This is a genomic window from Streptomyces populi, from assembly GCF_002911015.1.
Taxonomy (GTDB): domain Bacteria; phylum Actinomycetota; class Actinomycetes; order Streptomycetales; family Streptomycetaceae; genus Streptomyces; species Streptomyces populi.
On record NZ_KZ626844.1, the window covers coordinates 1 to 56,891 of the forward strand.

Below are 56,891 nucleotides of genomic sequence, written 5' to 3' on the forward strand. Positions count from 1 at the left end.
TCCCCTGCGCAGGAGGGGCCGGGCCGCCCACCCCGCACGCGCGGGAGCCGAGCTGTTCGCCGCGTACGAGCAGGGGCCGGGTCGCATGCTCCGCCCGTGGGGGATCGGTCTGCTCGCCCCCCGGTGGGAGACGGGCCGCCCACCCCGCACACGCGGGAGTTCCGGGCCGTCCACCTGGCACGCGGGGGCGGCCGCCCACCTGGAACACGCGGGGCCGGACCCCTCACCCGCACGCGCGGGAGGCGAGTCGTTCGCCCCGTGGACGTGAAAGCCGGGCCGTCCGCCCTGTGCGCACGGGAGCGCGGGCCGGGCCGATCCGCGTGAGCGGGAGCCGGGGCGGCTCGTCCGCCTCGGCGCGGGGTCCGTGCACCCCTCCCGTCGGCCGGTGTCGGCGCAGGGAAAAGGGGCGCCCCTCCGCACAAGGGGCGCCCCTTTCGTGCCTCGCGGGCACCGGGCCCGCCGGCCGGTGGTCCTACTTGGCGCGGTCGAAGTCGATCGCGCTGTAGGCACGCAGCTTGCTCAGCCGGTGCTCCGACCTGATCTGGCGGACCGTGCCCGACTTGGACCGCATCACGATCGACTCGGTCGTCGCGGTCTCGGACCGGTAGCGCACTCCGCGCAGCAGCTCGCCGTCGGTGATCCCGGTCGCGACGAAGAAGACGTTCTCGCCGGAGACCAGGTCGTTCGTGGTCAGGACGCGGTCGAGGTCGTGCCCGGCGTCGACCGCCCGCTGCCGCTCCTCCTCGTCCTTGGGCCACAGCTTGCCCTGGATGGTGCCGCCGAGGCACTTGACGGCGCAGGCCGAGATGATGCCCTCGGGCGTGCCGCCGATGCCGAGCAGCAGGTCGATGCCGGTGCCCTCGCGCAGCGCGAGGATGGAACCCGCGACGTCGCCGTCGGAGATCAGCTTGATGCGCGCGCCGGTCTCCCGGATCTCCTTGATGATCCCGTCGTGGCGCGGCCGGTCGAGGATGACGACGGTGACGTCCTCGGGCGTGACCCGCTTGGCCTTGGCGACCCGGCGGATGTTCACCTCGACGGACGCGTTGATGTCGACGAAGTCGGCGGCCTCGGGACCGGTGACCAACTTGTCCATGTAGAAGACCGCGGACGGGTCGAACATGGTGCCGCGGTCGGCGGCGGCGAGCACGGCGATCGCGTTCGTCATGCCCTTGGCGGTGAGCGTGGTCCCGTCGATCGGGTCGACGGCGATGTCGCACTCGGGGCCGGTCCCGTCGCCGACGCGCTCCCCGTTGAAGAGCATGGGGGCCTCGTCCTTCTCCCCCTCGCCGATGACGACGACGCCGTTCATCGAGACGGTGGAGACGAGGGTGCGCATGGCCCGGACGGCGGCGCCGTCGGCACCGTTCTTGTCGCCGCGGCCGACCCAGCGGCCCGCCGCCATCGCGGCGGCCTCGGTGACCCGGACGAGCTCGAGGGCGAGGTTGCGGTCGGGGGCCTCGGACGGGACCTCGAGTTCGGAGGGCAGATGATGTTCGGTCATCGACACGCACCTTTCTGATACGACGACGGCCGGATGAGGGTGATGTCCCGACTCTATCGCCAGGCTTACAAAATGAGCAGGGGGCCCCACGGATGAGCAGACCAGGGCACCTGCGACGATAGGTGCGTGGCAGGTATGAAAGGCAAGCAGTCGGTCCGGGACATGATTCTTTCCCTGGGCCTCATCGGGCTCATGGCGGGCGTCATCTACATCTTCATCCCGCACGACGACTCCGAGCCCGATCTCAAGCGTGTCGACTACCGGGTCGAGCTGCTGACGGCGCGCCGCGCGGCGAGTTACCCCGTGGTGGCGCCCGAGGGTCTGCCCTCGGCGTGGAAGGCGACCTCGGTGCGCTACGACGGCAGCGAGTTCGATGCCTGGCATCTGGGTTTCCGGGCTCCCGACGGTCAGTACGTGGCGGTCGAGCAGTCCACTCAGCGGCCGGCCGTGTTCATCGACTCGGCGAGTCAGGGCGCACGGCGGACGAAGGCCACCGAGCGCATCGGCGACCAGGTCTGGCAGCGCTACGAGGGCGACCACTACGACGCCCTCGTCCTGGAGGGCAAGGGCTCCACGACGGTGGTGACCGGCACCGGGTCGTTCGCCTCGCTGGCGAAGATGGCGGAGGCCCTGAAGACCTCGTAGGTCCCCGCGGTACGGAGAAGGGCCCCCGGCGGCAGCGCCGGGGGCCCTTCTCGTGTGCGTGCGGGGCGAACGGCCCCAGCGGTCGTCCGCCGTGCCGGCCGTCTCTCCGTGCCGTCGGTCAGACGGTCGTGATGACCTGGTCGGCCTCCAGGCGCGGGGAGCGCGGGAACCAGGCGTCCTCGCCCGGCTTGCCGATGTTGACGATCATCAGCGGGGTGTGGTCGTCGTCCAGGAACTCCTTCTGGATCCCGGCGAGGTCGGCACCGGTCATCGGGCCCGCGGCGAGGCCGGCGGCGCGGACGCCGATGATGAAGTACGCGGCCTGGAGCGCGGCGTTCATCGCGGCGGAACCCTCACGGACCGGGCGCTCGGAGAAGAACATGTCCTTGGCCGCGGGGAAGTGGGGGAGGAGGGCCGGCAGCTCCTCGTGGAACTCGTTGTCCGCGGAGAGGATCGCGACCAGCGGGGCGGCGGCGGTCTTCGCCTGGTTGCCCTCGGCGAGGTGCCGCACCAGGCGCTCGCGCGCCTCGGGGGAGCGGACCAGGGTGATGCGCAGCGGCGACTGGTTGAAGGCGGTCGGGCCGAACTTGACCAGGTCGTAGATCGCCTGCACCTGCTCGTCGGTCACCGGCTCGTCGGTGAAGGTGTTCGCGGTGCGGGCCTCGCGGAACAGCAGGTCCTGAGCGGTGGGGTCAAGGACGAGAGACATGAGAAACCTTCTCGGTACGTGCGGTGGATCCGGGGGGATCTGTTGGCGGGTACGACAGTACGCCGAAGAGGTTTAAGTTTCAATCAAAAAGGGAGCATGGTGATCCGCTTCACAGGGGCGGAGGTCGAGGAGAAGGGGTCCCGCGCACGCAATGACCCCCCGTACGGCTGTGGCCGGCCCCCGGTGAGGGGCCGGCCACAGCCGTACGGGGGGTCACCCGCGACCGCTCGTCACTCGGAACCGGAGCCGGTGTCCTCCTCCTGGGACTCCTCGGCCATGGCCGCGTCCAGCCGGGCCCGCGCGCCCTCCAGCCAGCGCCGGCACACCTTGGCCAGTTCCTCGCCGCGCTCCCAGAGCGCCAGGGACTCCTCCAGGGTCGTACCGCCCGCCTCCAGGCGGCGCACGACCTCGATCAGCTCGTCCCGTGCCTGCTCGTACCCGAGCGCCTCGTCCGTCTTGCCGGTCATGTGCCCACCCTATGCATCGACTCGAACCGTGAATTCACCCTCGGCGACCCGCGCCCGCAGCGTCTCGTCCGCCGCCACCTCGGCCGGGTCCCGGACCACATGGCCGTCGGCCCGCTGCAGCACCGCGTACCCCCGCTGGAGGGTCGCGGCGGGGGAGAGGGCCACCACGCGCGCGTGGGTGTGCGTCAGCTCCGAGTCCGCGCGGTCCAGCAGATGCCCGAGACTGCGCCGGCTCCGGTCGAGCAGGGCGGCGACCTGGTCCGCCCGCTCGTCGACCATCCGGTACGGGTCCTCCAGCGAGGGCCGGGCCAGCGCCTGCGCGAGGCCCCGCTCCTCGCGGTCGACGAGCGCCCCCACGCAGCGCCGCGCGCGGTCCCGCAGGAACCGCACCCGCTCGTACTCCTCGCCGACGTCCGGCACGACCTTCTTGGCGGCGTCCGTCGGTGTGGACGCCCTCAGGTCGGCCACCAGGTCGAGCAGCGGGCTGTCCGGCTCGTGCCCGATCGCCGACACGACCGGCGTGCCACAGGCCGCGACCGCGCGCACGAGCTGCTCGTCGGAGAACGGCAGCAGGTCCTCCACGCTGCCGCCGCCGCGCGCCACGACGATCACGTCGACCTCGTCGAGCGCGTCCAGTTCCCGCACCGCCTGCACGACCTGCGGCACGGCGTGGACGCCCTGCACGGCGACGTTGCGCACCTCGAAGCGGACGGCGGGCCAGCGCCGCCGCGCGTTCTCCAGCACGTCCCGCTCGGCCGCCGACGCGCGTCCGCACACCAGCCCGATGAGCTGCGGCAGGAACGGCAGCGGCTTCTTGCGCTCGGCCGCGAACAGCCCCTCGGCCGCCAGCGACTTCTTCAGCTGCTCGAGGCGGGCCAGGAGCTCCCCCACTCCCACCGGCTTGATCTCGGCGGCGCGCAGGGACAGCTGCCCGCGCGGCGCGTACCACTCCGGCTTGGCGTGGACGACCACCCGGGCGCCCTCGCTCACGACGTCGGCGACCGCGTCGAAGACCTGCCGGTAACAGGTCACGCTCACCGAGACGTCGTACGACGGGTCGCGCAGCGTCAGGAAGACGACGCCCGCGCCCGGGCGCCGCGACAACTGGGTGATCTGCCCCTCGACCCACACCGCGCCGAGCCGGTCGATCCATCCCCCGATGAGCCGTGACACCTCGCCGACGGGCAGCGGAGCGTCCGCGGACGTGTTGAGAGCCATGCGCCGAGCGTAGTGGCCGCCACCGACAACACCCGCGAGCCCGTACGCCCCGGTCAGCGGTCATGTCCCCCGGGAGGCGATCCCCGGCCCGCCGGGCGCGGCCTTACGATGGTGGGCATGACCGCTTCTCCTGGCCGCCGTGTCCTGCTCGCCGCCCCCCGTGGCTACTGCGCGGGCGTGGACCGCGCCGTGATCGCCGTCGAGAAGGCCCTCGAGCAGTACGGGGCTCCGATCTACGTCCGTCACGAGATCGTCCACAACAAGTACGTCGTGCAGACGCTGGAGAAGAAGGGCGCGATCTTCGTCGAGCAGACGGCGGAGGTCCCCGAGGGGTCCATCGTCATGTTCTCGGCGCACGGCGTCGCCCCCGTGGTCCACGAGGAGGCCGCCGCGGGCAAGCTCGCCACCATCGACGCGACCTGCCCGCTGGTCACCAAGGTCCACAAGGAAGCCGTCCGCTTCGCGAACGAGGACTTCGACATCCTCCTCATCGGCCACGAGGGCCACGAGGAGGTCATCGGCACCTCCGGGGAGGCGCCCGACCACATCACCCTGGTCGACGGCCCCGAGGACGTCGCCAAGGTCGAGGTCCGCGACCCCTCCAAGGTCGTCTGGCTCTCCCAGACCACCCTCTCCGTGGACGAGACCATGGAGACGGTCGACGCCCTCAAGGAGAAGTTCCCGCTGCTCATCTCCCCGCCGAGCGACGACATCTGCTACGCCACGCAGAACCGTCAGCTCGCCGTGAAGCAGATGGGCGCGGAGGCCGACCTGGTCATCGTGGTCGGATCGCGCAACTCCTCCAACTCGGTGCGGCTGGTCGAGGTGGCCAAGCTCGCCGGCGCCCGCGCCGCCCACCTGGTGGACTTCGCCGAGGAGATCGACGAGGCCTGGCTGGAGGGTGTGACCACGGTCGGCGTCACCTCCGGCGCCTCCGTCCCCGAGGTCCTCGTCGAGCAGGTCCTGGAATTCCTGTCCGGGCACGGCTTCGAGGACGTGGAGATCGTCAAGGCCGCCGAGGAGTCCATCACCTTCTCGCTCCCCAAGGAGCTGCGCCGCGACCTGCGTGCCGAGGCCGCCGCGCTGGTGGAGGCGCGCACCGGCGGTCCGTCCGGGAAGTGACGGTCAGCCGTACGACGTAACGTAGGGCCATGAAGATCTTCGGTGTGGACATCGGCGGATCCGGGATCAAGGGTGCCCCGGTGGACCTTGATCGCGGTGACTTGGCGGAGGAGCGCTGCAAGGTGCTCACCCCGCACCCCGCGACGCCCGACGCGGTGGCCGACGGGGTGAAGGACGTCATCGACCACTTCGGCTGGACCGGCCCGGTGGGCATCACGTTCCCGGGCGTGGTGACCGGTGGTTCCACCATCCGTACGGCGGCCAACGTCGACAAGTCCTGGATCGACGTGGACGCGGGCGCGCTGCTCGGCGAGCGGCTCGGCGGGCTGCCGGTGACCGTGCTGAACGACGCCGACGCGGCGGGTGTCGCGGAGATGGAGTTCGGCGCGGGCAGGGGCCGCCGGGGCACGGTCATCCTGCTCACCTTCGGCACCGGTATCGGCAGCGCCGTCTTCACCGAGGGCGAGCTGGTCCCGAACACCGAGCTGGGCCACCTGGAGCTGAACGGCCACGACGCCGAGAAGAAGGCCTCCACCAAGGCCAAGGACGACAACGGGCTGACCTGGGAGCACTGGTCGCGCCGCGTCACCAAGTACCTCACCCACGTCGAGATGCTCTTCTCCCCGGAGCTCTTCATCATCGGCGGCGGCGTCAGCCGCAAGGCCGAGAAGTTCCTGCCGCTGATCCAGGGCATCAAGGCGGAGATCGTCCCCGCGCAGCTCCAGAACAACGCAGGGATCGTGGGCGCGGCGATGCGGGCGGCGCAGATCCACCACCCCTAGGGCGCTCCTGGTCCCGTCACCCCCGGGGCGCTCCTGGACCCGTCCGCGACGGGTCAGCGGGGCTGTCGGCCGGGCGGCAGGACGCGTGCCCGGTCACGCCGCCGGTCCGCCCGGCGGCGGTTCACCAGGCGGATCCGGCGGAAGGCCACGACGAGGACCGCGGCCAGCGTTCCCCCGTACAGCCAGCCCGCCTGTAGGGCGAGGGCGGTGACCAGGCCCATGAGGAGGCCGCCGGCACCGCCTCCGCCGTCGTCGGTGATCGGCGGCAGCCCGACGGCGAAGGCGATCGGTACGACCACGGGGGCGGTCACCAGGTCGCCGGGCCGCACCCACAGCGCGGTCAGCACGCACACCGGCAGGAACAGCACCCCGTACACCGTCGCCGACCCGCCGAACAGCAGTTGGTCGACGCAGGCCAGCACGAACATCGACGCGCCGCAGAACAGGCCGCAGCCGAGCCCGGTCAGCCGGGGACGCGACGCCGGGCGCGCCTCCCGGACACCGGCGGGCGCGGGCCGTCGTACCACCGGGCCGTCCCGTCGGACACCGCCGCCCGCGGCCCGTCCGGCCTGCGCCGGAACGGGTGCGCCGCGTCGCGGTCCGTGCTGGGGGGGACGCGTCCTGTGTTGCTCCACTGGACCAACTTAGGTCGTTTTATGTGTGGAATGCTCCATGGGACACGCCGAAGATCAGCCGAAGTCGCGGCCGTGGAACGAGCTTGGCCATGCGTTCGATACCTCGCGGGCGGGGGCCGGGGCACGCCGTAGACTGGTGGATCGGCCCGCTCTTCTGGAGGGCCCTTCGCCCATCCTCTCGTACGGGAAGTCGCAACGTGTCGCTCACGATCGGAATCGTCGGTCTGCCCAACGTCGGCAAGTCGACCCTGTTCAACGCCCTGACCAAGAACGACGTGCTCGCGGCCAACTACCCGTTCGCCACGATCGAGCCGAACGTCGGCGTGGTCGGCGTCCCCGACCCCCGGCTGACCAAGCTGGCCGAGATCTTCTCCTCGCAGCGCGTCCTGCCGGCGACCGTCGACTTCGTCGACATCGCGGGCATCGTGCGCGGCGCCAGCGAGGGCGAGGGCCTGGGCAACAAGTTCCTCGCGAACATCCGCGAGTCGGACGCGATCTGCCAGGTCATCCGCGCGTTCAAGGACGAGAACGTCGTGCACGTCGACGGCAAGGTCTCGCCCAAGGACGACATCGAGACGATCAACACCGAGCTGATCCTCGCCGACCTCCAGACGATCGAGAAGGTCCTGCCGCGGCTCCAGAAGGAGTCGCGCATCAAGAAGGACGTCGCGCCCAAGGTCGCGGCGGTCGAGGCGGCCAAGGAGATCCTGGAGAAGGGCGACACCCTGTTCTCCGCGGGCATCGTCCAGGGCTCCGGCAACGAGGAACTGCTGCACGACCTGCACCTGCTCACCACCAAGCCGTTCCTGTACGTCTTCAACGTGGACGAGGACGAACTGGTCGACGAGGACTTCAAGGCCGAGCAGCGCGCCCTGGTCGCCCCCGCCGAGGCGATCTTCCTCAACGCCAAGCTGGAGCAGGACCTCGCCGAGCTCGACGAGGAGGACGCCCTGGAGCTGCTGGAGTCGGTGGGCGCCGAGGAGCCGGGCCTGGCCACCCTCGCCCGCGTCGGCTTCAACACCCTCGGTCTCCAGACCTACCTGACGGCCGGCCCCAAGGAGTCCCGCGCCTGGACGATCAAGAAGGGCGCGACGGCCCCCGAGGCGGCCGGTGTCATCCACACCGACTTCCAGAAGGGCTTCATCAAGGCCGAGGTCATCTCCTTCGCCGACCTGGTCGAGACCGGCTCGGTCGCCGAGGCCCGCGCCAAGGGCAAGGCCCGCATGGAGGGCAAGGAGTACGTCATGCAGGACGGCGACGTGGTGGAGTTCCGCTTCAACGTCTGATCGGACCATCGGGAGACGCCCCGGGCCCGCTTGTCGGCGGGGCGGGCGCGTTCGGGAGGCGCAGAAGGGCGGGGACGCGGTCAACCCGCCCTGCTGAGCGGGATACTGGTGCCTTTCGACGACGTGGCGATCAGAGGGGGGCGGATCGATGAGTTCTGCCGGGGAACCGGACGGTTGGGGCGTGGGCGGCGCCAGGGGCGTGCGCCATGCGGTCGTCGTGGGCGGGAGCCTCGCGGGGCTCCTCGCGGCGCACGTCCTCGCCGGACACGCCGACCGGGTGACCGTCGTGGAGCGCGATCGCTTCCCGGGTGGCACGAAGTCGCGGCCCGGCGTACCGCAGGGCCGGCATCCGCATGTCCTGTTGCAGGGTGGTCAGGTGGCCTTGGAGTCGCTGCTGCCGGGCTTTCTGGCGGAGCTGGCGGCGGCGGGGGCGCCGCGGGTGGGCATGCCGTCGGACATGGTGCTGTGGCAGACCGGCCGCTGGTTCCGCCGGGTGCCCGCGACGACACACATCTACACCGGTTCCCGCGCACAGCTCGAGGAGCTGGTGCGGCGGCGGGTGCTCGCCGACCCGGTGATCGACGTGGTGGAAGGGACCGATGTCGTCGGGCTCCTCGGTGACGCCTCACGCGTGCGTGGAGTGCTGCTGCGAGAGCGCTCGGGCGACGCCCGCGGGGAGCGGCGGGCCCTTGAGGCCGACCTGGTCGTCGATGCCTCCGGCCGCGGCACGAAGGCGTCACAGTGGCTCATGACGATCGGCGCCGAGGCCCCGCACGAGGAGACCATCGACACGGGGCTCGCGTACGCCTCGCGCGTCTACCGCGGCAGGAGCGGCGTCCTCGACGGCGACACCGTCGCCTACTACGCCTACCCCGACCCCGACCAGGTGCACGCCGGCGGCGCTCTGCCGCTGGAGGACGGCAGTCATCTGGTCATCGTCTCGGGGCTGCGCGGCGACGAACCGCCCACGGACGACGACGAGTTCGTGACGTACACCAAGAGGCTGCCGCATCCGCTCCTGCACCGGTGGCTGGACGAGGCCGAACCGCTCTCGCCGGCGTTCGGCTACCGGCAGACCGCGAACATCCGCCGCCGCTACGACCTGCCCGGTCGCCGCCCGGCCGGATTCCTCGCCACCGGCGACGCCCTGTGCACCTTCAACCCGATCTACGGGCAAGGCATGGCCGTCGCCGCGATGAGCGCGGTCGCCCTGCGAGACGCACTGGCCGACCGGCGCCGGCCGCCCACGACGCGGCGAGTGCAGCGGGCACTCCTCGCGGCGTCCCGGCAGGCGTGGGACATCTCCGCCGGTGCGGACCGCAAGATGCCGGGTGCGGTCGGCACCGCGATCGTCGGCGGACCCGCGGACCGTGTCGCCGGCTGGTACCTGCGCCGGGTCCAGGAGCGGGCTCCCGGCGACCCTGTCGTGGGGCGCGCCTTCCGCTCCGTGCTGACCCTCTCCGAGCCCGTCACCTCTCTGTTCGCCCCGCCCGTGGCGCGGGCCGTTCTCTTCCGCCCGCCGGCGCCGAGCCCCGCCGAGCCGCCGGCCGCCCCGGAGGCCCGAGATCCCTCACCTCGCGAGTGCCCCTCCGCGCGAGCGTCGTAGGGCGCGTCGGCCTCGCCGTCGAGCTGCTGGACAAGTCTCTTGACGCGGGAGGTCATGACGCCGAGTGGCCGCGGAGCCAGAAGGTGGGCAGTCACCGGCAGAGCACTGAACGGTCCTCCGGCCACGGGGCCGGCGCTTCTGCCTCCCGGTCCTCGAAGGGGTCGAGCGGCTCGTCGGCCGCCGGGGACCGGACGAACCGTCGGCCGTGCTGGTCGCAGGCGCCGAAGTCCTGGTAGTTGCGCCGGGCCGGACGGGGGGAGGTCAAGCGTTGTGCACGACGGAGCGATGTCCGACGTGGCGGCCGGGGATCAGGCCCGCGCCATGCCCGTCTTCGCTCCCGCCCCGCACAGCGGCACCACGGCCTCGCGCCGGCCGAGCGCGCCTTCCCGGACCGCGGCCCAGCAGGCCACCCCCGTGGACTCCACGTACAGCCCGCGACCCGCCAGATCCGCCTGGGCGTGACGGATCTGGTCCTCCGTCACGGTCAGGAAGGCACCCCCGGAGGCGCGCACCGCGCTCAGGATCTGGCGGGCCCGCGGCGGGTGCGGGATCGCGATGCCCTCGGCGAACGTGGGTGCCGCGGGGGTCACCCCGACGAGGTCGTCGGCCCCCTCGGACCAGGCGCGGGCCAGCGGGGCGACCGCGGCGGCCTGGACGGCGTACAGGGCGGGCCTCTTGTCGATCAGCCCCGCCGCGTGCAGTTCGGCCACGGCGAGGGCGGCGCCGAGGAGCAGCGTGCCGTTGCCGACCGGCAGCACGACGGCGTCCGGCAGACGGCCGCCGAGGTCCTCCCAGAGTTCGTGGACGTACGTCTTCGTGCCGTGCAGGAAGTAGGGGTTGAAGACGTGCGAGGCGTAGAACACGCCGTCCTCGCCCGCCGCCTCGCGCGCCGCGCGTGCCGTCGCCTCGCGGTCGCCCTCCACCACCCGCAGCCGGGCCCCGTGCGCCTCGATCTGCTCCAGCTTCTTCGCGGAGGTGCCCTCGGGGACGTACACGGTGCAGGGAAGTCCGGCCCGCGCGCAGTAGGCGGCGACCGCCGTGCCCGCGTTGCCGCTGCTGTCCGCGATCACCCGCCGGGGCCCGAGCCGCAGCGCCAGCTCGGCCAGCAGCACGGCCCCGCGGTCCTTGAAGGACAGCGTCGGCATCAGGAAGTCCAGCTTGGCGAGGACGCCCTCGCGCAGGGGGACCAGCGGAGTGCGGCCCTCGCCGAGGCTGACCGTGGGCGCGGCCAGCGGCAGGCACTCGGCGTACCGCCACATCGAGTTCACCCGGCCGGTGAGGGACGCGAGGGGGGCCGGCGTCGGCGCGAAGTCCAGATCGAGCGGGCCGCGGCAGACGGGGCAGCACCAGGCGAGCGAGCCGGCGGGGACGCGGGTGCCGTCCGTCGGGCAGAAGCAGTCCGGCAGTGCGGTCATGGGTGCAGGTTAGACGCGCCGCCGGGGGCGGGGCGTCGTGAGTGCTCCGGAACGGCCGGTATCCGGCGATCGCCCGGGACGGCCTCCGCCGCAGTCCCGCCCGTGCCGCGCTTACGATGCGCGCAGCCGTTCGGCAGTCGTACGCGCGTTTCATCAGGATGGACGAGGAGCAAGGTAGACCGTGGCCACACCCCCGCCGCCCGGCCCGCAGCGGCCCGAGGGGCAGTACCCGCCGCCGGGGCTGCCGCCGTATCCGCACACCCCGTCCCCCCAGGGGGCCGCTCCCTACGGCCCCTACCAGCAAGGGCCCTACCAGCACGGGCCGTACACGGGTCCGTACCAGCCCTGGGGGCAGGGCTACTCCCCGTACAACCGGCCCGCTCCCTTCAACGGGCTCGCGATCGCGGCGCTGGTCCTCGGCGTCCTCTGCTTCCTGCCCGCCGTCGGACTGGTGCTCGGGACCGTCGCGCTCGTCCAGATCAAGAAGCGTGGCGAGCGCGGCAAGGGGATGGCGGTGGCCGGCATGGTGCTGTCGTCGATCGGCGTCGTGCTGCTCGCGCTCGTGGTCGCCACCGGGGGAGCGCGCGACTTCTGGGACGGTTTCAGGGAGGGGGCGGGCGGCGGCAGCGCGTTCTCCCTGCACAAGGGCGAGTGCTTCGACGCGCCGGGCGGCGCACTGGAGGGCGTCGCCTACGACGTCGACGTGGTGCCGTGCGCGGGGAGGCACGACGCCGAGGTGTTCGCCGAGGCGAGGGCGTACGGCGGCTCCTACCCCGGCGACTCCGCCGTCTCCGACCAGGCCGGGGACATGTGCTACTCGCTCACGGACACGTACGCGATGGACGGCTGGGCCGTTCCGGACGACGTCGACGTCTACTACTTCACGCCGACCCGGCAGAGCTGGAGCGCGGGCGACCGTGAGATCACCTGCATGTTCGGGAGCGCCGACGAGCACGGGACGCTGACCGGCTCGCTGCGCGAGGACGCCACGACGCTCGACGCGGACCAGCTCGCCTATCTGGAGGCGGTACGGGTCCTCAACAGGGCGATGGACACGGCCCCCGACGAGGAGTACGTCGAGGACGACCTGCCGGGTCACAAGAAGTGGGCGACCAGGGTCGCGGGTGCCCTCACGAAGCAGGCGGGACTGCTCCGCGGCCACACGTTCGCCCCCGCCGCGAGCGAGCGGGTCGCGGTCCTGGTCGAGGATCTCGAACGGTCCCGGAAGGAATGGGCGAAGGCCGCGGCCGCGCCGGACGCCGACACCTTCTACGCCCACTACGAGAAGGCCCTGAAGCTCCTCGACCCCGAGAAGACGGTCACCACCCGCAAGGCTCTGGGCCTCGCCACCACCCCGCCGAAGGGCGACGAGGGCGGAGGTGCCGGTAGCGGCGGCGAAGACGGCACCGGAATCGAGGTGTGACGGCGGCCACAGTGGGGAGAAAGTGCCTGCGTAGAGCCCTCGGGGACGTGCGTCATCACATTGAGTGATTCTCTGGCCTTTGCTTGCACGACACAACCCACGGTTGCCACGCTGTTGCTGTCTGTACAACCTGATGGGAGCGGCTAAGTGACATTCGGTGAGCAGCCGGCGTACCTGCGCGTCGCGGGTGATCTCCGCAAGAAGATCGTCGACGGCTCGCTGCCACCGCACACCCGGCTCCCCTCGCAGGCCAGGATCCGCGAGGAGTACGGGGTCTCGGACACGGTCGCCCTGGAGGCGCGCAAGGTGCTCATGGCCGAGGGCCTGGTCGAGGGCCGCTCCGGTTCGGGCACCTACGTCCGCGAGCGGCCGGTGCCGCGCCGCGTCGCCCGCTCCGGATACCGGCCGGACAGCGGCGCCACCCCCTTCCGCCAGGAGCAGGCCGACTTCGCCGTGCGCGGCACCTGGGAGTCCCACAGCCGGCAGGTGGAGGCGGGCGGCGCGATCGCCGAACGGCTGGCCATCCAGCCGGGCGACCGCGTGATGTGCACGAACTACGTCTACCGGGACGGCGGCGAGGCGATGATGCTCTCCACGTCCTGGGAGCCGCTCGCCGTGACCGGGCGCACGCCGGTGATGCTCCCCGAGGAGGGCCCGCTCGGCGGCATGGGTGTCGTCGAGCGCATGGCGGCCATCGACGTGATCGTGGACAACGTCACCGAGGAGGTGGGCGCGCGTCCCGGCCTCGCCGAGGAACTCCTGGCGCTGGGCGGCGTGCCCGGGCACGTGGTCGTCGTCATCCAGCGCACCTTCTACGCCTCGGGCCGTCCGGTGGAGACGGCGGACGTGGTGGTCCCGGCGGACCGCTACCGGATCGCCTATCACCTGCCGGTGAAGTGACCACGCGTCACCTTCGCCCGGCATGCGGTCCGGCGTCCCGCCCGGCATGCGGTCCGGCGTCCCGCGCGGCGCTTCGTGAGGTCCGGCGGCCCCGTGCGTCGGCCGGGGCGCCCCGCCCCGGCGCGGGCGTCCGTGAGGCCGGTTGGAATCTGGCCTTTCTCGAATGGAGGACCGGGGGCGACTTCACCCTGTTCGGGGGTACGTGAGGGTCGTGAGCGGCGCGTTCGGCGGCGTGCGCCCCCTGGGCCGACGTTCCCTACTGGCCGGTTGCGTATCTCTTTGTGTAAACCCGTGTTCGCTGCGTGAAGGTGAGGCGTAGGCTCGGGCATATGCGGATTGCGGTTTCGTTGGAATGCGGGGTTCGGCGGGGGCCCGGGGCGGGAAGTGGAGGGGCTCGATGAACGACAGTACGATCACGCTTCCCTGGCTCGTCATACGACAGGACGACAACGGCAATCGCTACCGCGTGGGCAGGTACGCGACCCGCGCCGAGGCCGAGAAGATCGCGGACAGCCTCGACGACCGCGGGCACAAGCAGCTCTACTGGGTCGAGCGGATCGGGCCGAACGGAACCCCCTGAGCCGGCCGGCGCCGGACCTCCTCCCGCTCCCGTAGGCTCCGGCGCATGACGGAACGGATCGTGGTGGTCGCGGGCGCCCTGGTGCGCGACGGGCGCCTGCTGGCCGCACGCCGCAGCGCACCCCCCGACCTCGCCGGGCGCTGGGAACTGCCGGGCGGCAAGGTCGAACCCGGCGAGACCCCCGAGCGCGCCCTCGTGCGCGAGCTGCGCGAGGAACTGGGCGCCGACACGCAGGCGCTGGAGCGCGTCCCCGGCGAGTGGCCCCTGAAGCCGGGATACGTCCTGGTGGTGTGGGCCGCCCGGCTGCTGTCCGGCTCGGCCGAACCCGCGCCCCTCGAGGACCACGACGAACTGCGCTGGCTCACCCCCGAGGAGATCTGGGACGTGGACTGGCTGGACCAGGACGTGCCGGCGGTCAAGAGCGCACTGCCGTGGCTCGGTCCGGGTGCGTGATGACTCAGGTGCCCGCGCGTGCGCCGTTCGCGCCATGGCGTGCCCCCGCGTGCGGTAAAGCTCCACCGATACCGGGTATGTGCCCATTAACCCCCCGAAACCGGGCGTGGGTGGGTTCTGGTCTGGGAAGTGATCGGCTTGATCGACACTGACGGCTACCGTGCCGAGTGGACCTTTCCCGCGGAGCCCGGTGCCGTCCGCACCGCCCGCGCCGTCGTCCGGGGACAGCTGCGCGACTGGGACCTCGAATCCCTCGGTGACATCGCCGCGCTGCTGGTCAGCGAGCTGGTGACGAACTCGCTCCGGCATGCGACGGGTCCGATCGGCGTCCGTCTCGTACGCCCCGAGGACGTACCGGGCGCTCTGCGCGTCGAGGTCTCCGACCCGCTGCCCGACCCGCCCCGCGAACGGGCCGCCGACACCTCCGACGAGAGCGGACGCGGGCTCCAGCTCGTCGCCGGCTCGTGCAGACGCTGGGGCACCTGGCCCGCGGACACCGGCAAGACGGTCTGGTTCGAACTGACCGTGCCGGACTGAGACGGGGAGACCGGGACGCCCGCGGGACGTGCGGCCGGATCACGCTCCGACCGGTGTCGTGGTGTGTGGTTCGACGGGGCGCCACCTGGTTAGAAGACTGGGGAGTATGTCGCGGCCGGTCCAAAAACCATCGGGACCGTGCTGTGATCGTGAACACCGTGTCGTGCGGCGCCGTAGTGCTGGATACTGCGGGCAGCCGCCCCCGGTGACCGGTGCCGGACGCGGTGAGCTGGAGGGGACGGTTCGCGTGAGCGAGATACCAGCGAAGGCCACGGGGTCCGAGGACCCGTCGGACGGCGCGAGGGCCGATGCGGCGGGTGATTTCGCGCGCGCGGTTCCCGGCGGGGCCGCGGAGGCCGCCGCGGGCGGAACGGCGGACGGCACGACGGACGGTCCGGCCGACGACGAGGCCGACGAGGTGCTGGGCGACACGATGTGGCAGAGCAGTCCACCCGGTTCGATCTACGACTACATCAAGGCCGCCTCCTTCTCCATCGGCGCGGACGGGCTCGTCGACCAGTGGAGCCTGCGGGCCGAGCAGATCTTCGGCATCTCCGCGGAGCAGGCCGTCGGCATGGATCCCATCGAGGCGTTCGTCCCCGCCGACCGGCGCGAGTCCGGGCAGCGGAAGATGGCGGAGATCCTGGACGGCCGCGAGTGGACCGGGCTGGTGCCCTTCCGCACGCCCGCCTCCGGGGACGCCGGTGAGGGCGCCGGGGACTCCGGGAGCAGGGAGGGCCTCGCCGAGGTCTATGTGATGCCGACGACCACCGAGCACGGTGAGCGGGCCGCCGTGTGCATCGTGGTGGACGTCCGCACCCTGCGGACGATGGAGACGGACCTCGCCGCCTCGCAGGCGATTTTCGGTCAATCTCCTTTTGGATTCCTGCTGATCGACACCGACCTCCAGGTCCGGCGCGCCAACCAGCGGTTCGCCTCGATCTTCGGCGGCACCGTCGACGACCACCGAGGCAAGGGCGTCCACGACTACCTCCCGCACGCGGAGGCCGAGCGGGTGACGGCGGTCCTGCGCAGGGTCCTGGAGACCGGCGACTCCATCACGGACATGCACGTCACCGGGCAGGTCCCCGGCTCCGACGAGCGCAGGCACTGGTCCATCAACCTCTACCGGGTGCACAGCGGGAGCGGCCGCCCCATCGGCATCGCCTGGCTCGGAACCGACATCACCGCCCGTCGCGCCGCCGCCCGCGAGGCGGCCGCCGCCCGCCGCAACCTCGCCCTGCTGAACGAGGCGGGCGCCCGCATAGGCAACTCCCTCGACCTGGAGACCACCGCACGCGAACTCCTCGACGTCGTGGTCCCCGGCTTCTGCGACCTCGCGACGGTCGACCTGTACCAGGGGCTGCTGGTCGGCGACGAGACCCCGCCCGGCCTCGCGGACGGCAGCGCCGAACTCCGCCGGGTCGCCTTCGCCAGCGCCGTGGCCGACGCGCCCTTCGCCGGCGGTCCGGCGCCCGTCGCCGTCGGCGCGGTCCACCACTACCCGTTCAACTCGCCCTGCGCGGACGCCCTGCGCACCGCGCGGCCGCAGCACATGCCCGCCGAGGACGGCGGCCTCGTCCAGTCCACGCTCGCGGTCCCGATGGTCGCCCACGACACGGTCGTGGGGCTCGCCCAGTTCTCCCGGACGAAGGGCAGCGAGCCGTTCGGGGAACGCGACCGCGCCCTGGCCGTGGAGCTGGCCGCCCGGGCGGCCGTCTGCATCGACAACGCGCGCCTGTACCGCCGCGAGCACGAACGCGCCCTCATCCTGCAACGGTCCCTGCTGCCCCCGGGCGACCCCGAGGCCTCCGGCCTCGACATCGCGTGCCGCTACCTGCCGGGCAACGCGGCGACGGAGGTCGGCGGCGACTGGTTCGACGTCATCGAACTCCCGGGCCACCGCACGGCCCTCGTCGTGGGCGACGTGATGGGCCGCGGACTGCGTGCTGCGGTGGCGATGGGCGAACTGCGCACCGCGGTACGCACCCTGGCCCTGCTCGACCTCGAACCCGCCGAGGTCCTCTCGGCGTTGGACGAGATCGCGCGCGGCCTCGGTACTCCGGGCGGGGTCCAGCAGGCCACCCGGACGGCCCGTCAGCCCCGCGACGCGGACCTCTCCGAGGTGTACCTCGCGACCTGCGTGTACGCCGTCTACGACTCCGTGACCCGCCGGTGCACCTTCGCCAACGCCGGTCATCTGCCGCCCGTGCTCGTCGAACCCGGCGAGAGCGCGCTGATGCTCGACGTGCCGCCCGGGATGCCGCTCGGGGTGGGCGGCGAGCCCTTCGAGGAGGTGGAGGTCGAACTGCCCGAAGGCGCCCTGCTGGCGCTCTACACGGATGGACTGGTCGAATCGCGCGACCACCCCCTCGACGAGGGACTGCAAGCGTTCGTCGGCGCCCTCACCGACCCCTCCAGGCCGCTGGAGGACGTCTGCGACCACGTCCTGAACACCCTCGACACCCATCACGGCGAGGACGACATCGCCCTGCTGATGGCACGCGTCCAGGGGCTGCCCGCCGAGTCCGTCGGCGACTGGACCCTGCCGCGCGAGCCGCGCAGCGTGGGGCGGGCCCGTGAGTACGCGCGCACCCAGCTGGTCGCCTGGGACCTGGAGCCGCTCGTCGACACGACGGAGCTGCTGGTCAGCGAACTGGTGACGAACGCCCTGCGCTACGGCGAGGGCGAGATCAGACTGCGGCTGCTCCTCGACCGCACGCTGGTCTGCGAGGTCTGGGACGCCGGCCTCGTCCAGCCGCGCCGCCGCCGCGCCCGTGACACCGACGAGGGCGGGCGGGGCCTACAGCTCGTCGGTCTCCTCTCCGCCGGGTGGGGCTCCCGCCGGACCCCGCGCGGGAAGACCGTGTGGTTCGAACTCCCGCTGCCGGACGGGGATACGGGGCTCATGGACCCGGCGGAAGCGTTGCTGAGCCTGTTCTGAGGACTGGGCCGGGAGCCGCCGAGGGCGAGGGCGAGGGGGGAAGCCGAGGGGCCGGGGCTGGGCGTCGAGCGCTGAAGGCTGGACGGGGTGCTGTCCGGCGGTTCAGGTGAAGTGGGCTCCTCGGCGGCCCCGGGTGCGCGGACCGCCGTAGCTCATCGGGCCGCCCCCGCCGTCCCCCAGGAGGATTCCGCCGAGCACCGCGCCACCCGCCCCGGCACCCCCGCGGCCGCCCGAGGGATTGCCGTACGCCCGTACGTCCCGCTCGGCGAGCCGTCGTGCCTCCCGGGCGAGTTCGTCGGCCCGCAGCACCCCGGAGAGGGGGACGGACCCCGGCTCGAGCAGCCGCCGCGCCTCGGCCAGCCGGGTCCGTGCCTCGCTGCCGACCGCCCCGCGGTGCGTGCCGATGAAGCACGCGGCCCCGGCGAGCGCGCTGCGGGCCGGCACCAGCGCGTGATCGTGCCCGTCGGCCACTGCGCCGTCCCCCGCCCCGGCCAGGCCCGCGGACGCCTCCGTCACCCGGCGCAGCGCGTCCAGCGGATCGTGGGGCCCGGCCGCCGTCTCGTGGCGGACCGCGGAGAGCAGCGCCTCCGCGTGCCCCAGCGGCCCGACGAGCCCGGCGCGGGCGTCCGCCGGGAGTCCTCGGGCCGCGTCGCGCGCGGCCTCCGCCGCCGCGATCGCCGCGGGCAGCCCGGCCGTCGCCGAGGCCAGTTCCCCGGCCAGCCGGATCACGCCGTTCACCAGGTCGGCGGCCTGGGTCAACGCCCCTTCCGCCGCCCGCAGATGGGCCGCCGCCTTCGGGCCGTCGCCCCGGTCCGCGTACTGACGCGCCTGGTTGAGATGGGACGTGGTGAACAGGAGCCGGTCCTTGGCCTGTTCGGCATCGCCGACGACCGGGAGCGAGGCGGCGGGAGCGTACCGCCCGTGGAGATCGGCGAGCGTGGTCTCGGCGGCGCGGACGCGCCCGGCGACCTCCCGGAAGAGGGTCTCGGCGGACTCCAGCGCGGCCACCGCGTTCCGTTCCAGCGCCCGGATCTGGTCGAACCCCGGAGCCGCCGTGTCCAGCAGCTCTCCGGCCTCCTGGCACCGGGCGACGATCTCCTCCAGGACGTCCCTGCGGCCGCCCTCGTCCCCGTCCGGGTCCACACCGGCCGCGTCCGCCTCGTCGAGGCGCTGCCGCAGCCGGAAGGCCGCGGCGAGTCCGGCTTCCGCGTGCCTCAGGTCGTACACGTACGGTTCGATCGCGTCGCCCGCCGACCGGTCCGCGGCGAGGGCGAGCTCCTCGGCGCCGACGCGCACGCAGTCGTCGATCTCGACGAGCGACCGCCGTGCCCGGAGGTCGAGTTCGGGCAGGGGGGTGAGCCCGGGGTCGCCGCCGGGTGTCGTCCGGGTCGCCGCCCGTCGTCTGCGGCGCGTGTACCCGTACGCCGCCAGCGCGCCCGCGGCGCCGACCGCGACCAGGGGCGGCACGAGATCGCCGGTCGTCGTCCCGTCCTGCGCGGTCGTGGCCGGCGCCGCGGTGACCTCCGCACCGTGCGCCGCGGCCGCCGGGGTCCCGGCCTCTGCCCCTGCCCCCGCCCGCGCCAGCGGCAGCACCAGCCATCCCGTCGCGACCAGCCCCCCGAGCACGGCATGCGCCACCCGCACGGCTCTGTGCGACAGGACCCGGCGCGACCGGCTTCGGATCGGGGGCGACGTCACATTTGGGAGCGTATGGCCGTTCGAGCGCCTCCGCGACCGGTATACGAGGAGTTGGGAGCAGTCGGGGTGCGGGAGGTATCGGGGTGTACGGGAGGGGCGCGGGGGTCGTGTTCCGCGGCTCGCCCCGTACGTGCGGACCGCCGGGACGACGCGTCGCGCAGGTCGGTCCGGCGTACCGCGGAGGGCGTCACGCGAGGGGTGACCGCCACCGTTCCACGTGTCATGATCAGGACGCGGATTCCCTTCCGGCACGCGGAGGAGCGAGGCTCGATGCACTGGTATTTCGTCGCAGGCGCCGTGCTGGTCGTCATGGCGCAGGCGGGACTGGGGGCAGTGGCCCTCACGAGGCAGTGGATCCCGCCGTGGATGCGTTCCCGGGTCGTCCGTCCGAAGCTGTGGGGACGGGGCGCGCTGACGGGCGCCGTGGGCTGGTCCCTGTTCATGTTCCTCGGACCGCTCCGCGGACCCGACGCCGGCATGATGCCCTACGCCCTGGGCGGGATGGTCCTGTTCATCGCGGGCCTGGGGGTCCAGGCGGCGGGGCAGCGCCCGGGCCGGCGTCCCGTGGTCCCGCCGGCCCCCGAAGGACGGTGACGCCGGGGCACGCATGGACGGAGACGGCGCGCCGCCCCGCCCATGCCCGCCCCTCCTACGTCCGCCGCCTGCCGATCTTCGAACCCAGCCACACGAGCGGGTCGTACTTGCGGTCGACCGCCCGCTCCTTCAGCGGGATCAGCGCGTTGTCCGTGATCCTGATGCCCTCGGGGCAGACCTCCGTGCAGCACTTGGTGATGTTGCAGTAGCCGAGGCCGTGCTCGTCCTGGGCCGTGGCCTTGCGGTCCAGGCCGGAGTCCGCGGCCGAGTCCAGCGGGTGCATGTCCAGCTCCGCCACCCGCATCAGGAAGCGCGGCCCGGCGAACGCGGGCTTGTTCTCCTCGTGGTCACGGACCACGTGGCAGGTGTCCTGGCACAGGAAGCACTCGATGCACTTGCGGAACTCCTGCGACCGGTCGACGTCCTCCTGCATCATCCGGTACTCGCCGGGCCCGACCCCGGCGGGCGGGACGAAGGCGGGGACCTGTCGCGCCTTGTCGTAGTTGAAGCCGACGTCGGTCACCAGGTCGCGTACGACCGGGAAGGCGCGCAGCGGGGTGACGGTGATCGTCTCCTCCCGGGTGAACACCGACATCCGCGTCATGCACATCAGCCGCGGCCGGCCGTTGATCTCCGCCGAGCACGAACCGCACTTGCCCGCCTTGCAGTTCCAGCGCACGGCGAGGTCCGGGGCCTGGGTCGCCTGGAGCCGGTGGATGATGTCGAGCACCACCTCGCCCTCGTTGACCTCGACCCCGAAGTCCTCCAGGCCGCCGCCCTTCACGTCCCCGCGCCACACCTTGAAGCGGGCCTCGTAGCTGCTCATTCGTACAGCTCCTCTTCGGCGAGGTACTTGACCAGCTCCTCCTTCTCGAAGAGGGCGAGCAGGTCGGGGCGGATGGGCCGGGTGGTCTCGTTCACCAGGTCGATCTGTCCGGCCACCGGGTCGGTGGCGGCCAGCCCGCCGGTGGGGTCGGCGAGCCGGCACAGCAGGTTGATCCGGCGCCAGGAGCGCTCCATCGCCGGGTGGTCCTCCCGGGTGTGCCCGCCGCGCGACTCCGCGCGCTCCAGTGCAGCCCGCGCGACGCACTCGCTGACCAGGAGCATGTTCCTGAGGTCGAGGGCGAGGTGCCAGCCCGGGTTGAACTGGCGGTGGCCCTCCACCCCGGCCCGGCGCGCCCGTACCCGCAGCTCGGCGAGCTTCTCCAGGGCCTGCTCCATCTCGGCCTCCCGGCGGATGATGCCGACCAGGTCGTTCATGGCCTGCTGGAGCTCCTGGTGCAGGGTGTACGGGTTCTCGGGCGGCTGCGAGACGGCGGTGACGCCGTCGGCGGACGCGGGGACGGACTCGGGCCCCTCGGCCGAGAAGGGCCGCAGCGCCTCCGCGGCGGCCGCGTCGACCTGGGCGTCGTCCACCGGCGGGCGGGTGTCCTCCCCGGTGAGCCCGGCCGCGTACTCGGCCGCGTGCCATCCGGCCCGCCGCCCGAACACCAGGAGGTCGGAGAGGGAGTTGCCGCCCAGCCGGTTGGAGCCGTGCATGCCGCCCGCGACCTCGCCGGCCGCGAAGAGACCGGGCACCCCGCGTGCCGCCGCGGTGTCCGAGTCGACGGCGATGCCGCCCATGACGTAGTGGCAGGTGGGCCCGACCTCCATGGCCTCCGCCGTGATGTCGACGTCGGCCAGTTCCTTGAACTGGTGGTACATGGACGGCAGCCGGCGCCTGATCACCTCGGCCGGCATCCGGGTGGACACGTCGAGGAAGACGCCGCCGTGCGGGGAGCCGCGGCCCGCCTTGACCTCGGAGTTGATCGCCCGTGCCACCTCGTCGCGCGGCAGCAGCTCCGGAGGACGCCGGTTGTGGTCCGGGTCCTCGTACCAGCGGTCGCCCTCCTCCTCCGACTGCGCGTACTTCTCCTTGAAGACGTCGGGGATGTAGTCGAACATGAACCGCTTGCCCTCGGAGTTGCGCAGCACCCCGCCGTCGCCGCGCACCGACTCGGTGACGAGGATGCCCTTGACCGACGGCGGCCAGACCATGCCCGTCGGGTGGAACTGCACGAACTCCATGTTCAGCAGCGGCGCCCCGGCGAGCAGTGCCAGCGCGTGCCCGTCGCCCGTGTACTCCCACGAGTTGGACGTCACCTTGAAGGACTTGCCGATGCCTCCGGTGGCGATCACCACCGAGGGCGCCTCCAGGGTGAAGAAGCGTCCGGACTCCCGCTCGTAGCAGAAGACCCCGGAGACCCGCTCGCCGTCCTTCAGCACACGGGTGACGGTGCACTCCTGATAGACCTTCAGGCGCGACTCGTAGTCCCCGGTCTCCTTCATGTCCTCCTGCTGGAGGGACACGATCTTCTGCTGGAGCGTGCGGATCAGTTCGAGGCCGGTGCGGTCGCCGACGTGGGCGAGGCGCGGATACTCGTGGCCGCCGAAGTTGCGTTGCGAGATCCGCCCGTCCTTCGTCCGGTCGAACAGGGCACCCCAGGTCTCCAGTTCCCAGACCCGGTCCGGTGCCTCACGGGCGTGCAGCTCGGCCATCCGCCACTGGTTGAGGAACTTGCCGCCGCGCATGGTGTCGCGGAAGTGGACCTCCCAGTTGTCGCCCGAGTTCACATTGCCCATCGCCGCCGCGATGCCGCCCTCGGCCATCACCGTGTGGGCCTTGCCGAACAGCGACTTGCAGATCACCGCCGTACGGGCGCCGCGTTCGCGTGCCTCGATCGCGGCGCGCAGCCCGGCGCCACCGGCACCGACCACGACGACGTCCCACTCCTGTCGGTCGACCACGGACATCAGGGGGCTCCACCCAATCTAGAAGAAGCGCGGATCGTCGAAGGCGCCGGACGCGACCAGGTACACGTAGAAGTCGGCGAGCGCCACGCTCACCAACGACGCCCAGGCCAGCAGCATGTGACGGGCGTTCAGCTTCCCGACCCACTGCCACATCCGGTACCGCACGGGATGCTTGGAGAAGTGCTTGAGCTTCCCGCCGACGATGTGCCGGCAGGAGTGGCAGGAGAGGGTGTACGCCCAGATCAGCGTGATGTTGACCAGGAACACCAGCGTGCCGAGGCCCATGTGGCCCCAGGCGTAGTGCTCGTCGCGGAAGGAGAGCACGGTGTCGTACGTGAGGACGCCGGCGACGACGAGGGCCGCGTAGAAGAAGTACCGGTGGATGTTCTGCAGGATCAGCGGGAAGCGGGTCTCGCCGGTGTACTTCTTGTGCGGCTCGGCCACCGCGCAGGCCGGTGGGCTCGCCCAGAAGCCGCGGTAGTAGGCCTTGCGGTAGTAGTAGCAGGTCAGCCGGAAGCCGAGCGGGAAGACCAGGATGATGATCGCGGGGGAGAGGGTCCACCAGCTCCCGAACAGGTCCGCGTTCGGCCCGGCGCGCATGGTCCCGCACCGCTCGGCCAGACACGGCGAGTAGAACGGCGAGACGTACGGCGCCGCGTAGTAGTGCGTGTCCGCGAAGGCCCGCCAGGTCGAGTACACGACGAAGGCCAGCAACCCGGCCGCGGTGGCGGCGGGCGCCAGCCACCAGCGGTCGGTCCGCAGATGCGGGGCGGCGATCGCGGCGCGCGTACCGGTGCGTACACCGCCGCTGTTCAGATGAGGTTCCGTACCAGTGGCCAACTTCGCACTCCGGTCGGGTTCGGGGGCGCGCCGGGGTCGGGGGCGCTAGTGGGAGGGACCGTGGTGTGCGCCGAGACCCTCGTCGTCGGAATCGGTCCACAAGGAGCTGTCGTACGGGGTGTCGGAGACGGTCACCAGGTCGGGCAGCCGGCCGGAGGCGGACACCGCCGGCCCGGGCCCGGTGGGGCGCCTCGGGGAGGGTCCGGCGGACTCGCGCAGCAGCGCGAGGCTCTCGCGCAGATGGTCGGTGTCGGCGCGCACACGGCGCATCTCCAGACCGGCGCCCAGCTGCTGTTCCAGGCGCCGCACCGACCGCTGTAGATCGTCGAGACAGCGCTGGACCGACGTCAGGTCGTCGTGAACGGACATGACTTGCCCTCACTTCCGTGGGCCCCGGGGCCTTCAGGCGGCAACGTTCATGCGCCTGCGAGTGTTGCGCGTCACCCGCACCCGTGTGAAGGCGTGTGCACGGATTGAAGGCCGTCGCGCTCCAGAACGGACTCCGCGCGCCGGGGTCGTCCGCCCTCGCGCCGGCCGGTCTCCCCACGCGCCCCGGGCGGGCCGGGGGGCCGCGCGGCAGGCGGGACGGCACGGGGGACCGGGCGGCGGATTCCCGCTCCCGCGGGTGCCCTGTCCGCGACACGCCCGGGACGCGGTTCCGGGCGCGGTTCCGGATTGCGCCGCACGAGTGGGGTTGCCCGCGCCCGTCGCCGTGTCTCCGCCGACGCTCCGCAGCACTGCTCTTCAGTTAGCACGTAGATCAGATCAGCTCCCTAATACCGCCGAACGGGATCAGAAGCAGACCTGCCCCCGCGGCGGAGCGTCCCCCGGAGGTTGCAGTGATGTCCCACGAAGGCGTCGGACTGCGCGCGGTGATGCGCTCGGCCGCATTCCTCACCGCGGGCGTGCTCGCGGTACCCGCCCTCGCGGCGTGCAGCGCGGACGACGAGACGGACAGGGCCGCGGCCGTGCAGGACATCGCGCCCGCGTCCCGTGACCTGATCGCCGACGGAGGCACCCTGCGCTGGGCCGTGGACGCCGTACCGGAGACGCTGAACACGTTCCAGGCGGACGCCGACGCCGCGACCTCCCGGGTCGCCGGTGCCGTCCTGCCGTCGATGTACCGGCTGGACGCGAACGGGCGGCCGCAGGTCGACTCCGACTACCTGGAGTCGGCGAAGGTCGTGGGGACGTCGCCCAAGCAGGTCGTGCTGTACAAGCTCAACCAGCAGGCGGTGTGGAGCGACGGACGCGAGATCGGCGCCGCCGACTTCGCCGCCCAGTGGCGCGCCCTGTCCGGCAAGGACTCCGCGTACTGGACGGCACGCAACGCCGGTTACGACCGGATCGAGAAGATCGAGCGGGGCAAGAACGACCTGGAGGTCCGCGTCACGTTCAGCCGGCCCTACGCCGACTGGAAGGCGCTGTTCTCGCCGCTGTACCCGAAGGACGTCATGGGGACCGCGGACTCCTTCAACGACGGCGCGCGGCGCAAGCTCAAGGTCAGCGCGGGACCCTTCGCGGTGAAGACGGTCGACCGCAAGGCGGGCCGGGTCCGGCTCACGCGCAACGCGCGCTGGTGGGGTCGGCCCAGCAAGCTCGACGAGATCGATCTGGTGGCCGTGGCCCGTGACAAGCGGGCCGAGGCGCTCGCCGCCGACGAGCTCGACCTGGCCGAGGTCGACCCCGCCGAGGCCGAGCGGGTCACCCTCGCGGCCCGGAGCAAGGACGGCGCCCCGTTGCAGGGGGCCTCCGCGACGGGCGAGAGGGAACCGTCCGCGGAGAAGAGCGGGAAGGGCACGCCGAAGAAGAAGGGCGAGAAGAGCGAGGGGAGCGAGTCCGAGGAGGACGGGAAGAACGCGGCGGAGGGGAAGAGCGACAGGAGCGACGAGGACGAGGAGGGCACCCGGAGCGAGAAGAGCGAGAAGAGCGAGAAGAGCGAGAAGAAGAGCAGGCACGACGACAGCGACGAGGGCGACGGGGAAGAGAAGACCGACAAGGAGGAGAAGAGCGGGAAGAGCGGGAAGAGCACCGGGCACGCGAAGAGCGACGAGGACGAGGACGAGAAGAGCACCGGGCACAAGAAGAGCACCGGCCACAAGAAGAGCGACGAGGACGAGGAAGGCGACGGGGGTGAGAAGGGGGAGCCGGGCGCGAAGGGGAACGGGGCCGGGGCGAAGAAGGCTCCCGCGCGGTCGGCGCTGAGCGAGTTCGTGATCCGCAAGTCCCTCGAACCCGCCTACACGCAGCTCGCCCTCAACGGCTCGGAGGGCCCCCTCGCCGACGAGCGCGTCCGCCGCGCGGTGGCCCGCGCCCTGGACCGCAAGGAACTCGCCAGGATCGTCCTCCGGCCGCTCGGCCTGCCCGCCGAGCCGGTCGGCAGCCATCTCGCCCTGGCCGGACAGGCCGCGTACGCCGACAACAGCGGCGCCCTCGGCGAACAGGACGCCGCCGAGGCGCGGGCGCTGCTCGCGGACGCCGGGTGGGTGCCGGGCGGGCCGGTCACGGAGCAGAAGAAGACGGAGAAGGCGGCCGGGTCCAAGGGCCGGAAGGGGGACTCCGCCGAGGACGGCAGGCCGGGCGCCGGCGGGACGTACGTCCTCGGCGACGACGACAAGCCCGCCGGGGTGGGCCGGGCGCCGGCGCAGGACCCCAAGGACCACGCGAGGAAGCAGGAGCAGCAGGCCGGCACGCGGCCGGGCGCCTTCACGGACGAGCAGGCCGCCCGGAACCTGGACGGCCGGCAGTACGCCGGACGGGGCGGCCTCCCGGGGGCGTACGCGCCCAAGGGGACGGCCGCCCCGGCGGGCGCCGCGGCCGGCGTCCTCGCCAAGGACGGCAAGCCGCTGACGCTCCGCTTCGTCGTGCCCTCCGGCGCGGGCTCGGAGTCCCTGCGCCTCGTGGCCGACCGGATCGCGCAGATGCTCCGGCGCATCGGGGTCCGTACGGACGTCACGAAGGTCTCCGACGAGAGCTACTTCAAGGACCACATCGCCTCGGGACAGTACGACCTGGCGCTCTACTCGTGGCCCGCCTCCGCCTTCCCGGCCACCGACGCCCGCCCGATCTACGCCAAGCCCGTCCCGGCGGCGGACGGCTCGCTGAGCATCGAGCAGAACTACACCCGCGTCGGCACCGACCAGGTCGACCAGCTCTTCGACCAGGCGCTCTCCACCCTGAACGAGGACGAGGAGCGCTCCCTGGTCCGCAAGGCGGACGCCCGCATCTGGGCCGCCGCCGGCTCCATCCCCCTCTACCAGCGCCCCCAGCTCGCCGCCGCCCGCATCGGCCTGGCGAACACCGGAGCCTTCGGGTTCCAGACCCCGGTGTACGAGGACATGGGCTTCCTGAAGAAGGGCGCGAAGCCCTCGGCGAGCCCGTCGAAGAGCCGGTGACCTGCGGGTGAACGGACCGGGGCCGCCCCGTGGCGGGCCCGGTCCGTCCGGGCCCCGGCAACCCTGCGGAGGCCGCTTCTGTCAAGGCCACGTACCATGGGGTAAGGCCGTGGCGTGTTCAGCCCGGCAGTGGCCCCGCGGATGCGGAGGCCGTCCACTCACTCCGGGAGAAGCGCCTCACTATGGCCACGCGCCACGACATCCGCAACGTCGCCATCGTCGCCCACGTCGACCACGGCAAGACCACTCTGGTCGACGCCATGCTCAAGCAGGCCGGTGCCTTCGCCGCGCACGCCGCCGAGTCGCTCGACGACCGCATGATGGACTCGAACGACCTGGAACGTGAGAAGGGCATCACGATCCTGGCGAAGAACACGGCGGTCAAGTACCACCCGAAGGATGGCGGCGACGCCATCACGATCAACATCATCGACACCCCCGGCCACGCCGACTTCGGTGGTGAGGTCGAGCGCGGCCTGTCGATGGTGGACGCGGTCGTCCTGCTGGTCGACGCCTCCGAGGGCCCGCTGCCGCAGACCCGCTTCGTGCTGCGCAAGGCGCTCCAGCAGCGTCTGCCCGTCATCCTCTGCATCAACAAGACGGACCGCCCGGACTCGCGGATCGACGAGGTCGTCAACGAGACCTACGACCTCTTCCTCGACCTGGACGCCGACGAGGACCAGATCGAGTTCCCGATCGTCTACGCCTGCGCGCGTGACGGCGTGGCCTCGCTGACCAAGCCGCAGGACGGCACCGTCCCGGCCGACAGCGAGAACCTGGAGCCGTTCTTCTCGACGATCCTCGAGCACGTCCCGGCCCCGTCCTACGACGAGACCGCGCCGCTCCAGGCCCACGTCACCAACCTGGACGCCGACAACTTCCTCGGCCGTATCGCGCTGCTGCGCGTCGAGCAGGGCGAGCTGCGCAAGGGCCAGACCGTCACGTGGATCAAGCGCGACGGCACGATGTCCAACGTGCGCATCACCGAGCTGCTGATGACCGAGGCGCTCACCCGCAAGCCCGCCGAGGTGGCCGGCCCCGGTGACATCTGCGCCGTCGCCGGTATCGCGGACATCATGATCGGTGAGACCCTCGCCGACACCGAGAACCCGATCGCGCTGCCGCTGATCACGGTCGACGAGCCGGCGATCTCCATGACCATCGGTACCAACACCTCGCCGCTCGTCGGCCGCGGTGGCACGGGCAAGGGCGCGGACGCCAAGGCCGCGGTCAAGGACCGCAAGGTCACCGCCCGCCAGGTCAAGGACCGCCTCGACCGCGAGCTGATCGGTAACGTCTCCCTCCGTGTGCTCGACACCGAGCGCCCGGACGCCTGGGAGGTCCAGGGCCGTGGTGAGCTCGCGCTCGCCATCCTGGTCGAGCAGATGCGCCGCGAGGGCTTCGAGCTGACCATCGGCAAGCCCCAGGTCGTCACCCAGGAGATCGACGGCAAGACCTACGAGCCCGTCGAGCGCATGACGATCGACGTGCCCGAGGAGCACATGGGCGCGGTCACGCAGCTCATGGGTGTCCGCAAGGGCCGGATGGACAACATGTCGAACCACGGCTCCGGCTGGGTCCGCATGGAGTTCGTCGTTCCGTCCCGCGGTCTGATCGGCTTCCGGACCGAGTTCCTGACCCAGACCCGCGGCACCGGCATCGGCCACTCCATCCACGAGGGCCACGAGCCGTGGTTCGGCAACCTGGCGACCCGTAACAACGGCTCGCTCGTCGCCGACCGCGCCGGCGCCGTCACCGCGTTCGCGATGACGAACCTCCAGGAGCGCGGCGTGCTGTTCACCGACCCCGGCACCGAGGTGTACGAGGGCATGATCGTCGGCGAGAACTCGCGCTCCGACGACATGGACGTGAACATCACCAAGGAGAAGAAGCTCACGAACATGCGGTCGTCCTCGGCCGACTCGTTCGAGGCGATCGTCCCGCCGCGCAAGCTCTCGCTGGAGCAGTCGCTGGAGTTCTGCCGCGACGACGAGTGCGTCGAGGTGACCCCGGAGGCCGTTCGCATCCGCAAGGTCGTGCTCGACCAGCGCGACCGCGCCCGCACCGCGAGCCGCGCCAAGCACGGCTGATCCACCGGCCCTCGCCGGCCTGATCCTTCGGGTCCGGCCGGCTGATCCACCGGCATTCGGAGCCCGGGTGCCCCCGCATGGGGGTGCCCGGGCTTTTTGCCACCCGTTTTCCGCCCTCCCGTGTCCGAAATCCGGTACCTCCAGACCGATACGCATGTAACACGTCCGTTTCGGGGGCTTCTCCCGCAGATCATTTTGTCCAGATTTTGGAAGATGTACGCGGCAGCTGTGATGGAACCGAGACCTAAAGGCTGTGGTCGGTTATCTGGCTCATGTCACATAGTTAGCCGCGTAACGCTCGGGTCAATGGGTCATGCGCTGTGGGGACAGCGCCGACTCACGAGCACAGTGGGGTGCTTGATCCTCCGTCAGGGGTGTCGGAGGTCAGCAGCGCCCCTCCTGTCCGTGCACCGGTTGAGTCATGAGGAGGTACCCATGTGCGGTGTCACCAGCGCCCTGTGGGTCACATCGTCCCCTGCGGTCCGCGACGACGGCGCGGAGTTCCGAGCACGGATCCGCGCCCGCGCGTACTGACGCGGAGCCGGCGCCGTCCCGCCCGGCCCGAAGGACCGTGACGTGGTCTCAACTACGCGCGTCCCGCTGGGGTTTCCGGACGACCGCCGGGCGATCGACGTCTCTTCTGAACCGAACGGTGGTCGGCACGCCAGGTGACGGCCGCCGACTCGGCACGGCCTGATCCGCTCCGGCGGACCGGCTCCGCCGGGTACGGCACACCCACACTTGCGGAATGGGCGAATTGTGACGAGTCCTATCGAGACTGAGGACGGCGCGGAACCGGTCGTCGCACACGGCGGGCGGGCGGCGGCCACGAAACCCGAGGGCGAGCAGCTCGTCGGCCGGTCTCCCGGCCAGTTGATGTGGGCCCGCTTCAAACGGGACCGCTCGGGGGTCGTCTCCGCCTACGTCGTGGGGTTCTACTTCCTGATCGGGCTGGCGGCCCCGCTGATCTCCAAGCTGTACGGCAAGAACCCGTACACGGTGTACGCGGACGAGCGCCCCGAGCTCTTCGACAGCGCGGGCGTGCCGCTCCAGCCCAACGGCGGGATCAGCGGCGAGTTCTGGTTCGGCCTGGAGCCGGGCAACGGCTACGACGTCTTCACCAAGCTCATCTACGGCATCCGCACCTCGCTGATGATCTCCGTGGCGGTGACGGTGACGGTCGTGCTCACCGGCATCCTGCTGGGCGTCACCGCCGGCTACGTCGGCAGGAGGGCCGACTTCGTCATCAGCCGGGTCATCGACTTCCTGCTGGCCTTCCCCTCGCAGTTGTTCTTCATCGCGAGCATGCCGGTCGTGGTCTCGCTCTTCGTGAGTCCGCGCGACGAGACACCGACCTATGTGCGCGTGGTCGCTCTGATCGTCGTCCAGTGGTTCCTCGGCTGGATGAGTCTCGCCCGCATCCTGCGCGGGACCTCGCTCTCCCTGCGCGAGCGGGAGTTCATCGAGGCCGCCAAGGTGAGCGGGGCGTCCCCCTGGCGGATCATCCGCAAGGAGGTGCTGCCCAACGTGGTGACACCGCTGCTGGTGCAGACGACCTATCTGCTCCCCAACTTCGTGACGATCGAGGCGGGTCTGTCGTTCCTCGGCGTCGGAATCGTCGAACCGACGCCCGACTGGGGACAGATGTTCTCCAAGGCCTCGACGGAACTCGTCCTGCAGAACGACATCACCTACATGTTCTTCCCGGGCGTCTCGATGATCATTTTCGTCGTCGCGTTCAACCTGCTCGGGGATTCGGTCAGGGACGCCTTCGATCCCAAGACGGCTCGCTGACCACACAGTTGTGGGCGCCTTCGCCCCGTTCACGAACGGCACTTCCACAGCACCGCAATGTCCGACACCGGTCCGAAGACCGCAGACCGCAACTCACCGGCACCACAGGTGCACTCGTTCGCACCGGTGACAACAGATGGGTAGGAATCTGAGTGATGAGTAGGGGCGGACGCCACGCATACGCCGCAATCTCAGTGCTCGCGGCGGGAGCTCTCGTGCTCACCGGTTGCAGCAAGGGCGGCAGCGACAAGGGGAACGACAACAAGAAGGACAAGGAGAACGCGCAGCGGCAGCAGCAGTCGATCAAGTTCGGCGACGCCGCCGCCTCCACCGGCCCCGCGGCCGAGGTGCCCGGCGCGAAGAGCGGCGGCACGATGGAGGTCCTCCAGCGCGACAGCTACGCGCACCTGGACCCGGGCCAGATCTACGTCTCCGACGAGGGCTCCCTGGCCACGCTGATCCACCGTGGGCTGACCGGGTACAAGGCCACGAGCGACGACGGTTCCAAGCACGAGGTCGTCGGTGACCTCGCCACCGACTCCGGCACCACGACGGACGGCGGCAAGACCTGGAAGTACACGCTCAAGGACGGCATCAAGTTCGCGGACGGTTCGCCGATCACGTCCAAGGACGTCCGCCACACCTTCGAGCGCATGTTCGCGCCGTTCATCAACCAGGGCCCGCCCTACATCCAGCAGTGGCTCGCCGACACCCCCGGCGCGGACTACCGCAAGCTGCTGAAGGACGGCCCCTACAAGGGCAAGCACCTGTCGGACGACATCCTGCAGACGCCGGACGACAAAACCATCGTCTTCAAGTTCAAGAGCTCGCACCCCGACCTGCCGTACGCCCTCGCCATGGCGGGCTACGCGGTCGTCTCCGCCAAGGGCGACACCAAGACGAAGTACGACCGGGCGCCCGTGACGACCGGACCGTACAAGATCGAGTCGTTCAAGTCCGGCAAGTCGATGGTCCTCGTGAAGAACACCAACTGGGACCCGAAGACGGACCCGATCCGCCACCAGTACGTGGACAAGTTCAACATCACGTTCAACCAGCAGTACGAGGCGTCCACCAAGACGCTGCTGGCGGACACCGGCGCCGACCAGGCCGGCATCAGCTTCAACAACCAGGTCGACGCGGGCAACCTCTCCAAGGTCCTCGCCGACCCGAAGCTGAAGTCCCGTACGGTCTCGGGCTTCCAGCCCTACGTCGGCCAGATGAACATCAACATGAGCCACCCGGCCCTCAAGGACAAGAAGATCCGCCAGGCCATCGCCTACGCCCTGCCGATCACGCCGTTCGTGCGTGCCTACGGCGGCACCGACGCGATGGAGGTCGCCGGCGGTCTCATCAGCCCGACCGTCAGCGGCTACGACGCCTCCTTCGACCCGTTCGGCAAGAAGAAGAAGCCGGCCGGTGACCCGGAGAAGGCCAAGGCCCTGCTGAAGGAAGCGGGCAAGGTGGGCATGAAGCTGACCTTCGGCTACATCAACACCCCCGAGGGCCAGCAGTACTCCACCGCCATGGCGGCGGGTCTGAAGAAGGCCGGCTTCGACGTCCAGCGCCAGGAGATCCCGGCCGAGACCTACTACGACCAGGTCAGCAAGCTGGACAACAACTACGACATCTTCCACACCGCGTGGGGTGCCGACTGGCCGTCCGCCTCGACCGTGATCCCGCCGCTGTACGACGGCCGCGGTATCGCCGACGGCGCGCAGAACTACTCGCAGGTCAACGACCCCAAGGTGAACGCGGACATCGACCGCATCAACAAGATCACCGACCCGGTCAAGGCCGCGGCCGAGTGGGAGAAGGTCGACCAGTACCTGGTCAAGGACGTCGTCAACGAGGTCCCGACCGGCTACTACAAGCAGACCCAGATCGCCGGCTCCAAGGTCGGCGGCATGGTCTACGACGACGTGATCGGCGGCGTCGACCCCCGTCGCCTGTTCGTCAAGTAACCGTCGCTCTGACGGGGCCCGGCGCGCTCGCCCTCGGCGGGGCACACGCGCCGGGCCCCGCCGGGCCCGCTGACGTCTGAGAGCTGCCCCTGCCATGCTGCGCTTCCTCATTCGCCGGACACTCGGCGCCGCCGTCATCCTCTTCCTGCTGAGCATCGTCGCGTTCCTGCTGTTCTTCGGGATGCCGAGGGACCCGGGACTGCTGATGTGCGGCAAGACATGCACGCCCGCCAACCTCGCGAACATCCATCATGTGCTCGGCCTCGACAAGTCGATCCCCGAGCAGTACTGGGTCTTCCTGCACAACCTCGTGCTGGGCAGCAACGGCTTCGACCAGGGTCCGTGCCCCGCACCCTGTTTCGGGTACTCGTACCACACCAACGAGGCGGTCTGGGGCACACTGATGGACCGTCTGCCCACGACGGTCTCGCTGACGCTGGGCGCCGCCGTCTGCTTCCTGTTCGTGGGTCTCGGCACGGGCATGCTCTCCGCGTGGAAGCGCGGCACGCTCGTGGACAAGACGGTGACGGCCGGCGCGATGGTGCTCAGCTCGATGCAGATCTACTTCCTCGGCCCGCTGGCGCTCGCGGCCCTCGTCTACCAGAGCCACCTCTTCGACAAGCCCGCCTACAACGACTTCACCGCGAACCCGGCCAGCTGGTTCAGCGGACTGATCATCCCCTGGGTGATCCTGTCCACGATCTTCGCCTCGCAGTACACCCGTATGGCGCGCTCGTCGATGATCGAGCAGCTCCAGGAGGAACACGTCCGTACCGCGCGGGCCAAGGGCATGTCGCGCAAGTACGTCTTCTTCCGCTACGCCTGGCGCGGATCCCTGATCCCCATCGTCACCATCTTCGGCATCGACCTCGGCTCGCTGCTGGGCGGCGCGATCATCACCGAGTACACCTTCGGACTGCCCGGCCTCGGCAAGCTCGCCGTCGAGTCGGTCTTCTTCAGCGACCTGCCGCTGCTGCTGGGCGTGATGCTCTTCTCCGCCGCCATGATCCTGCTGTTCAACATCATCGTGGATGCCTGCTACGCCTTCATCGACCCGCGCGTGCGGCTGTCCTAGGAGCGATCCGTGACCACTTCGACCAAGGAATCGGGTGCCGCGGCCCCGGCGGGCTCGGGCCCCTTCCTCTCGGTGCGCGACCTGTACGTCCGGTTCAAGACCGAGGACGGCGTCGTCAAGGCCGTGGACGGGCTCTCCTTCGACCTGGAGCGGGGCAAGACCCTCGGCATCGTGGGGGAGTCGGGCTCCGGCAAGTCGGTGACCAACCTGACGGTCCTCGGCCTGCACAACCCGATGTTCACGAGCATCGAGGGCGAGATCGTCCTGGACGGCCAGGAGCTGATCACCGCCCGCGAGGCCGAGCTGGAGAAGGTGCGCGGCAACAAGGCCGCGATGATCTTCCAGGACCCGCTGACGGCGCTCTCCCCGTACTACACGGTGGGCCGGCAGATCGCGGAGCCGTTCTGGAAGCACACCGGGGCGTCGAAGAAGGCGGCCTGGGACCGCGCGGTGGAGATGCTCGGCAAGGTCGGCATCCCCAACCCCAAGGAGCGGGCGAAGGACTACCCGCACCAGTTCTCCGGCGGCATGCGCCAGCGCGCGATGATCGCGATGGCACTGGTCTGCGACCCCGACCTCCTGATCGCGGACGAGCCGACCACCGCGCTCGACGTCACCGTGCAGGCCCAGATCCTCGACCTCCTGAAGAACCTCCAGCAGGAGTTCGGCTCGGCGATCATCTTCATCACGCACGACCTGGGCGTGATCGCGGACATGGCCGACGACATCATGGTGATGTACGCGGGCGGAGCCGTGGAACGCGGCACGGTCGACGAGGTGCTGCGCTCGCCCCAGCACCCCTACACCTGGGGCCTGCTGAACTCGATGCCACGGCTGGACTCGGACCTCGACACCCCGCTGGCGCCCATCCCCGGCGCGCCGCCCTCCCTGCTGAGGCCGCCGTCGGGCTGCCGGTTCCACCCCCGCTGCGCCTTCCAGGGCGAGGTCGGGGGCGCGCGGTGCGTGGACGAACTCCCGCTGCTGCCGGCGGGCCGGGGCGGCGCGTGCCATCTCACGGCCGAGCAGAAGCAGACCATTTTCGTCGAGCAGATCAAGCCCCGGCTGCGGTAGGGAGAAGAGCGACATGAAGGAAGACGTCGCGAAGGACGTCACGACGGGCGCCACCACGCTGCCCGCCCCCCGCGCCGCCGCCAAGGACGCCTCGGCCGAGCCGCTGCTCGTGGTGGACAAGCTGGTCAAACACTTCCCGATCAAGGGCGGTTTCCCCGTCCGGCGCACGGTCGGCGCGGTGCAGGCCGTGGACGGCATCGACCTGACGGTGCACGTGGGCGAGAGCTTCGGCCTGGTGGGGGAGTCGGGCTGCGGGAAGTCGACGACCGGACGCCTGATCACCCGGCTGCTGGAGCCGACGGGCGGCACCATCTCGTACCGCGGCCGGGACATCAGCCATGCCAGCCGCAAGGAGCTGGCGCCGGTCCGTTCCGAGATCCAGATGATCTTCCAGGACCCCTACTCGTCGCTGAATCCGCGCCAGACCGTCGGCAAGATCATCTCCGCGCCGATGGAGATCAACGGGATCGATCCGTCCGGCGGCCGCGAGAAGCGGGTCCGTGAGCTCCTCGAGATCGTCGGTCTGAACCCCGAGCACTTCAACCGCTTCCCGCACGAGTTCTCCGGGGGTCAGCGCCAGCGCATCGGCGTGGCCCGCGCGCTGGCGTCCGAGCCGAAGCTGATCGTCGCGGACGAACCGGTCTCCGCGCTCGACGTCTCCATCCAGGCGCAGGTCGTCAACCTCCTCCAGAAGGTGCAGCGGGAACTGGGCATCGCGTTCCTGTTCATCGCCCACGACCTGGCCGTGGTACGGCACTTCTCGCAGCGGGTCGCGGTCATGTACCTCGGCAAGGTGATCGAGGTCGGCGACCGGGGCTCGATCTACACCCGGCCCCGGCACCCCTACACCCACGCCCTGCTCTCCGCGGTCCCCGAGGTCGAGCTGGAGGAGTCCGGCAAGGTCCGGCGGGAGCGCATCCGGCTCGCCGGCGACGTGCCCTCCCCCATCTCCCCGCCCTCCGGCTGCCGCTTCCGCACCCGCTGCTGGAAGGCGCAGGACAAGTGCGCCCAGGAGGAGCCGCCGCTGGTCCGCCTGTCGGGCAACCGCGAGGGCCATCTGACGGCGTGCCACTTCCCGGAGGACCCGACCACCGAGGCGCGCGACGAGGACATCGTGCTGGACCCGGCGCTGGCGGCCCTGGAGGAAGCGGCCGAGGACCAGTAGGGCGAACCGCGGTACGGAGGAAGGGGCCCGGCGCGTCGCGCGCGGGCCCCTCTTCCGTGCCGGCCGGTGCCGCGGGTGCGCGCCGCCTCCCGTGACGGACGTGCCGCCCCGTACGGGCCGCCGGCGCACGGCGGACGTGCTGCCGACGCACGGCGTACGTGCCGCCCCGCTCACCGGGCCGGTTCGGCCGGTTCGGCCTGTCCGGCCGCCCGGGTCCGGGATCCCCGGGAGTCAGGTCCGGCCGGCGACCGTGATGATCTCGGGGGCGGCGGGGGAGAGCGGCTCGCGCCCCCAGTCCCCGTACTGCTCGTGCACGACGAGCCCGGCCTCGCCGAGGAACTCCCGCAGGGCGTCCGCTCCCAGGAACCGCAGCGTGCTGCGGCTCACCCTCGGCCCGCCCCAGCGCGCGTGCTCGAAGGTCTCGCTGAACGTCACGCGGTCCCCGCGCACCGGCGTCTCGACCTCGTGCCGGACCCGTACGGCGTCCCCGTGCGCGTCGCTCACCTCGCGCGCCCGCTCGGGCCGCCATCTCTCCCACGCCCGGACGGCGGGATTGCGGGTCTCGAAGACGAACCGCCCGCCGTCGCCCAGAGCCCGCCGCACGGAGGTCAGCGCCGAGCGCACCTCCTCGTCGCCGACGAGCACCTGGAACGCGTGCCCGGTCATCACGACGAGGTCGAACTCCCGCTCCCAGCGCACCGATCCGAGGTCCCCGAGCACCCACTCGACGTCCGCCCGCCCGCGCGCCTGCACCAGCATGGCCGCGGCGGGATCCAGCCCGCACAGACGTCCCTCGTGACCGGCCTCGCGGGCGCGCGTCAACAGGCGTCCCGTCCCGCATCCGACATCGAGCACGGACCGCGCGGACATCACCAGATCCAGGTAGAAGTCGTCGCTCGGGCCCCAGGGATTCAGCGCGTCGTACAGGGCGGCGAGCGAGACGTCACTGAACGAACGGTCAGTCATCGCAGCAGTCTGTCAGCCCGTGGGGTCATCCGAAACCACTGATCGGGAAGGAATCGGGTGAGCGGCCGGCCGGAAAGAATGGCAGGTTGAACGCGTCGAAGGGGGAGCCCGGTCACGACGGGCTCCGGCACCGCTCACGAGAAACGGGACGAGATGCTGCACCACGTCGAGCTGTGGGTGCCGGACCTGGAGCGGACCGTGCGCTCCTGGGGCTGGCTGCTCGAGCGGCTCGGGTACACGCCGTACCAGGACTGGCCGGACGGCCGGAGCTGGCGGCTGGGGGAGACCTACCTCGTCTTCGAGCGGTCGCCCGCCCTGACCGCGGACCGGCACGAGAGGCTGCGCCCGGGGCTGAACCACCTCGCCTTCCACGTCACGGACCGCGCCGAGCTCGACTCCCTCGTCGCCGAGGCGCCGGCGCACGGCTGGACGCTCCTGTTCCCCGACCGCCACCCCCACGCGGGCGGCCCCGGCCACTGTGCGGCCTACCTGGAGGACGCCGACGGCTTCGAGGCCGAACTCGTCGCCGGGCGGGACCGGGCGGGGAGCGCCGGTACCGACGGATGACGGGGCAACGACCTTCACCGGCAACGGATTTGACCACCGTTCGTGCTCGACACGGCGTTCTTATTCGCTCGACACCGACCGGGCGGCCCGGAATGCTTCACCCCGATGACTTCACAGACACGAACAGACAAGCCCTCGGCCTGGGACGAACGCACCCAGCTGACCACCTTCCTCGACTACGCGCGCGCCACCGCCCGCGCCAAGTGCGAGGGAGTGTCCCCGGAGGACGCCCGCAAGGCCCCGCTGCCGGGATCTCCGCTCATGACCCTGAGCGGGCTGATCAACCATCTGCGCTGGGTCGAGTACTTCTGGTTCCAGGTGGTCTTCCTGGGCGAGGATGACAAGGGACCCTGGACGGACGAGGACCCCGACCGCGAGATGCGGATCGCCGTCGACTTCCCGCTGCCGCAGCTGCTCGAGGAGTACGAGGAACAGAGCGCCCGGTACCGCGAACTGGTGGCCGCGCACGACCTCGACACCAAGGCCGAGCGGGCGGGCCGTGACGGCGACCACGTCGACCTGCGCTGGATCATCCTCCACCTCGTGGAGGAGACGGCCCGCCACAACGGCCACATCGACATCCTGCGCGAGATGGCCGACGGCCGGACGGGAGACTGAACCTTGGGAGAGGCACAGCTGTCGCACCCCACCATCCGTACGATCACCTTCGACTGCACCGGCGATCCGTACGACGTCGGGCTGTTCTGGAGCCGGTTGCTCGGCCGGCCGCTCGCCGACGACGACAAGCCCGGTGACCCGGAGGCGGTGATCGAGGACCCGTCCGGTGGTCCGACCCTCCTGTTCGTGCGGGTCCCCGAGGGCAAGGCGGTCAAGAACCGCGTCCACCTCGACCTGACCCCGCACGGCCGCACCCGGAACGAGGAGGTCGAACGGGCCCTGTCCCTCGGCGCCCGCCGGGTCGAGGACCACATCCGCCCCGACGGCAGCGGCTGGGTCACCCTCGCGGACCCCGAGGGCAACGAATTCTGCGTGGAACGCGGCCCGGCGGACCACTGACCGGACCGCCCTGCTTCCCGGCTCCCGGGTCGGCCGGAGCGGCTCGCGCCGGCCGGCCCGGGGGCAAGCTCGGTCCTTTCCGACGTAGATGACGTTCCGTCACCCCGCCGGTGAGTCACCCGCCTTGCCGTAGCGGCGGAAGGCGTCGGTCCTGACGGTCCACGGGCCGAACGGGACGGCGTCGCCGAAGATGTACGAGGCCTTGTCCCGGTAGCGGTCCCCGCAGGGCTCCGAGTGCACCTCGATGGTGCCCGTGCGGGGATCTACGATCATGTAGTCGGCGATGCCCATGGCCGGGTACTCGGCGAGCTTCTCGCCATAGTCGTTGTCCGGGTTGGACGGGGAAACGATCTCGATGACCGCCAGCACCCGGGTGGCGTCGACGGAGAGTCCCTCTTCGTCGAGTACGTCCTCGGGGATGACGATCGCGTCCGGGCGCCGCATACGACCGATTCCCGGATGCTCGATCTCAGGGCCGTTCTCGCAAATGTAGCCGGGGTGGGTGGCGGGGAGCTGCTCGTTGAGCTGGTTGCGGATACGGCGGACAGCGCCCTCGTGACGCTTCGAGGGGCTCATCATGGCGAGGAAAGGTCCAGATGGGCCGATCTCGACCTCCCACGATCCCTCAAGCTGCTCGGCGTACTCCGTCAGCTCCTCGGCGATCATGCGCATCTTCGCGTAGTCCATGGTCCCAGAGTAGCCAGTTCGATGCCCCCTGCCCCGTCCACGGGAGAAGGCCCGCACCGAGGCGGTGCGGGCCTTCGTTCCCCTGAAACCGGCGTTCATGGGCTCGGGTCAATGGGCCGGGAAAGTCGGTTCCTGAAGGGGGCGGCTGACGGAAAAGGGGTGTGTCAGACCGCCGCCTCGGGGCTTTCGGCGAGACGCTGGGCCGGAACGGTCTCCGTCGTCTCCGGGTAGTGGCAGGCCGTCAGGTGGCCGTCGTTGCTGCCCGAGACCTGGACCAGCGGCGGGGCCTCGGTCGCGCACTTCTCCGTCGCCTTCCAGCAGCGGGTGCGGAAACGGCAGCCCGACGGCGGGTTGAGCGGCGAGGGGACGTCGCCCTTGAGCAGGATGCGCTCACGGGCCGGGACGTCGTCCGCGGTGGCCTCGGGGACGGCGGACATCAGAGCGCGCGTGTACGGGTGGCGCGGGTTCCCGTACAGGTCCTCGCGGTTGGCGATCTCGACGATCTTGCCGAGGTACATGACCGCGACGCGCTGCGAGAAGTGCCGCACGATCGCGAGGTCGTGGGCGATGAACAGGAACGCGATGCCCAGGTCCCGCTGGAGCTCCTGGAGCAGGTTCACGACCTGCGCCTGGATGGAGACGTCGAGCGCGGAGACCGGCTCGTCCGCGACGATCAGCTTCGGCTCCAGGGCCAGCGCGCGGGCCACGCCGATGCGCTGGCGCTGGCCGCCGGAGAACTCGTGCGGGAAGCGGTTGAAGTGCTCGGGGTTCAGACCGACGATCTCGAGGAGCTCACGGACCCGCTTCTCGCGGCCGCCGGACGGGTTGATCCCGTTGATCTCCATCGGACCCGAGACGATCTTGCCGACCGTCTGCCGCGGGTTCAGCGAGGCGTACGGGTCCTGGAAGATCATCTGGATCTCGGAGCGGACCGGCGCCAACTGCTTGCGGTCGGCGTGCGTGATGTCCTGGCCGCGGTACTTGATGCTGCCGCCGGTGGGCTCCAGCAGACGCGTGATCAGCCGGCCCGTCGTCGACTTGCCGCAGCCGGACTCACCGACGAGGCCGAGGCTCTCGCCCTCGGCGACCTGGAAGTCGAGACCGTCCACGGCCTGGACCGCGCCGATCTTCCGCTTGAAGGGGAAGCCGCCCATCACCGGGAAGTGCTTGGTCAGTCCGGTGACGTCCAGGAGGGGGTTCGTGTTGCTCATGATCGTGAAGTCCCGTCTCAGTTACGTCAGTGCGACCGCGTCGCGGTGTGGTCGGCGAAGAAGTCGCGGCGCTGGTCCGCCGTGAGGTGGCAGGCGGCACCGCGCCCGTCCGTGACCTGGAGCAGCGGCTGCTCGGAGGAGCAGCGGCCGTCCGTGACCTTCTCCGCGAAGGCGCACCGCGGGTGGAAGCGGCAGCCCGACGGCGGGTTGAGGAGCGAGGGCGGCGAGCCGGGGATCGGCGACAGCGGCACGTCGACCGGTCCGTCCAGGCTCGGCATCGAGCCCAGCAGGCCCCAGGTGTAGGGGTGCTGCGGAGCCCGCAGCACCTCCTTCTTGGTGCCCCGCTCCACGCACCGGCCGCCGTACATCACCAGCACGTCGTCGGCGATGTCGGCGATGACGCCGAGGTCGTGGGTGATGAAGATGATCGCGGTGCCGAACTCCTGCTGGAGGTCCTTGAGCAGGTCCATGATCTGGGCCTGCACGGTGACGTCGAGCGCGGTGGTCGGCTCGTCCGCGATCAGCAGCTCGGGGTCGCAGACCAGCGCCATCGCGATCATCGCGCGCTGGCGCATACCGCCGGAGAACTGGTGCGGGTAGTCGTCCACCCGGACGTCCGGCTGCGGGATGCCGACGCGGCGCAGCATCTCGATCGCCCGCGCCCGGGCCTCCTTCTTGGAGGCGCCGGTGTGCTTGCGGTACGTCTCGCCGATCTGCCGGCCGATGGTGTGGTACGGCGACAGCGAGGCCAGCGCGTCCTGGAAGATCATCGACATCTTGTTGCCGCGCAGCCGCTCCAGCTCCCGCTCGGAGGCGGTCAGCAGCTCCTTGCCGTCCAGCAGGATCTCGCCGTCGATGGCCGTGCGCTCACGGTCGTGCAGACCGAGGATCGTCAGGTTCGTGACGGACTTGCCCGAACCCGATTCGCCCACGATGCCGAGCGTCTTGCCCTTGGCCAGGTCGAAGGTGAGACCGTCGACGGCCTTGACGACGCCGTCCTCGGTGGAGAAGTGGACCTTCAGATCCCTGACGGACAGGAAGGGCTGCTGATCGGTGCTCGTCACGGGGACGCTCCTGGGGGGTGATGCGAGGGGGTAGCTTGCGGTCGGCGGTTGGGCGGCGCGGGGGCGCCGGGGTCAGGCGAGCCGGATCCGCGGATCGATGAAGGCGTAGACGGCGTCCACGATGATGTTGAAGAAGACGATCGCGCCGGCCGCGACCATCGTCACGCCGAGCAGCATCGGCAGGTCGTTCGCGTCCACGGCGGTCACGGCGAGCTTGCCGATGCCCTGGAGGCTGAAGACCGACTCGGTGATGATGGCGCCACCGATCAGGGTGCCCAGGTCGATGCCGAAGATCGTGACGATCGGGCCCATCGCGCCGCGCCAGGCGAAGCGGAAGAACACCGAGCGCCGGGACAGGCCCTTGGCGCGTGCCGTGCGCACGTAGTCCTCGCTGAGCTGTTCCACCAGCTGGGAGCGGGTCATACGGGTGTAGTTGGCCGTGAAGATGATCGACAGCGTCAGCCAGGGCAGCAGCAGGCCGCTGGCCCAGGCGGCGGGGTCGTCGGTGAACGGCGTGTACGAGGGCTGCTCGAGGATGCCGAGCTGCTGGACCAGGAAGTACATCGCGATGTAGCCGACGAAGTAGATCTGGAGCGAGGAGCCGATCAGCGAGAACGAACTGGCGATCTTGTCGGCGGCCTTGCCCTGCTTGACCGCGGCGATCATGCCCGTGCCGACGCCGATGATGAGGAAGAAGACAGCGGCACCGAGCGCGAGGGAGAGCGTCGTCGGCATGCGGTCCATGATCGTGCCGAGGACCGGCTCACGGTTGGTGAACGAGAAGCCGAGGCAGGGGGCGTTGCAGTTGCCCAGGCCGCCGTAGTCACGCCCGAGGAAGATGCCCTCCAGCCAGTGCCAGTACTGCACCGGCAGCGGATCGGCGATCCCGAGGTTCACCCTGACCTGCTCCAGGAGTTCCTTGGTGCAGACCTTCCCGCACGCCATGCGGGCCGGGTCACGCGGCATCGCGTAGAAGAGCATGAAGGTGACGGCGCTGATGATCAGCAGAATCACAAGTGCGCCGAGAACACGGCGGACTAGAAAACGGAACATGTGGCGTGACTTTCCGGACGGGGCGCCGTCGCCGGGAGTGTGGGGAGAGGTACGAGGACGGGAGGGACCGGGGCGGCGGCACGGGTGCCGCCGCCCCGGAGCTGGATCAGGCCTTCGCGGCGTAGACCTTGCCCAGCGCGATGCAGGTGTTGCCGGAGTCGTAGATCACGCCGCCGACCTTGGAGCCGTGGAAGTAGTTGCGGATCGGGTTGTAGTCCGGAACCACGGCGGCGGTGCGCATGATCTGCTCGTCGATGTCGCCCCACATGGTGGCGGCCTTCTTCGCGTCGGGCTCGACCGTGGCGGCGGCGATCGCCTTGTCCACGCTCGCGTCCTTCAGCTGCGGCCAGTTGACGCCACCGTCGGCGATCTGGCTGCTGTCGAAGCAGGGCTGGATGACCGCGTAACCGGCCGGCCAGTCCGGGCCCCAGCCCGCGGCGAACATGTCGTACTCGTTGTCGAGCTGACCGATCTGGCTGTAGAAGGAGGTCTTGTCGACCTGCTTCACGACCGGGGTGAAGCCGGCCTTGGTCAGCGCGGTCTTGATCGCGACGGCCTGCTTCACGGCGTTGTCCGACTGCTGCATCGCGACGACGACGCGCTGGCCCGACTTGCCGGCCTCCTTGAGGAGGGCCTTGGCCTTCTCGGGGTCACCCATGGGCTTCGACTTCTTCTCGTAGAGGTCGAAGTCCTTGTGGCCCGGGGTGAGGGGGCTGATGATCGTGGTCGCGGTCGCCGTGGAGAGCGCGCCACCGCGGATCTGCTGGAGCTGCTTCGACGGCCACGCGAAGTTGAGCGCCTGGCGCACCTTGACGTCGGTGATGCGCTTGGTGTTGATCGCGAAGTAGTAGCAGGTGGTGTCGACCTGGGTCAGGACACGCTTCTTGAAGGTCGCGTTCGTCAGGACCTTCTGGATGCGCTCGGGGGCGACCTCGTTGAGCAGCGACAGCGTGTACTGGTCGTTGCCCTTGTCGGCGATGTAGCGGTCCGTGGAGGCCAGCGGCTGGAAGCCGAACTGGAACACGAACTTGTCCGGGTACGCGTTGCGCAGCGGGTCCGTCTCGGCGACCCAGTGCTCGTTGCGGACCAGCGTCGCACCCTTGCCGATGCTGCGGCTCTCGATCTTGTACGGGGCGCAGGAGAAGGGGCGCTTGTCGTACTTCTCCTTGGTGTCGTGCTTCTTGGGCACGATGGAGAAGCCGCGCATGGCCAGCATGAAGTTGAAGTCGGCGTGGGCCTCCTTCAGCTTGAACGTGATGGTCTTGCCGCTGATCTCGATGGAGTCGAGGTGCTTGCCGCCGTAGGGGCCCTTGTACTTGTCGCCGCCGACGAGCCAGCCCTGCGGGTAACGCGGACCCTGGGTGACGAAGGAGGCGAAGAGGCGCTCGAAGGTGTGGCGGACGTCCTCGATCGTGACGTCGGCGCCGTCCTCCCACTTCACGTTGTCCTTCAGCGTGAAGGCCCAGGTCTTGCCGCCGTCGGTCGCGGTGCCGGCGTCCGTGGCGAGGTCACCCACGAGGGTGGTGCCGCCCTTGGAGTCGACCTTGTAACCGGTCAGGCCGCGCAGGAACAGGACCGAGCAGGCACCCTCGTAGGAGGAGTAGAGCTGCGCCGGGTCCAGGTGGTCCCAGTCGATCTGGTCGAGCGTGTAGATCGTGCCGCCCTTGACCGCGCCGGGGACCTCGGGGGCCGCGCCGGTCGAGTCGGCCTTGGTGCCGACCAGGATCTCGGCAGCCTTGGCCTTGTCCACGGACGGAGCCTTGTTGCTGCCGCTCCCGCCGCCGTTGCCGCTGCTGCAGGCGCTCAGGACCGTGGTGGCACCGGCGGCCACACCAGTGGCTATGAGGAAGTTTCTGCGGGAAAAGGACATGGCTTACCTGCCTAGTGATGGTTGAGTGACAGACGGGCAACCAGCCGGACGACTACGACCGGGGCTGGGGGGTGGACGTCAGCGCTTGGACTTCGGGTCGAGTGCGTCGCGGACCGAGTCTCCGAGCAGGTTGAAGGCGAGGACGAAGATGATCATCGAGACGCCCGGGAAGATCATGAAGGTGATGTCTTCCGTGTAGAAGCCGGCACCACGCTGGATCATGACGCCCCAGTCCGGGGTCGGGTCCTGGATACCGACGCCGAGGAAGGCGAGACCCGCTTCGGCCGTGACGTAGGCCGGCAGCATGAGGGTCGACTGGATCAGGATCGGTGTCCAGAGGTTCGGGAGAAGTTCTTTGAAGACGATGCGGCGCGAGGACGCGCCGGTCACCTTCGCGGCCTCCACGAACTCGCGCTCCCGCAGGCCGAGGACCTGGCCGCGCAGCAGACGCGCGATGGAGGCCCAGCCGAAGGCGGAGAGGACGAGGATCAGGCAGGTGGCCCGCAGCCAGGTCGGGACGTCTTCGTTGAAGGGCACGAAGAGCGCGTAGACGACCGGCATGAAGGCGATGAAGAACAGCGTGGACGGGAACGACAGCAGGATGTCGATGACCCGGCCGACGAAGTAGTCCGTCTTGCCGCCGAGGTATCCCGCGGTGATGCCGATCACGACGCCGACCACCGTGGTCAGCAGCGTGGCGGCGGTCGCGATCATCAGCGAGGTGCGGATGCCGTACAGCAGGAAGGTGAAGACGTCACGTCCGAGCTGGGGCTCGATGCCGAACCAGAAGTTGCCGTCGATGCCGCCGTTGGGCTTCACCGGGAAGGCGAAGTCGTTGAGCAGGCCGTCGGTCTCCTGGCCGTACTGCTCGTACGGGTTCTTCCCGTACAGCTTGGCTATCAGCGGTGCGCAGACGGCGATCGTGAAGAAGAAGATCACGATGTACGCGGAGACGACACCGGTGCGGTCGCGCTTGAACCGAGTCCAGGCGAGTCGTCCGGGGGAGCGACTTTCCGAGCCCTTGGCGGTGGATGACGGAGCCGGGGTCTTGCCGGTCTCGTCGGTCACCTCAAGTGGGGCGGCCGCGGATGGAGTAGGGGGGGTCATGATGCTCCAGGCCCGAGGGGGTCAAGGGCTCCGCAGGGCGCTCCCTACGGGCTACGCCGGACTTTTTCAACGCAATTCATGCAAGGTCAATAAAATCTCGGTCGCCTTGGTTCTCTCTTTACCTTCTTTGCCTTGGCTTGACCTCAGCGTAACTACGCGTGTAGTGCACTGTGGCCGTTCCGTGTCCGGATTCGGGCCAATCGGGCCAATCGGGCAATGAGTTCGTTATCCGGACGCTCGAGTATCGGAATCCGTACATCTGGTGCACTGGAATCAACAGTTCCGCATCGAAGCGCAGGGATCTGTTGCGCCGAAGGTCAAGATCGCCTGTTCCGGAGGTCAAGATCGTCTGACGGGTCGTCCGGAATGCCCTCTTCCGGATGGATCGCCACCCGGAAGGGCGGAACCAATGTGCGACATGCCTCATATGGGCAGATATTTGGCCCTAAAGGAAAACCGCACCGGAGTCGGACATATGACCCCGACCCCGGCGCCGGTGGCACAGCGCACTCTCGAGGAGGCACTCCATGCGTGGAGCCACGCACGCCAAATGGGCCGCATGTGCGGTGGCGGTAGCCCTGGCGGTGTCCGCCTGCGGAGGGGGAGGGGGGAGCAGCAGCAGCGGTTCCGGCACGGTCAGCGCCTCCTGGGGTGACCCGCAGAACCCGCTGGAACCGTCCAACACCAATGAGGTGCAGGGCGGCAAGGTCCTCGACATGATCTTCCGCGGGCTGAAGCGGTACAACGCCAAGACCGGCGCCGCCGAGGACATGCTCGCCAAGAGCATCGAGACCACCGACTCGCAGAACTTCACGATCACGGTCAACGACGGCTGGAAGTTCAGCAACGGTGAGGCCGTCACCGCGCAGTCCTTCGTCGACGCCTGGAACTACGGCGCCAGCCTGAAGAACAACCAGAAGAACGCGTACTTCTTCGGATACATCCAGGGCTACGACAAGACGCACCCCGACACGGGCAAGCAGACCGCCGACACCCTGTCCGGGCTCAAGGTGACCGGAACCAACACCTTCACGGTCGCGCTCACCCAGAAGTTCTCGACGTTCCCCGACACCCTCGGCTACGTGGCCTTCGCGCCGCTGCCCAAGTCGTTCTTCAGCGACCACGCCGCCTGGGTCGCCAAGCCCGTCGGCAACGGCCCGTACACCATCAACAGCTACACCAAGGGCTCCGAGATGTCCCTCACGAAGTGGGACGACTACCCCGGTGACGACAAGGCGAAGAACGACGGGGTGACCCTCAAGGTCTACACGGACAACAACACCGCCTACAACGACCTGCTGGCCGGCAACCTCGACCTCGTCGACGACGTGCCCGCCGCCCAGCTCAAGAACGCCAAGTCCGACCTGAACGGCCGGTACATCAACACCCCGGCCGGCATCATCCAGACGATCGCCTTCCCGTTCTACGACCCGAAGTGGAACACCAGCGGCGCCACCAAGGTCCGGCAGGGACTGTCCATGGCGATCAACCGCCAGCAGATCACCGACACGATCTTCCAGAAGACGCGGACCCCCGCGAGCGACTGGACCTCACCGGTGCTCGGCGAGAAGGGCGGGTTCCAGGAAGGCCTGTGCGGCAAGTACTGCGACTACAACCCGTCCGAGGCCAAGAAGATGGTCCAGGAGGGCGGCGGTCTGCCCGGCGGCCAGGTCAAGATCTCGTACAACGCGGACACCGGTTCCCACAAGGAATGGGTCGACGCCGTCTGCAACTCGATCAACAACGCCCTCGGCAACGACAAGGCCTGCGTCGGCAACCCGATCGGCACCTTCGCCGACTTCCGCAACCAGATCGGGCAGCACAAGATGCCCGGTCCGTTCCGGGCCGGCTGGCAGATGGACTACCCGCTGATCCAGAACTTCCTCCAGCCCCTCTACTACACGAACGCCTCGTCCAACGACGGCCAGTGGTCCAACAAGCAGTTCGACAACCTGGTGAACCAGGCGAACGCGGAGACCGACACCGGCAAGGCCATCTCGCTCTTCCAGCAGGCCGAAGGCGTCGTACGGGACAACATGGCCGCCATCCCGCTCTGGTACCAGAACGGCAGCGCCGGCTACTCGGACAAGGTCTCGAACGTGGCGCTGAACCAGTTCAGCGTGCCCGTCTACAACGAGATCACCGTCAACTGAGCCGCCGGGGCGGGCCCGCCCCGGCGGGCCCGCTCCTCTATCCCCGGAGCACTCATGGGACGGTACGTCATCCGGCGTCTGCTACAGATGATCCCGGTCTTCATCGGCGCCACACTGCTCATCTTCGTGATGGTGAACGTGATGGGCGACCCCATCGCGGGTCTGTGCGGCGAGCGCAAGTGCGACCCCGCGACGGCCGCCCAGCTCCGCGCGGAGTTCGGCCTCGACAAGCCCCTGTGGCAGCAGTACCTGACCTACCTCGGCAACATCTTCACCGGTGACTTCGGCACCGCGTTCAACGGACAGCCGGTCACCGAGCTGATGGCCACCGCCTTCCCGGTCACCATCCGGCTGACGATCGTCGCGATCTTCTTCGAGATCATCATCGGCATCACCCTCGGCGTCATCACCGGTCTGCGCCGCGGCCGGCCCGTCGACACCGGCGTCCTGCTGCTCACCCTCGTGGTCATCTCCGTGCCGACCTTCGTCACCGGTCTGCTGGCCCAGCTCCTGCTCGGCGTCCAGTGGGGCTGGATCCAGCCGTCGGTCTCCTCGGACGCCACCTTCGGCGAGCTGATCGTGCCGGGCCTGGTGCTGGCCTCGGTCTCCCTCGCCTACGTCACCCGGCTGACCCGGACCTCCATCGCGGAGAACAAGAGGTCCGACTACGTCCGTACGGCCGTCGCCAAGGGCCTGCCGCGGCGCCGGGTGACCATCCGGCACCTGCTGCGCAACTCGCTGATCCCGGTGGTCACCTTCATCGGCACCGACATCGGCGCCCTCATGGGCGGCGCGATCGTCACCGAGCGGATCTTCAACATCCACGGCGTCGGCTATCAGCTCTACCAGGGGATCGTGCGCCAGAACACCCAGACCGTCGTCGGCTTCGTGACCATCCTCGTCCTCATCTTCATGGTCGCCAATCTGCTCGTCGACCTTCTGTACGCCGTACTCGACCCGAGGATCCGCTATGCCTGAGCAGCCGCCGTACGAGGAAGAGGAATTCCACCACGGCCCCGAAGGTCCGCCGCCGGAGGACCTCGCGATCGCCCCGACCGGCTTTGGCGGCACGATGGACCTCGGATCGAGCGAAGCGGAGACCCTGGAGAAGACACCGGGCGGACCGGAGGGGACGGGGCCGACGGAGAAGCCGCGCTCCCTGTGGTCCGACGCCTGGCGCGACCTGCGCCGCAACCCCGTCTTCATCATCTCCGGACTCGTCATCCTCTTCCTGGTCGTGATCTCGATCTGGCCCTCGCTGATCACCGACCAGTCCCCCCTCAAGTGCGACCTCTCCAAGGCGCAGCAGGGCTCGCAGCCCGGACACCCCTTCGGCTACGACGGCCAGGGCTGCGACGTCTACACCCGGACCGTGTACGGGACCCGCGTCTCGATCAGCGTCGGCGTCCTCGCCACGATCGGGGTCGCGCTCCTCGGCTCGTTCCTCGGCGGGCTGGCCGGCTTCTACGGCGGGGTGGGCGACTCGATCCTGTCCCGGATCACCGACATCTTCTTCGCGATCCCCGTCGTGCTCGGCGGTCTGGTCCTCCTCTCCGTGGTGACCAGCAACACGATCTGGCCGGTCGTCGGGTTCATGGTGCTGCTCGGCTGGCCGCAGGTCTCCCGCATCGCGCGCGGTTCCGTCATCACCACCAAGGAGAACGACTACGTCCACGCGGCCCGCGCGCTGGGCGCCTCCAACTCGCGGATGATGCTGCGGCACATCACCCCGAACGCGGTCGCTCCGGTGATCGTCGTCGCGACCATCGCGCTCGGCACGTACATCTCGCTGGAGGCGACGCTGTCCTACCTCGGCGTCGGTCTCAAGCCCCCGACGGTGAGCTGGGGCATCGACATCTCCTCGGCCTCCGCGTACATCCGGCAGGCACCGCACATGCTGCTCTGGCCGGCCGGCGCGCTCGCGATCACCGTGCTCGCGTTCATCATGCTCGGCGACGCGGTGCGCGACGCCCTCGACCCGAAGCTGAGGTGAGAGCCGTGCTGCTCGAAGTGCGCGATCTGCACGTGGAGTTCAGGACCCGGGACGGTGTCGCCAAGGCCGTCAACGGGGTCAACTACAGCGTCGACGAGGGCGAGACGCTCGCCGTGCTCGGCGAGTCCGGCTCCGGCAAGTCGGTCACCGCCCAGGCCGTGATGGGCATCCTCGACATCCCGCCCGGGAAGATCACCGGCGGCGAGATCCTCTTCCAGGGCAAGGACCTGCTGAAGTTCAAGGAGGAGGAGCGGCGCAAGGTGCGGGGCGCCGAGATGGCGATGATCTTCCAGGACGCGCTGTCGTCCCTGAACCCCGTCATCAGCGTCGGCGACCAGCTCGGCGAGATGTTCGTCGTGCACCGCGGGATGAAGCGCAAGGAGGCCCGCGCCAAGGCGGTCGAGCTGATGGAGCACGTGCGCATCCCGGCCGCGGCCGAGCGCGTGCGGGACTATCCGCACCAGTTCTCCGGCGGTATGCGCCAGCGCATCATGATCGCCATGGCGCTGGCCCTGGAGCCCGCCCTGATCATCGCCGACGAACCGACCACCGCGCTCGACGTCACCGTGCAGGCCCAGGTCATGGACCTGCTCGCCGAACTCCAGCGCGAGCTCAACATGGGGCTCATCCTCATCACCCACGACCTCGGTGTGGTCGCGGACGTCGCCGACAAGATCGCGGTGATGTACGCGGGCAAGATCGTCGAGACGGCCCCGGTCCACGACATCTACAAGGCGCCCGCCCACCCCTACACCAAGGGGCTGCTGGAATCGATCCCCCGGCTCGACCAGAAGGGCGAGGAGCTGTACGCCATCAAGGGACTGCCGCCCAACCTGATGCACATCCCGCCGGGCTGTGCCTTCAACCCGCGCTGCCCGATGGCCCAGGACGTCTGCCGCACCGAGGTGCCGCCGCTCTTCGAGGTCGACGCGGACCGCGGGAGCGCCTGCTTCTTCTGGAGGGAGTGCCTCGATGACACAAGCCGCGACTGAGCCGCCGCTGCTGGAGGTCAGTGGACTGGTCAAGCACTTCCCGCTCACCCAGGGGATCCTGTTCAAGAAGCAGGTCGGGGCCGTCAAGGCGGTCGACGGCGTCGACTTCCGCCTCGACCGCGGCGAGACCCTCGGCATCGTCGGCGAGTCCGGCTGCGGCAAGTCGACGGTCGCCAAGATGCTGGTCAACCTGGAGAAGCCGACCGAGGGCGCGATCAAGTACAAGGGCGAGGACATCACCCGGCTGTCCGGCAAGGCGCTCAAGGCCGTGCGCCGCAACATCCAGATGGTCTTCCAGGACCCCTACACCTCGCTCAACCCGCGCATGACCGTCGGCGACATCATCGGCGAGCCGTACGACATCCACCCCGAGGTCGCGCCCAAGGGCGACCGGCGGCGCCGGGTCCAGGAACTGCTGGACGTGGTCGGCCTCAACCCGGAGTACATCAACCGCTATCCGCACCAGTTCTCCGGCGGCCAGCGCCAGCGCATCGGCATCGCCCGGGGCCTGGCGCTGCGGCCCGAGATCATCGTCGCCGACGAGCCGGTCTCCGCGCTCGACGTCTCCGTGCAGGCGCAGGTGATCAACCTCCTGGACCGGCTCCAGGCCGAGTTCGAGCTCAGTTACGTCTTCATCGCGCACGACCTGTCGATCGTGCGGCACATCTCCGACCGGGTCGGGGTGATGTACCTCGGGCGGATCGTGGAGACCGGCAAGGACGTCGAGATCTACGACCATCCGACGCACCCCTACACCCAGGCGCTGCTGTCCGCGGTGCCCGTGCCGGACCCGGAGGCACGCGAGCACCGGGAGCGGATCATCCTGCACGGGGACGTGCCCTCGCCCGCGAACGTCCCGTCCGGCTGCCGGTTCCGCACCCGCTGCTGGAAGGCGCAGGAACGCTGCACGCTGGAGGTGCCGCTGCTCGCGGTGCCGGCCGAGTTCCGGCTCGTCGAGGGGCCGGCCGCCCACGACTCGGCCTGCCACTTCGCGGAGGAGAAGCAGGTCGTGCCCCCGGAGGAGCCGGAGCAGCCGGAGGGCGGAACCCCATAGCGCCACAAACGTGTGCGAACTTCGTTAACACACAGGCAACTTGGCGGAAGCGACACCGATATACGGACGCGGCAGGGTGAACACCGTACGGCCGTGCGGGTGCCGTGGACGAGCCGGGGTGCAGCCATGTCACCCCGGCTCGTCGCTCTCCCGGCGGGCCGGGGCCGGTCAGACCGTCCCGAGGGAACGCTTCAGGAAGTCCACCTGGAGCAGGAGCAGGTTCTCGGCGACCGTCTCCTGCGGGGTCATGTGCGTGACCCCCGACAGCGGCAGCACCTCGTGCGGGCGGCCGGCGGCCAGCAGGGCCGAGGAGAGCCGCAGGGCGTGCGCCACCACCACGTTGTCGTCCGCGAGGCCGTGCACGATCATCAGCGGCCGGTGCGGGTCCGCGGGCGCGGACAGCCCCTCGTCGGTGACCAGCGAACTCCCCGCGTACACCGCGGGGCTCGCCGCCGGGTCGCCGAGGTACCGCTCCGTGTAGTGCGTGTCGTACAGCCGCCAGTCCGCGACCGGGGCGCCCGCGATGCCCGCGTGGAAGACGTCGGGGCGGCGCAGCACGGCGAGTCCCGCGAGCCAGCCCCCGTACGACCAGCCGCGGATCGCCACCCGGGAGAGATCGAGCGGGAACCTCTCGGCGAGACCGTGCAGTGCCTCCACCTGGTCGTCGAGGGACAGCGTCAGGTCGTCGCGGATCGCCTTCTCCCAGGCGGGGGAACGGCCGGGGGTGCCGCGGCCGTCGGCGACGACCACCGCGAAGCCCTGGTCGGCGAACCACTGCGAGGTGAGGTGCGCGTTGTGCGCGGCCAGCACCCGGGGACCGTGCGGACCGCCGTAGGGGTCCATGAGGACGGGCAGGGGGCTGTCACCGTCATAGCCGGTGGGCATGAGCACGGCGCATGGGATTTTCCGTGCGCCCCCCTGTGTGAGGGTCACGCGCGGGGACAAACCGGGATCTTCGGCATGCGAGGGGATGGTCGCCAACTTCCCCCAGCCTCCGGCCGGGGAGACCCCCACCTTCCTCCGGTCGCCCTCGCGCAGCACCTGCACCTGGGCGCCCGGCCGGTCGAGCGCCGACGACACGAGCACGGTCACGCCCCCGGCACGCACGGCCGAGTGCACGCCCGGCTCCTGCGAGACGCGCTCCAGGCCGAGTTCGTTCACCCGGTACACATGTACTTCACCCGTTTCGGGTGAACTCGCGGCTTCTCCGGCCGAAGCCGCGATCAGCACGTCGTCGGTCGAGACGTCGAGCACCGCCCGGACGTGCAACTGGGCTCCGGTCAGCGGTCGTTCGCCGAACGCCAGGACCCGTGCGCCGCCCTCGTCGGCGATCCGCACGAGCTGTCCGCCGGGGCTCCAGCACGGCACGCCAGGGAAAAGATCAAGCCAACTTGGATCTTGATCAGCATGCACCATACGGGTCGCCCCGGTGTCCGGGTCCACGGCCAGGAAGAGCTGGCTGCGCTGGTCCCTCGCCTGCACCAGAAGCAGCGGTGCGCCCGCCGCTGACCAGTGCACATGTGCCAGATACGGGTAGCGCGTCCGGTCCCAGGACACCTCCGTGCGCACCCCGTCGAGCCCGAAAACGAAGAGCCGGACCTCGGCGTTGGCGCTGCCCGCCCTCGGATAGGCGACCCGCTGCGGATCGGCTTCCGGGTGCGCCGGATCGGAGATCCACCAGCGCTGCACCGGCGTGTCGTCGACCCGCGCGACGAGCAGCCGGTCCCCTTCGGGTGACCACCAGAAGCCGCGCGAACGCCCCATCTCCTCGGCCGCGATGAACTCGGCCAGTCCGTAGGAGACCGCGCCGGGACCCGCGTTCCGCTCCGGTTCCGCGAGGGCCCGGTCGTTCTCGCCCTCGGCCCCGACGACCCGCAGCGCGCCCCGGGACACGTACGCCACGAGCGTGCCGTCCGGGGAGGGGCGAGGGTCGATCACCGGTCCCGGGACCGGGAGTTCACGCGCCGTGCCGGCCCGCAGCTCCGCCGTGAACAACCGCCCTGACAAGGTGAAAGAGGCCAATTCGGCGGCTGTGTCGGTGGCATATCCGACGATCCCCGCGCCGCCCTCGCGGCTGCGCTCACGGCGCGCCCGCTCCTCCGGGGAGAGGTCTTCGGCGGCGCCGCCGAGCAGGGCCACGGGGTCGGCCGCGACCCGCTCGTGGCCCTCCGCCACGTCGAGGACCCACAGGTGGTTCGCCCGCTCGGTGCCGGAGGGGGAGCGCAGGAACACCACGCGGGAACCGTCGGGGGACACGGTGAACGCGCGCGGCGCGCCGGAGGTGAACCGCTGGGTGCGGGCGTACCGGCGCGGGAAGGAGAGAGGCTCGTTCGTCATGCCTCGACCATATTGGCCATGCGCCCCCTTGTGCGGCCGTGCGCCGATCGATGCGCGCGTACGGATAGTTATGATCACTAGCGCTGTGTGGGTAGGAACCTGCTGGCTGCTGTTCCGATGTACCGACCCGCTCCTGTCCGACCCCCGTACCGGACCCCAAGTCCCTGGGAACTTTGGAGGTGAACCGCCGTGGCACTCTCGATTTCGGCGGTGGTGCTGCTGGCGATCATCGTCTTTCTTCTGATCAAGAAGTCAGGACTGAAAGGCGGGCACGCGGTCGTCTGCATGCTGCTCGGCTTCTATCTCGCCTCCTCCACCGTCGCACCCACGATCAGCGATCTGACGACGAACGTGGCGAGCATGATCGGCAGTATCAAGTTCTGATCCGCGCCGGGACCGGCGGCGGGCAGGGTGCGGACTCCCGTCTTGCCGCCTGCCCCGTCCGGCCTCCTCGAAACGGGCCGGCTCGCCCGGAGTCGTCGCGCGGACGAACACGTCAGCCCTCGGACGCGTACGCCACGAAGTCGGCCCAGGCCCGCGGCGTCAGTGTCAGTCGGGGGCCGGCGGTGTTCTTGGAGTCGCGGACGTGGATGCTGCCGGCAGTGGTCGCGATTTCTATGCAGGACTCGCCGCTGGTGCCGCCGCTGTAGCTGCTCTTGAACCACGCCGGTTCAGAGGCTTCCTGGGCCGAGGTGGTGCGGATCATGTTTCTCCCAGCAGTTGTTCGACGAGGGCCAGTGATTCCCGCGGTGGAAGAGCTTGGGCCCGGATGGTGCTGAACCACAGTTCGAGGATCCGGAGTTGCTTCGCGTCCGAGACCGGTCGGCCACTGAACACGCCGTCGGCACGCCCCACGGCTGTCCCGTCCGCGAACTTGAGTAGTTCGATCCTGCCGTCCAGTCCGGGGTGGGCGTCACTCTTCGTCGGCATCACCTGAAGTGTGACGTGACGCAATCGTCCCGCCTTTTGGAGACGTTCGAGCTGCTGCCTCCACGTCATTGTGCCCCCGACTTCCCGGTGCAGTGCGGCCTCTTCCAGTACGAAGTTGATCGATGGTGACGGATCTCGATCGAAGACCGACTGTCGGGCCAGGCGGGCCGCCACCATGCGCTCGATATCGTCCGGCGAGTACGGAGGCTGCGCAGCTTCGATCAACGCTCGCGCATGTTCAGGGGTCTGTAGCAGGCCGGGGACGGTGTTGCACTCGTACACCCCGATCTCGGCGGCCTTCGCCTCCATCGCCGCCAGATCCCGAACCTTCTTCGGGTACCGGACCCTCTTCACGTCCTCCTTCATCGCAGAGAGCAACCCGCCCGCCCCCAGCACCTCGTCGGCCCTGTCCAGATACTCGGGCCGGGGGATCCGTCTGCCCGCCTCGATCTTGTACACCAGGTCCTCGCCGTACCCCACGGCCTCACCGAACTGGGCGGCCCGCATCCCCACCGCCTCCCGTCGCAGCTTCAGCTGACGCCCGACGGTGGCGACGACCGCCACGCCCCAGTCGTCGTCCGGGTCCACCTCCCAGCCCGGCTCGTCCGCCTCGCTCCTGAGCCGCCTCACGCCGTCGTCCACCGACATCCCGCACCCCTCCGGACGGTCGCCGTGCGCGACCGTGTCGTCACAGTTCACGGTAGGTGTGCGCGGCGACTCTGAGTGACGAGAACCGGAAACTGTCGGCATTACCCGCCGGGACCCGCCCACTCCGCTCACCGAACTGGACTACCTGCTGACCTCGCGGATCGGCGCCAAGGCCGCCATGAACGCACTGGACTTCATCACCGGTCAGGCGGAGCTCCGCCGGTTCGAGATTCCCGACACCGCACCGCACCTGCGAAGCGCCATGGCGGTGATGCGCGGGTACGTCGACGCGGACGGCGGGACAGGGGTGGGTCTGGTGGATGCGATGACCGTCGCCCTGGCGGCGGCTTTCCAGACGGCCGACGTCTTCACGACGGACGGTCACTTCCGCATGATGCGTCCGCTCACCGGCCGGCCCGCCTTCCGGCTGCTCCCCGGCGACCTCTGACGTTGTCGGCGGAAGCCGGGAGCCGGGAGCCGACGGGAGCACGGCAGGCACCTGACGCCGCAGCCGCCTCGTAGGGTGGGCCCCATGAC

The 56,891-nt window shown here is 70.1% G+C and carries 52 protein-coding genes (1 of these 52 running past the window's edge); 31 read left to right on the forward strand and 21 right to left on the reverse strand.

The window, feature by feature from the left end; all coding sequences use genetic code 11:
• The coding region (locus CW362_RS43995; protein WP_206300855.1) for a hypothetical protein at nucleotides 1-268 on the forward strand (268 nt) is incomplete at its 5' end.
• Between the two features lie 204 nt (nucleotides 269-472).
• Here CW362_RS43995 and glpX read toward each other — a convergent pair.
• Nucleotides 473-1,504: a class II fructose-bisphosphatase gene (gene glpX, locus CW362_RS04040; protein ID WP_103547946.1), complete on the reverse strand. Its 1,032-nt coding sequence runs from the start codon at nucleotides 1,502-1,504 to the stop codon at nucleotides 473-475.
• 126 nt (nucleotides 1,505-1,630) lie between these two features.
• Here glpX and CW362_RS04045 point away from each other — a divergent pair, with 126 nt between their 5' ends.
• Nucleotides 1,631-2,149: a DUF4245 domain-containing protein gene (locus CW362_RS04045; RefSeq protein ID WP_103547947.1), complete on the forward strand. Its 519-nt coding sequence runs from the start codon at nucleotides 1,631-1,633 to the stop codon at nucleotides 2,147-2,149.
• Nucleotides 2,150-2,267: 118 nt separating this feature from the next.
• Here the strand turns inward: CW362_RS04045 and CW362_RS04050 are convergent, their stop codons facing one another.
• The 3 genes from CW362_RS04050 to xseA all read right to left on the reverse strand — a co-directional run bounded on the left by CW362_RS04050 (nucleotide 2,268) and on the right by xseA (nucleotide 4,543).
• A complete protein-coding gene (locus CW362_RS04050; protein ID WP_103547948.1) occupies nucleotides 2,268-2,858 on the reverse strand; it encodes a malonic semialdehyde reductase in 591 nt (196 codons plus the stop codon).
• Nucleotides 2,859-3,088: 230 nt separating this feature from the next.
• The gene (locus tag CW362_RS04055; RefSeq protein WP_103547949.1) at nucleotides 3,089-3,325 is read right to left on the reverse strand and encodes an exodeoxyribonuclease VII small subunit; all 237 of its coding nucleotides are present in this window, start codon (nucleotides 3,323-3,325) and stop codon (nucleotides 3,089-3,091) included.
• A 9-nt stretch (nucleotides 3,326-3,334) separates the two neighbouring features.
• Entirely contained in the window at nucleotides 3,335-4,543 is a 1,209-nt protein-coding gene (xseA, locus tag CW362_RS04060) for an exodeoxyribonuclease VII large subunit (RefSeq protein ID WP_103547950.1), read from the reverse strand.
• A 108-nt stretch (nucleotides 4,544-4,651) separates the two neighbouring features.
• On the opposite strand from xseA, the gene CW362_RS04065 reads away from it, so the two are divergent.
• On the forward strand, nucleotides 4,652-5,665 hold the full coding sequence (locus tag CW362_RS04065) for a 4-hydroxy-3-methylbut-2-enyl diphosphate reductase (RefSeq protein ID WP_103547951.1): 1,014 nt from the start codon (nucleotides 4,652-4,654) through the stop codon (nucleotides 5,663-5,665).
• A gap of 29 nt (nucleotides 5,666-5,694) precedes the next feature.
• Complete coding sequence (ppgK, locus tag CW362_RS04070) at nucleotides 5,695-6,447, forward strand: polyphosphate--glucose phosphotransferase (protein WP_103547952.1); 753 nt, start codon at nucleotides 5,695-5,697, stop codon at nucleotides 6,445-6,447.
• A 53-nt stretch (nucleotides 6,448-6,500) separates the two neighbouring features.
• On the opposite strand, the gene CW362_RS04075 is transcribed toward ppgK, so the two are convergent.
• Nucleotides 6,501-6,974: a DUF6542 domain-containing protein gene (locus CW362_RS04075; protein WP_420856855.1), complete on the reverse strand. Its 474-nt coding sequence runs from the start codon at nucleotides 6,972-6,974 to the stop codon at nucleotides 6,501-6,503.
• Nucleotides 6,975-7,279: 305 nt separating this feature from the next.
• Between CW362_RS04075 and ychF the strand changes: the two genes are divergently transcribed.
• Entirely contained in the window at nucleotides 7,280-8,368 is a 1,089-nt protein-coding gene (gene ychF, locus CW362_RS04080; protein WP_103547954.1) for a redox-regulated ATPase YchF, read from the forward strand.
• 217 nt (nucleotides 8,369-8,585) lie between these two features.
• A complete protein-coding gene (locus tag CW362_RS04085) occupies nucleotides 8,586-9,974 on the forward strand; it encodes an FAD-dependent oxidoreductase (RefSeq protein ID WP_103548077.1) in 1,389 nt (462 codons plus the stop codon).
• 308 nt (nucleotides 9,975-10,282) lie between these two features.
• Here the strand turns inward: CW362_RS04085 and CW362_RS04090 are convergent, their stop codons facing one another.
• On the reverse strand, nucleotides 10,283-11,389 hold the full coding sequence (locus CW362_RS04090) for a threonine synthase (protein WP_103547955.1): 1,107 nt from the start codon (nucleotides 11,387-11,389) through the stop codon (nucleotides 10,283-10,285).
• 181 nt (nucleotides 11,390-11,570) lie between these two features.
• Here CW362_RS04090 and CW362_RS04095 point away from each other — a divergent pair, with 181 nt between their 5' ends.
• From CW362_RS04095 to CW362_RS04120, 6 genes are all read left to right on the forward strand, one after another.
• On the forward strand, nucleotides 11,571-12,812 hold the full coding sequence (locus CW362_RS04095; RefSeq protein ID WP_103547956.1) for a DUF4190 domain-containing protein: 1,242 nt from the start codon (nucleotides 11,571-11,573) through the stop codon (nucleotides 12,810-12,812).
• A 147-nt stretch (nucleotides 12,813-12,959) separates the two neighbouring features.
• A complete protein-coding gene (locus CW362_RS04100) occupies nucleotides 12,960-13,712 on the forward strand; it encodes a GntR family transcriptional regulator (RefSeq protein ID WP_103547957.1) in 753 nt (250 codons plus the stop codon).
• A gap of 397 nt (nucleotides 13,713-14,109) precedes the next feature.
• Complete coding sequence (locus CW362_RS04105; protein WP_103547958.1) at nucleotides 14,110-14,292, forward strand: SPOR domain-containing protein; 183 nt, start codon at nucleotides 14,110-14,112, stop codon at nucleotides 14,290-14,292.
• Between the two features lie 45 nt (nucleotides 14,293-14,337).
• On the forward strand, nucleotides 14,338-14,745 hold the full coding sequence (locus CW362_RS04110) for a (deoxy)nucleoside triphosphate pyrophosphohydrolase (RefSeq protein ID WP_103547959.1): 408 nt from the start codon (nucleotides 14,338-14,340) through the stop codon (nucleotides 14,743-14,745).
• A 129-nt stretch (nucleotides 14,746-14,874) separates the two neighbouring features.
• On the forward strand, nucleotides 14,875-15,282 hold the full coding sequence (locus CW362_RS04115; protein WP_103547960.1) for an ATP-binding protein: 408 nt from the start codon (nucleotides 14,875-14,877) through the stop codon (nucleotides 15,280-15,282).
• 247 nt (nucleotides 15,283-15,529) lie between these two features.
• Entirely contained in the window at nucleotides 15,530-18,226 is a 2,697-nt protein-coding gene (locus CW362_RS04120; protein ID WP_103548078.1) for a SpoIIE family protein phosphatase, read from the forward strand.
• Between the two features lie 102 nt (nucleotides 18,227-18,328).
• Here CW362_RS04120 and CW362_RS04125 read toward each other — a convergent pair whose 3' ends face one another.
• Nucleotides 18,329-19,864 carry an ATP-binding protein gene (locus CW362_RS04125; RefSeq protein WP_162683957.1) on the reverse strand — a complete coding sequence of 512 codons (1,536 nt, stop codon included), beginning with the start codon at nucleotides 19,862-19,864 and terminating at the stop codon, nucleotides 18,329-18,331.
• A 330-nt stretch (nucleotides 19,865-20,194) separates the two neighbouring features.
• On the opposite strand from CW362_RS04125, the gene CW362_RS04135 reads away from it, so the two are divergent.
• On the forward strand, nucleotides 20,195-20,518 hold the full coding sequence (locus CW362_RS04135; RefSeq protein WP_162683958.1) for a hypothetical protein: 324 nt from the start codon (nucleotides 20,195-20,197) through the stop codon (nucleotides 20,516-20,518).
• 55 nt (nucleotides 20,519-20,573) lie between these two features.
• Here CW362_RS04135 and CW362_RS04140 read toward each other — a convergent pair whose 3' ends face one another.
• From CW362_RS04140 to CW362_RS04155, 4 genes are read right to left on the reverse strand one after another with little or no spacing between them, the layout of a single operon-like run.
• Nucleotides 20,574-21,344, reverse strand: coding sequence for a succinate dehydrogenase/fumarate reductase iron-sulfur subunit (locus CW362_RS04140; RefSeq protein WP_103547964.1), 771 nt, complete (start codon nucleotides 21,342-21,344; stop codon nucleotides 20,574-20,576).
• Nucleotides 21,341-23,311, reverse strand: a complete 1,971-nt coding sequence (locus CW362_RS04145) for a fumarate reductase/succinate dehydrogenase flavoprotein subunit (protein WP_103547965.1) — start codon at nucleotides 23,309-23,311, stop codon at nucleotides 21,341-21,343. Before CW362_RS04145 ends, CW362_RS04140 begins: the two co-directional genes overlap by 4 nt.
• 18 nt (nucleotides 23,312-23,329) lie before the next feature.
• Entirely contained in the window at nucleotides 23,330-24,151 is an 822-nt protein-coding gene (locus CW362_RS04150) for a hypothetical protein (protein ID WP_103547966.1), read from the reverse strand.
• Nucleotides 24,152-24,196: 45 nt separating this feature from the next.
• Entirely contained in the window at nucleotides 24,197-24,520 is a 324-nt protein-coding gene (locus CW362_RS04155) for a hypothetical protein (protein ID WP_103547967.1), read from the reverse strand.
• A 473-nt stretch (nucleotides 24,521-24,993) separates the two neighbouring features.
• Between CW362_RS04155 and CW362_RS44330 the strand changes: the two genes are divergently transcribed.
• From CW362_RS44330 to CW362_RS04195, 7 genes are all read left to right on the forward strand, one after another.
• Nucleotides 24,994-27,546 (forward strand): ABC transporter substrate-binding protein, encoded by a 2,553-nt coding sequence (locus CW362_RS44330; RefSeq protein WP_240657638.1) that lies wholly within the window; start codon nucleotides 24,994-24,996, stop codon nucleotides 27,544-27,546.
• Nucleotides 27,547-27,728: 182 nt separating this feature from the next.
• The gene (typA, locus tag CW362_RS04170; protein WP_103547968.1) at nucleotides 27,729-29,636 is read left to right on the forward strand and encodes a translational GTPase TypA; all 1,908 of its coding nucleotides are present in this window, start codon (nucleotides 27,729-27,731) and stop codon (nucleotides 29,634-29,636) included.
• Between the two features lie 759 nt (nucleotides 29,637-30,395).
• Nucleotides 30,396-31,430 (forward strand): ABC transporter permease, encoded by a 1,035-nt coding sequence (locus CW362_RS04175; RefSeq protein ID WP_376453249.1) that lies wholly within the window; start codon nucleotides 30,396-30,398, stop codon nucleotides 31,428-31,430.
• Between the two features lie 155 nt (nucleotides 31,431-31,585).
• Entirely contained in the window at nucleotides 31,586-33,394 is a 1,809-nt protein-coding gene (locus tag CW362_RS04180) for an ABC transporter substrate-binding protein (RefSeq protein WP_103547969.1), read from the forward strand.
• Nucleotides 33,395-33,488: 94 nt separating this feature from the next.
• Nucleotides 33,489-34,469, forward strand: coding sequence for an ABC transporter permease (locus CW362_RS04185; RefSeq protein ID WP_103547970.1), 981 nt, complete (start codon nucleotides 33,489-33,491; stop codon nucleotides 34,467-34,469).
• Between the two features lie 9 nt (nucleotides 34,470-34,478).
• The gene (locus CW362_RS04190; protein ID WP_103547971.1) at nucleotides 34,479-35,540 is read left to right on the forward strand and encodes an ABC transporter ATP-binding protein; all 1,062 of its coding nucleotides are present in this window, start codon (nucleotides 34,479-34,481) and stop codon (nucleotides 35,538-35,540) included.
• A gap of 13 nt (nucleotides 35,541-35,553) precedes the next feature.
• A complete protein-coding gene (locus tag CW362_RS04195; protein WP_240657639.1) occupies nucleotides 35,554-36,705 on the forward strand; it encodes an ABC transporter ATP-binding protein in 1,152 nt (383 codons plus the stop codon).
• 231 nt (nucleotides 36,706-36,936) lie between these two features.
• Here CW362_RS04195 and CW362_RS04200 read toward each other — a convergent pair whose 3' ends face one another.
• Nucleotides 36,937-37,671 (reverse strand): class I SAM-dependent methyltransferase, encoded by a 735-nt coding sequence (locus CW362_RS04200; protein ID WP_103547972.1) that lies wholly within the window; start codon nucleotides 37,669-37,671, stop codon nucleotides 36,937-36,939.
• Nucleotides 37,672-37,824: 153 nt separating this feature from the next.
• Here CW362_RS04200 and CW362_RS04205 point away from each other — a divergent pair, with 153 nt between their 5' ends.
• The 3 genes from CW362_RS04205 to CW362_RS04215 all read left to right on the forward strand — a co-directional run bounded on the left by CW362_RS04205 (nucleotide 37,825) and on the right by CW362_RS04215 (nucleotide 39,255).
• Nucleotides 37,825-38,238, forward strand: a complete 414-nt coding sequence (locus CW362_RS04205) for a VOC family protein (protein WP_103547973.1) — start codon at nucleotides 37,825-37,827, stop codon at nucleotides 38,236-38,238.
• 105 nt (nucleotides 38,239-38,343) lie between these two features.
• A complete protein-coding gene (locus CW362_RS04210) occupies nucleotides 38,344-38,856 on the forward strand; it encodes a DinB family protein (RefSeq protein WP_103547974.1) in 513 nt (170 codons plus the stop codon).
• An 18-nt stretch (nucleotides 38,857-38,874) separates the two neighbouring features.
• The gene (locus CW362_RS04215) at nucleotides 38,875-39,255 is read left to right on the forward strand and encodes a VOC family protein (RefSeq protein WP_103548082.1); all 381 of its coding nucleotides are present in this window, start codon (nucleotides 38,875-38,877) and stop codon (nucleotides 39,253-39,255) included.
• A 99-nt stretch (nucleotides 39,256-39,354) separates the two neighbouring features.
• Here the strand turns inward: CW362_RS04215 and CW362_RS04220 are convergent, their stop codons facing one another.
• The 6 genes from CW362_RS04220 to CW362_RS04245 form a co-directional block, all read right to left on the reverse strand.
• A complete protein-coding gene (locus CW362_RS04220; RefSeq protein WP_103547975.1) occupies nucleotides 39,355-39,942 on the reverse strand; it encodes a Uma2 family endonuclease in 588 nt (195 codons plus the stop codon).
• 164 nt (nucleotides 39,943-40,106) lie between these two features.
• Nucleotides 40,107-41,153 (reverse strand): ABC transporter ATP-binding protein, encoded by a 1,047-nt coding sequence (locus CW362_RS04225; RefSeq protein ID WP_103547976.1) that lies wholly within the window; start codon nucleotides 41,151-41,153, stop codon nucleotides 40,107-40,109.
• A 26-nt stretch (nucleotides 41,154-41,179) separates the two neighbouring features.
• Nucleotides 41,180-42,217, reverse strand: a complete 1,038-nt coding sequence (locus CW362_RS04230; protein ID WP_103547977.1) for an ABC transporter ATP-binding protein — start codon at nucleotides 42,215-42,217, stop codon at nucleotides 41,180-41,182.
• A gap of 72 nt (nucleotides 42,218-42,289) precedes the next feature.
• The gene (locus CW362_RS04235) at nucleotides 42,290-43,270 is read right to left on the reverse strand and encodes an ABC transporter permease (RefSeq protein WP_103547978.1); all 981 of its coding nucleotides are present in this window, start codon (nucleotides 43,268-43,270) and stop codon (nucleotides 42,290-42,292) included.
• A gap of 106 nt (nucleotides 43,271-43,376) precedes the next feature.
• On the reverse strand, nucleotides 43,377-45,140 hold the full coding sequence (locus CW362_RS04240; protein WP_103547979.1) for an ABC transporter substrate-binding protein: 1,764 nt from the start codon (nucleotides 45,138-45,140) through the stop codon (nucleotides 43,377-43,379).
• Between the two features lie 78 nt (nucleotides 45,141-45,218).
• The gene (locus CW362_RS04245) at nucleotides 45,219-46,208 is read right to left on the reverse strand and encodes an ABC transporter permease (RefSeq protein ID WP_103547980.1); all 990 of its coding nucleotides are present in this window, start codon (nucleotides 46,206-46,208) and stop codon (nucleotides 45,219-45,221) included.
• Nucleotides 46,209-46,774: 566 nt separating this feature from the next.
• Here CW362_RS04245 and CW362_RS04250 point away from each other — a divergent pair.
• The 5 genes from CW362_RS04250 to CW362_RS04270 are packed head-to-tail and all read left to right on the forward strand — an operon-like array spanning nucleotide 46,775 to nucleotide 52,439.
• Nucleotides 46,775-48,400, forward strand: coding sequence for a peptide ABC transporter substrate-binding protein (locus CW362_RS04250; RefSeq protein WP_103547981.1), 1,626 nt, complete (start codon nucleotides 46,775-46,777; stop codon nucleotides 48,398-48,400).
• A gap of 54 nt (nucleotides 48,401-48,454) precedes the next feature.
• Entirely contained in the window at nucleotides 48,455-49,378 is a 924-nt protein-coding gene (locus CW362_RS04255) for an ABC transporter permease (protein WP_103547982.1), read from the forward strand.
• Entirely contained in the window at nucleotides 49,371-50,393 is a 1,023-nt protein-coding gene (locus CW362_RS04260) for an ABC transporter permease (RefSeq protein ID WP_103547983.1), read from the forward strand. The genes CW362_RS04255 and CW362_RS04260 overlap by 8 nt, the downstream gene beginning before the upstream one ends.
• Before the next feature lie 5 nt (nucleotides 50,394-50,398).
• Nucleotides 50,399-51,385 (forward strand): ABC transporter ATP-binding protein, encoded by a 987-nt coding sequence (locus CW362_RS04265; protein ID WP_103547984.1) that lies wholly within the window; start codon nucleotides 50,399-50,401, stop codon nucleotides 51,383-51,385.
• The gene (locus CW362_RS04270; protein WP_103547985.1) at nucleotides 51,366-52,439 is read left to right on the forward strand and encodes an ABC transporter ATP-binding protein; all 1,074 of its coding nucleotides are present in this window, start codon (nucleotides 51,366-51,368) and stop codon (nucleotides 52,437-52,439) included. Before CW362_RS04265 ends, CW362_RS04270 begins: the two co-directional genes overlap by 20 nt.
• Before the next feature lie 168 nt (nucleotides 52,440-52,607).
• Here CW362_RS04270 and CW362_RS04275 read toward each other — a convergent pair whose 3' ends face one another.
• Nucleotides 52,608-54,776 carry a S9 family peptidase gene (locus CW362_RS04275; RefSeq protein WP_103547986.1) on the reverse strand — a complete coding sequence of 723 codons (2,169 nt, stop codon included), beginning with the start codon at nucleotides 54,774-54,776 and terminating at the stop codon, nucleotides 52,608-52,610.
• 189 nt (nucleotides 54,777-54,965) lie between these two features.
• Here CW362_RS04275 and CW362_RS04280 point away from each other — a divergent pair, with 189 nt between their 5' ends.
• Nucleotides 54,966-55,160, forward strand: coding sequence for a hypothetical protein (locus CW362_RS04280; protein ID WP_046733847.1), 195 nt, complete (start codon nucleotides 54,966-54,968; stop codon nucleotides 55,158-55,160).
• Nucleotides 55,161-55,272: 112 nt separating this feature from the next.
• Here CW362_RS04280 and CW362_RS04285 read toward each other — a convergent pair whose 3' ends face one another.
• The gene (locus CW362_RS04285; protein ID WP_103547987.1) at nucleotides 55,273-55,482 is read right to left on the reverse strand and encodes a DUF397 domain-containing protein; all 210 of its coding nucleotides are present in this window, start codon (nucleotides 55,480-55,482) and stop codon (nucleotides 55,273-55,275) included.
• Nucleotides 55,479-56,354 carry a helix-turn-helix domain-containing protein gene (locus CW362_RS04290; RefSeq protein WP_103547988.1) on the reverse strand — a complete coding sequence of 292 codons (876 nt, stop codon included), beginning with the start codon at nucleotides 56,352-56,354 and terminating at the stop codon, nucleotides 55,479-55,481. The genes CW362_RS04285 and CW362_RS04290 overlap by 4 nt, the downstream gene beginning before the upstream one ends.
• Nucleotides 56,355-56,532: 178 nt before the next feature.
• Between CW362_RS04290 and CW362_RS04295 the strand changes: the two genes are divergently transcribed.
• Both CW362_RS04295 and mshB read left to right on the forward strand, forming a co-directional pair.
• A complete protein-coding gene (locus tag CW362_RS04295) occupies nucleotides 56,533-56,802 on the forward strand; it encodes a PIN domain-containing protein (protein ID WP_206300857.1) in 270 nt (89 codons plus the stop codon).
• Nucleotides 56,803-56,886: 84 nt separating this feature from the next.
• On the forward strand, nucleotides 56,887-56,891 hold the start of the coding sequence (gene mshB / locus CW362_RS04300; RefSeq protein WP_103547989.1) for an N-acetyl-1-D-myo-inositol-2-amino-2-deoxy-alpha-D-glucopyranoside deacetylase. It continues 898 nt past the right edge of the window; the window shows 5 of its 903 coding nt (coding positions 1-5); its start codon is at nucleotides 56,887-56,889; its stop codon lies off the right edge, out of view.

Excerpts from the sequence above, each read along its gene's own strand:
- CW362_RS04090 (WP_103547955.1), bottom strand. The coding sequence starts at position 11,389 with ATGACCGCACTGCCGGACTGCTTCTGCCCGACGGACGGCACCCGCGTC.
- CW362_RS04260 (WP_103547983.1), top strand. The coding sequence starts at position 49,371 with ATGCCTGAGCAGCCGCCGTACGAGGAAGAGGAATTCCACCACGGCCCC.
- CW362_RS04270 (WP_103547985.1), top strand. The coding sequence starts at position 51,366 with ATGACACAAGCCGCGACTGAGCCGCCGCTGCTGGAGGTCAGTGGACTG.
- CW362_RS04180 (WP_103547969.1), top strand. The coding sequence starts at position 31,586 with ATGAGTAGGGGCGGACGCCACGCATACGCCGCAATCTCAGTGCTCGCG.
- glpX (WP_103547946.1), bottom strand. The coding sequence starts at position 1,504 with ATGACCGAACATCATCTGCCCTCCGAACTCGAGGTCCCGTCCGAGGCC.
- CW362_RS04155 (WP_103547967.1), bottom strand. The coding sequence starts at position 24,520 with ATGTCCGTTCACGACGACCTGACGTCGGTCCAGCGCTGTCTCGACGAT.
- xseA (WP_103547950.1), bottom strand. The coding sequence starts at position 4,543 with ATGGCTCTCAACACGTCCGCGGACGCTCCGCTGCCCGTCGGCGAGGTG.
- CW362_RS04135 (WP_162683958.1), top strand. The coding sequence starts at position 20,195 with ATGCACTGGTATTTCGTCGCAGGCGCCGTGCTGGTCGTCATGGCGCAG.
- CW362_RS04290 (WP_103547988.1), bottom strand. The coding sequence starts at position 56,354 with ATGTCGGTGGACGACGGCGTGAGGCGGCTCAGGAGCGAGGCGGACGAG.
- CW362_RS04240 (WP_103547979.1), bottom strand. The coding sequence starts at position 45,140 with ATGTCCTTTTCCCGCAGAAACTTCCTCATAGCCACTGGTGTGGCCGCC.
- CW362_RS04295 (WP_206300857.1), top strand. The coding sequence starts at position 56,533 with ATGAACGCACTGGACTTCATCACCGGTCAGGCGGAGCTCCGCCGGTTC.
- CW362_RS04250 (WP_103547981.1), top strand. The coding sequence starts at position 46,775 with ATGCGTGGAGCCACGCACGCCAAATGGGCCGCATGTGCGGTGGCGGTA.
- CW362_RS04220 (WP_103547975.1), bottom strand. The coding sequence starts at position 39,942 with ATGGACTACGCGAAGATGCGCATGATCGCCGAGGAGCTGACGGAGTAC.
- CW362_RS04055 (WP_103547949.1), bottom strand. The coding sequence starts at position 3,325 with ATGACCGGCAAGACGGACGAGGCGCTCGGGTACGAGCAGGCACGGGAC.
- CW362_RS04185 (WP_103547970.1), top strand. The coding sequence starts at position 33,489 with ATGCTGCGCTTCCTCATTCGCCGGACACTCGGCGCCGCCGTCATCCTC.
- CW362_RS04275 (WP_103547986.1), bottom strand. The coding sequence starts at position 54,776 with ATGACGAACGAGCCTCTCTCCTTCCCGCGCCGGTACGCCCGCACCCAG.
- CW362_RS04145 (WP_103547965.1), bottom strand. The coding sequence starts at position 23,311 with ATGTCCGTGGTCGACCGACAGGAGTGGGACGTCGTCGTGGTCGGTGCC.
- CW362_RS04225 (WP_103547976.1), bottom strand. The coding sequence starts at position 41,153 with ATGAGCAACACGAACCCCCTCCTGGACGTCACCGGACTGACCAAGCAC.
- CW362_RS04195 (WP_240657639.1), top strand. The coding sequence starts at position 35,554 with ATGAAGGAAGACGTCGCGAAGGACGTCACGACGGGCGCCACCACGCTG.
- CW362_RS04110 (WP_103547959.1), top strand. The coding sequence starts at position 14,338 with ATGACGGAACGGATCGTGGTGGTCGCGGGCGCCCTGGTGCGCGACGGG.
- CW362_RS44330 (WP_240657638.1), top strand. The coding sequence starts at position 24,994 with ATGTCCCACGAAGGCGTCGGACTGCGCGCGGTGATGCGCTCGGCCGCA.
- CW362_RS04235 (WP_103547978.1), bottom strand. The coding sequence starts at position 43,270 with ATGTTCCGTTTTCTAGTCCGCCGTGTTCTCGGCGCACTTGTGATTCTG.
- CW362_RS04140 (WP_103547964.1), bottom strand. The coding sequence starts at position 21,344 with ATGAGCAGCTACGAGGCCCGCTTCAAGGTGTGGCGCGGGGACGTGAAG.
- CW362_RS04255 (WP_103547982.1), top strand. The coding sequence starts at position 48,455 with ATGGGACGGTACGTCATCCGGCGTCTGCTACAGATGATCCCGGTCTTC.
- CW362_RS04105 (WP_103547958.1), top strand. The coding sequence starts at position 14,110 with ATGAACGACAGTACGATCACGCTTCCCTGGCTCGTCATACGACAGGAC.
- typA (WP_103547968.1), top strand. The coding sequence starts at position 27,729 with ATGGCCACGCGCCACGACATCCGCAACGTCGCCATCGTCGCCCACGTC.
- CW362_RS04050 (WP_103547948.1), bottom strand. The coding sequence starts at position 2,858 with ATGTCTCTCGTCCTTGACCCCACCGCTCAGGACCTGCTGTTCCGCGAG.
- CW362_RS04200 (WP_103547972.1), bottom strand. The coding sequence starts at position 37,671 with ATGACTGACCGTTCGTTCAGTGACGTCTCGCTCGCCGCCCTGTACGAC.
- CW362_RS04205 (WP_103547973.1), top strand. The coding sequence starts at position 37,825 with ATGCTGCACCACGTCGAGCTGTGGGTGCCGGACCTGGAGCGGACCGTG.
- CW362_RS04210 (WP_103547974.1), top strand. The coding sequence starts at position 38,344 with ATGACTTCACAGACACGAACAGACAAGCCCTCGGCCTGGGACGAACGC.
- CW362_RS04285 (WP_103547987.1), bottom strand. The coding sequence starts at position 55,482 with ATGATCCGCACCACCTCGGCCCAGGAAGCCTCTGAACCGGCGTGGTTC.
- CW362_RS04065 (WP_103547951.1), top strand. The coding sequence starts at position 4,652 with ATGGTGGGCATGACCGCTTCTCCTGGCCGCCGTGTCCTGCTCGCCGCC.
- ppgK (WP_103547952.1), top strand. The coding sequence starts at position 5,695 with ATGAAGATCTTCGGTGTGGACATCGGCGGATCCGGGATCAAGGGTGCC.